The sequence below is a fragment of the Actinomadura hibisca NBRC 15177 genome, from assembly GCF_001552635.1.
Classification (GTDB): Bacteria; Actinomycetota; Actinomycetes; order Streptosporangiales; family Streptosporangiaceae; genus Spirillospora; species Spirillospora hibisca.
This window is the reverse complement of the sequence record NZ_BCRO01000053.1, coordinates 1-56,196: the sequence shown is the minus strand read 5'-3', so window position 1 is coordinate 56,196 and position 56,196 is coordinate 1. Positions and strand designations below refer to the sequence as shown.

54 protein-coding genes and 1 tRNA gene (1 of these 55 only partly in view) are annotated in these 56,196 nt (G+C 70.1%); 18 read left to right on the top strand and 37 right to left on the bottom strand.

The window, feature by feature from the left end; genetic code table 11:
* Positions 1-204 carry the 3' portion of a hypothetical protein gene (locus AH6_RS25110; protein ID WP_067484114.1) on the top strand. 213 nt of this gene lie to the left of the window's left edge, so the window shows 204 of its 417 coding nt (coding positions 214-417); its start codon lies beyond the left edge, outside the window; it ends in the stop codon at positions 202-204.
* 68 nt (positions 205-272) lie between these two features.
* On the opposite strand, the gene AH6_RS44040 is transcribed toward AH6_RS25110, so the two are convergent.
* The 22 genes from AH6_RS44040 to AH6_RS25005 all read right to left on the bottom strand — a co-directional run bounded on the left by AH6_RS44040 (position 273) and on the right by AH6_RS25005 (position 21,563).
* Entirely contained in the window at positions 273-1,475 is a 1,203-nt protein-coding gene (locus AH6_RS44040; RefSeq protein WP_157431698.1) for a hypothetical protein, read from the bottom strand.
* The gene (locus AH6_RS25105; protein ID WP_245679462.1) at positions 1,472-1,975 is read right to left on the bottom strand and encodes an RNA polymerase sigma factor; all 504 of its coding nucleotides are present in this window, start codon (positions 1,973-1,975) and stop codon (positions 1,472-1,474) included. Before AH6_RS25105 ends, AH6_RS44040 begins: the two co-directional genes overlap by 4 nt.
* Positions 1,976-2,049: 74 nt before the next feature.
* A complete protein-coding gene (locus AH6_RS25100) occupies positions 2,050-2,748 on the bottom strand; it encodes an AfsR/SARP family transcriptional regulator (RefSeq protein WP_157431697.1) in 699 nt (232 codons plus the stop codon).
* 136 nt (positions 2,749-2,884) lie between these two features.
* The gene (locus AH6_RS25095) at positions 2,885-3,481 is read right to left on the bottom strand and encodes a hypothetical protein (protein ID WP_157431696.1); all 597 of its coding nucleotides are present in this window, start codon (positions 3,479-3,481) and stop codon (positions 2,885-2,887) included.
* Positions 3,478-4,737, bottom strand: a complete 1,260-nt coding sequence (locus AH6_RS25090; protein ID WP_067484109.1) for a DUF7224 domain-containing protein — start codon at positions 4,735-4,737, stop codon at positions 3,478-3,480. Before AH6_RS25090 ends, AH6_RS25095 begins: the two co-directional genes overlap by 4 nt.
* 1 nt (position 4,738) lies before the next feature.
* Positions 4,739-5,476, bottom strand: coding sequence for an ATP-binding cassette domain-containing protein (locus AH6_RS25085; protein ID WP_067484107.1), 738 nt, complete (start codon positions 5,474-5,476; stop codon positions 4,739-4,741).
* Between the two features lie 78 nt (positions 5,477-5,554).
* A complete protein-coding gene (locus AH6_RS25080; protein ID WP_067484105.1) occupies positions 5,555-6,007 on the bottom strand; it encodes a hypothetical protein in 453 nt (150 codons plus the stop codon).
* 129 nt (positions 6,008-6,136) lie between these two features.
* The gene (locus AH6_RS25075) at positions 6,137-6,820 is read right to left on the bottom strand and encodes a hypothetical protein (protein WP_157431695.1); all 684 of its coding nucleotides are present in this window, start codon (positions 6,818-6,820) and stop codon (positions 6,137-6,139) included.
* Positions 6,817-7,185: a PadR family transcriptional regulator gene (locus tag AH6_RS25070; protein ID WP_067484101.1), complete on the bottom strand. Its 369-nt coding sequence runs from the start codon at positions 7,183-7,185 to the stop codon at positions 6,817-6,819. The genes AH6_RS25075 and AH6_RS25070 overlap by 4 nt, the downstream gene beginning before the upstream one ends.
* A 508-nt stretch (positions 7,186-7,693) precedes the next feature.
* Positions 7,694-8,527, bottom strand: a complete 834-nt coding sequence (locus AH6_RS25065; RefSeq protein WP_083983427.1) for an L-threonylcarbamoyladenylate synthase — start codon at positions 8,525-8,527, stop codon at positions 7,694-7,696.
* A 25-nt stretch (positions 8,528-8,552) separates the two neighbouring features.
* Positions 8,553-9,413, bottom strand: coding sequence for a peptide chain release factor N(5)-glutamine methyltransferase (prmC, locus tag AH6_RS25060; protein ID WP_067484099.1), 861 nt, complete (start codon positions 9,411-9,413; stop codon positions 8,553-8,555).
* Positions 9,410-10,474: a peptide chain release factor 1 gene (gene prfA, locus AH6_RS25055; RefSeq protein ID WP_067484097.1), complete on the bottom strand. Its 1,065-nt coding sequence runs from the start codon at positions 10,472-10,474 to the stop codon at positions 9,410-9,412. The genes prmC and prfA overlap by 4 nt, the downstream gene beginning before the upstream one ends.
* 114 nt (positions 10,475-10,588) lie before the next feature.
* Positions 10,589-10,798, bottom strand: coding sequence for a 50S ribosomal protein L31 (gene rpmE / locus AH6_RS25050; protein WP_067484095.1), 210 nt, complete (start codon positions 10,796-10,798; stop codon positions 10,589-10,591).
* 171 nt (positions 10,799-10,969) lie between these two features.
* Positions 10,970-11,617: a response regulator transcription factor gene (locus AH6_RS25045; RefSeq protein ID WP_067484093.1), complete on the bottom strand. Its 648-nt coding sequence runs from the start codon at positions 11,615-11,617 to the stop codon at positions 10,970-10,972.
* Positions 11,618-11,642: 25 nt separating this feature from the next.
* Positions 11,643-13,010, bottom strand: coding sequence for a sensor histidine kinase (locus AH6_RS25040; RefSeq protein WP_245679461.1), 1,368 nt, complete (start codon positions 13,008-13,010; stop codon positions 11,643-11,645).
* 216 nt (positions 13,011-13,226) lie between these two features.
* Positions 13,227-15,269 carry a transcription termination factor Rho gene (rho, locus tag AH6_RS25035; RefSeq protein ID WP_067484091.1) on the bottom strand — a complete coding sequence of 681 codons (2,043 nt, stop codon included), beginning with the start codon at positions 15,267-15,269 and terminating at the stop codon, positions 13,227-13,229.
* A 439-nt stretch (positions 15,270-15,708) separates the two neighbouring features.
* Positions 15,709-16,623 (bottom strand): homoserine kinase, encoded by a 915-nt coding sequence (thrB, locus tag AH6_RS25030; RefSeq protein WP_067484089.1) that lies wholly within the window; start codon positions 16,621-16,623, stop codon positions 15,709-15,711.
* Between the two features lie 14 nt (positions 16,624-16,637).
* Positions 16,638-17,705 (bottom strand): threonine synthase, encoded by a 1,068-nt coding sequence (thrC, locus tag AH6_RS25025; protein WP_067484087.1) that lies wholly within the window; start codon positions 17,703-17,705, stop codon positions 16,638-16,640.
* 44 nt (positions 17,706-17,749) lie between these two features.
* The gene (locus AH6_RS25020) at positions 17,750-19,051 is read right to left on the bottom strand and encodes a homoserine dehydrogenase (RefSeq protein WP_067484085.1); all 1,302 of its coding nucleotides are present in this window, start codon (positions 19,049-19,051) and stop codon (positions 17,750-17,752) included.
* The gene (gene lysA, locus AH6_RS25015) at positions 19,048-20,439 is read right to left on the bottom strand and encodes a diaminopimelate decarboxylase (RefSeq protein WP_067484083.1); all 1,392 of its coding nucleotides are present in this window, start codon (positions 20,437-20,439) and stop codon (positions 19,048-19,050) included. Before lysA ends, AH6_RS25020 begins: the two co-directional genes overlap by 4 nt.
* Positions 20,436-21,158: a DALR anticodon-binding domain-containing protein gene (locus tag AH6_RS25010; RefSeq protein ID WP_083983426.1), complete on the bottom strand. Its 723-nt coding sequence runs from the start codon at positions 21,156-21,158 to the stop codon at positions 20,436-20,438. Before AH6_RS25010 ends, lysA begins: the two co-directional genes overlap by 4 nt.
* 21 nt (positions 21,159-21,179) lie before the next feature.
* Positions 21,180-21,563 (bottom strand): response regulator transcription factor, encoded by a 384-nt coding sequence (locus tag AH6_RS25005; RefSeq protein WP_373861790.1) that lies wholly within the window; start codon positions 21,561-21,563, stop codon positions 21,180-21,182.
* A 108-nt stretch (positions 21,564-21,671) separates the two neighbouring features.
* On the opposite strand from AH6_RS25005, the gene AH6_RS25000 reads away from it, so the two are divergent.
* The 3 genes from AH6_RS25000 to AH6_RS24990 all read left to right on the top strand — a co-directional run bounded on the left by AH6_RS25000 (position 21,672) and on the right by AH6_RS24990 (position 23,309).
* Positions 21,672-21,743, top strand: a tRNA-Arg gene (locus AH6_RS25000).
* Between the two features lie 256 nt (positions 21,744-21,999).
* On the top strand, positions 22,000-22,260 hold the full coding sequence (locus tag AH6_RS42705) for a hypothetical protein (protein ID WP_083983425.1): 261 nt from the start codon (positions 22,000-22,002) through the stop codon (positions 22,258-22,260).
* Positions 22,261-22,496: 236 nt separating this feature from the next.
* Complete coding sequence (locus AH6_RS24990; protein ID WP_067484078.1) at positions 22,497-23,309, top strand: DUF6928 family protein; 813 nt, start codon at positions 22,497-22,499, stop codon at positions 23,307-23,309.
* A gap of 60 nt (positions 23,310-23,369) precedes the next feature.
* Here AH6_RS24990 and AH6_RS42700 read toward each other — a convergent pair whose 3' ends face one another.
* On the bottom strand, positions 23,370-24,068 hold the full coding sequence (locus tag AH6_RS42700; RefSeq protein WP_157431694.1) for a class I SAM-dependent methyltransferase: 699 nt from the start codon (positions 24,066-24,068) through the stop codon (positions 23,370-23,372).
* 420 nt (positions 24,069-24,488) lie between these two features.
* On the opposite strand from AH6_RS42700, the gene AH6_RS24985 reads away from it, so the two are divergent.
* On the top strand, positions 24,489-27,764 hold the full coding sequence (locus AH6_RS24985) for a phospholipase D family protein (RefSeq protein ID WP_067484076.1): 3,276 nt from the start codon (positions 24,489-24,491) through the stop codon (positions 27,762-27,764).
* A 146-nt stretch (positions 27,765-27,910) separates the two neighbouring features.
* Positions 27,911-28,303: a hypothetical protein gene (locus AH6_RS24980; protein WP_067484074.1), complete on the top strand. Its 393-nt coding sequence runs from the start codon at positions 27,911-27,913 to the stop codon at positions 28,301-28,303.
* Positions 28,304-28,356: 53 nt separating this feature from the next.
* Here AH6_RS24980 and AH6_RS24975 read toward each other — a convergent pair whose 3' ends face one another.
* Complete coding sequence (locus AH6_RS24975) at positions 28,357-29,568, bottom strand: cytochrome P450 (protein WP_067484072.1); 1,212 nt, start codon at positions 29,566-29,568, stop codon at positions 28,357-28,359.
* Between the two features lie 16 nt (positions 29,569-29,584).
* A complete protein-coding gene (locus AH6_RS24970; protein WP_157431693.1) occupies positions 29,585-30,031 on the bottom strand; it encodes a hypothetical protein in 447 nt (148 codons plus the stop codon).
* 151 nt (positions 30,032-30,182) lie between these two features.
* On the opposite strand from AH6_RS24970, the gene AH6_RS24965 reads away from it, so the two are divergent.
* Both AH6_RS24965 and AH6_RS24960 read left to right on the top strand, forming a co-directional pair.
* Positions 30,183-30,785 (top strand): TetR/AcrR family transcriptional regulator, encoded by a 603-nt coding sequence (locus AH6_RS24965; protein WP_067484068.1) that lies wholly within the window; start codon positions 30,183-30,185, stop codon positions 30,783-30,785.
* Between the two features lie 179 nt (positions 30,786-30,964).
* A complete protein-coding gene (locus tag AH6_RS24960; RefSeq protein WP_157431692.1) occupies positions 30,965-32,428 on the top strand; it encodes a sigma-70 family RNA polymerase sigma factor in 1,464 nt (487 codons plus the stop codon).
* Between the two features lies 1 nt (position 32,429).
* On the opposite strand, the gene AH6_RS24955 is transcribed toward AH6_RS24960, so the two are convergent.
* The 3 genes from AH6_RS24955 to AH6_RS24945 form a co-directional block, all read right to left on the bottom strand.
* Complete coding sequence (locus AH6_RS24955; RefSeq protein WP_083983424.1) at positions 32,430-33,686, bottom strand: PucR family transcriptional regulator; 1,257 nt, start codon at positions 33,684-33,686, stop codon at positions 32,430-32,432.
* Between the two features lie 110 nt (positions 33,687-33,796).
* Positions 33,797-33,997 (bottom strand): DUF397 domain-containing protein, encoded by a 201-nt coding sequence (locus AH6_RS24950; RefSeq protein ID WP_067484064.1) that lies wholly within the window; start codon positions 33,995-33,997, stop codon positions 33,797-33,799.
* Positions 33,990-34,841 (bottom strand): helix-turn-helix domain-containing protein, encoded by an 852-nt coding sequence (locus AH6_RS24945; protein ID WP_067484062.1) that lies wholly within the window; start codon positions 34,839-34,841, stop codon positions 33,990-33,992. Before AH6_RS24945 ends, AH6_RS24950 begins: the two co-directional genes overlap by 8 nt.
* A 377-nt stretch (positions 34,842-35,218) precedes the next feature.
* On the opposite strand from AH6_RS24945, the gene AH6_RS24940 reads away from it, so the two are divergent.
* Together AH6_RS24940 and AH6_RS44035 are read left to right on the top strand one after the other, a co-directional pair.
* A complete protein-coding gene (locus AH6_RS24940) occupies positions 35,219-35,677 on the top strand; it encodes an ATP-binding protein (RefSeq protein ID WP_067484060.1) in 459 nt (152 codons plus the stop codon).
* Positions 35,678-35,834: 157 nt separating this feature from the next.
* Positions 35,835-36,128 carry a hypothetical protein gene (locus AH6_RS44035; protein ID WP_157431691.1) on the top strand — a complete coding sequence of 98 codons (294 nt, stop codon included), beginning with the start codon at positions 35,835-35,837 and terminating at the stop codon, positions 36,126-36,128.
* Here the strand turns inward: AH6_RS44035 and AH6_RS24935 are convergent.
* Together AH6_RS24935 and AH6_RS44030 are read right to left on the bottom strand one after the other, a co-directional pair.
* Positions 36,119-38,173, bottom strand: a complete 2,055-nt coding sequence (locus AH6_RS24935; RefSeq protein WP_067484058.1) for a nuclease-related domain-containing DEAD/DEAH box helicase — start codon at positions 38,171-38,173, stop codon at positions 36,119-36,121. The genes AH6_RS44035 and AH6_RS24935 overlap by 10 nt on opposite strands.
* A gap of 60 nt (positions 38,174-38,233) precedes the next feature.
* Entirely contained in the window at positions 38,234-38,518 is a 285-nt protein-coding gene (locus AH6_RS44030) for a hypothetical protein (RefSeq protein ID WP_157431690.1), read from the bottom strand.
* Between the two features lie 95 nt (positions 38,519-38,613).
* Between AH6_RS44030 and AH6_RS24930 the strand changes: the two genes are divergently transcribed.
* From AH6_RS24930 to AH6_RS24920, 3 genes are all read left to right on the top strand, one after another.
* A complete protein-coding gene (locus AH6_RS24930; protein ID WP_174555118.1) occupies positions 38,614-39,441 on the top strand; it encodes an SAM-dependent methyltransferase in 828 nt (275 codons plus the stop codon).
* A gap of 106 nt (positions 39,442-39,547) precedes the next feature.
* Positions 39,548-41,551, top strand: coding sequence for an ATP-binding protein (locus AH6_RS24925; RefSeq protein WP_083983422.1), 2,004 nt, complete (start codon positions 39,548-39,550; stop codon positions 41,549-41,551).
* An 81-nt stretch (positions 41,552-41,632) separates the two neighbouring features.
* Entirely contained in the window at positions 41,633-42,805 is a 1,173-nt protein-coding gene (locus AH6_RS24920) for a DUF418 domain-containing protein (protein ID WP_067484051.1), read from the top strand.
* 45 nt (positions 42,806-42,850) lie between these two features.
* Here the strand turns inward: AH6_RS24920 and AH6_RS24915 are convergent, their stop codons facing one another.
* Complete coding sequence (locus AH6_RS24915; protein WP_067484050.1) at positions 42,851-44,041, bottom strand: cytochrome P450; 1,191 nt, start codon at positions 44,039-44,041, stop codon at positions 42,851-42,853.
* A gap of 152 nt (positions 44,042-44,193) precedes the next feature.
* Between AH6_RS24915 and AH6_RS24910 the strand changes: the two genes are divergently transcribed.
* The gene (locus tag AH6_RS24910; protein ID WP_067484048.1) at positions 44,194-45,009 is read left to right on the top strand and encodes an SAM-dependent methyltransferase; all 816 of its coding nucleotides are present in this window, start codon (positions 44,194-44,196) and stop codon (positions 45,007-45,009) included.
* Positions 45,010-45,049: 40 nt separating this feature from the next.
* Here AH6_RS24910 and fusA read toward each other — a convergent pair whose 3' ends face one another.
* The 3 genes from fusA to AH6_RS24895 form a co-directional block, all read right to left on the bottom strand.
* Complete coding sequence (fusA, locus tag AH6_RS24905) at positions 45,050-47,095, bottom strand: elongation factor G (protein WP_067484046.1); 2,046 nt, start codon at positions 47,093-47,095, stop codon at positions 45,050-45,052.
* Between the two features lie 274 nt (positions 47,096-47,369).
* The gene (locus tag AH6_RS24900) at positions 47,370-48,059 is read right to left on the bottom strand and encodes a hypothetical protein (RefSeq protein ID WP_067484044.1); all 690 of its coding nucleotides are present in this window, start codon (positions 48,057-48,059) and stop codon (positions 47,370-47,372) included.
* A gap of 10 nt (positions 48,060-48,069) precedes the next feature.
* Positions 48,070-48,291, bottom strand: a complete 222-nt coding sequence (locus tag AH6_RS24895; RefSeq protein WP_067484042.1) for a hypothetical protein — start codon at positions 48,289-48,291, stop codon at positions 48,070-48,072.
* Between the two features lie 103 nt (positions 48,292-48,394).
* Here AH6_RS24895 and AH6_RS24890 point away from each other — a divergent pair, with 103 nt between their 5' ends.
* The 3 genes from AH6_RS24890 (at position 48,395) to AH6_RS24880 (ending at position 51,177) form a co-directional block, all read left to right on the top strand.
* The gene (locus AH6_RS24890) at positions 48,395-48,781 is read left to right on the top strand and encodes a YchJ family protein (protein WP_067484040.1); all 387 of its coding nucleotides are present in this window, start codon (positions 48,395-48,397) and stop codon (positions 48,779-48,781) included.
* A gap of 72 nt (positions 48,782-48,853) precedes the next feature.
* Positions 48,854-49,744: a diacylglycerol/lipid kinase family protein gene (locus AH6_RS24885; protein WP_067484038.1), complete on the top strand. Its 891-nt coding sequence runs from the start codon at positions 48,854-48,856 to the stop codon at positions 49,742-49,744.
* Between the two features lie 167 nt (positions 49,745-49,911).
* On the top strand, positions 49,912-51,177 hold the full coding sequence (locus tag AH6_RS24880; RefSeq protein WP_067484036.1) for a hypothetical protein: 1,266 nt from the start codon (positions 49,912-49,914) through the stop codon (positions 51,175-51,177).
* Here AH6_RS24880 and AH6_RS24875 read toward each other — a convergent pair.
* The 3 genes from AH6_RS24875 to AH6_RS24865 all read right to left on the bottom strand — a co-directional run bounded on the left by AH6_RS24875 (position 51,155) and on the right by AH6_RS24865 (position 54,415).
* On the bottom strand, positions 51,155-52,273 hold the full coding sequence (locus AH6_RS24875; protein WP_218005923.1) for a magnesium and cobalt transport protein CorA: 1,119 nt from the start codon (positions 52,271-52,273) through the stop codon (positions 51,155-51,157). The two genes, AH6_RS24880 and AH6_RS24875, sit on opposite strands and share 23 nt — an antisense overlap.
* Before the next feature lie 159 nt (positions 52,274-52,432).
* Positions 52,433-53,545 (bottom strand): SRPBCC family protein, encoded by a 1,113-nt coding sequence (locus tag AH6_RS46070; RefSeq protein WP_083983420.1) that lies wholly within the window; start codon positions 53,543-53,545, stop codon positions 52,433-52,435.
* Between the two features lie 15 nt (positions 53,546-53,560).
* Entirely contained in the window at positions 53,561-54,415 is an 855-nt protein-coding gene (locus AH6_RS24865; protein WP_083983419.1) for an SRPBCC family protein, read from the bottom strand.
* A gap of 436 nt (positions 54,416-54,851) precedes the next feature.
* On the opposite strand from AH6_RS24865, the gene AH6_RS24860 reads away from it, so the two are divergent.
* A complete protein-coding gene (locus tag AH6_RS24860) occupies positions 54,852-56,102 on the top strand; it encodes an extracellular solute-binding protein (RefSeq protein ID WP_083983418.1) in 1,251 nt (416 codons plus the stop codon).
* The last annotated feature ends 94 nt before the right edge of the window (positions 56,103-56,196 follow it).

Sequence of the window (56,196 nt, the reverse complement as noted above, 5' to 3'; positions counted from 1 at the left end):
CGTGCGACCGAGCGGGGCCGAACGCATACGAGCAAGGTGTACTTCTTCCTCAACAAGGGCGTCCCTGCGGACCTGCCCTACAGCAAGGAGTACGGGAAGTTCTTCAGCTCGGACTACACCGAGCACCTCTACGCGCGCGAATGCGGAGTGAAGCCGAACCGGGCCCGCACCACCAAGTGCGCAGGCTGGAAGCGCGTCCACTGAGCCCTACTGGGCTTTTCGACCGCTCCAGACTTCGACCGCTTCGTGACTCGCTCATACTGAGCCGCTCCTCACCAGTCCAAGTCATGCGCGGCAGGGAACTTCATTTTCACAGCGACTTCTCCAGAGCGCCGCAAGTCATACACAGAGGTAAAAGTCAGCAGATATTTACCACTGGCGTCCACCGCCAAGCCTCGTCCCAGATCGTTGCCGTTCACCGCGAACACCGACCGCCGCCATGCGCCGGTCATCAAATCGATCCTGTCGATACGCAAACCTCCCGAGTCTCCCCCCGTCGCACTTCCCGGAGGCGACAATTCTGTGTGACCCTGACCTCTGCTCCCCGCCCCTTGCTCGAACGACATGCCAGTGGCCCCTTTGAGAGTTGCGACGAGAAGATAGGCGCTCGCGCCTTCAGGCGTCACCGCAAGACTACTTACACTGTCCTCTGATGCCAGTTCGCGAACGTTACGGCTAGCCGCATAAAGATCAGACGCACGGGCTCCGGCAGTGTCCAGCAACCGCAGCGACGCCTTCACCTCACCGCTACTGATATAGAGAAGCCGCCGCCCATCCGGCAACCAGGCCAAGCCTCCGAGAAGCGCCCCCTTGCGCACCTGCCACTTCCGCGCACTCCCCGTGGACAGAGTGAGTACATTGAGGAAGGCCGCCGTTTCCGCTCCCTCGACTGCCGTATCATCGCACTGCTCGGTGGTGTAAGCCAGTTGCGCGCCATCGAAGGATAGCGCCAACTCGCTGATCATGTGATTACGTGGAACCGCAAGGGTGACCTGAGCGGGCGCCCCCATATCCCCCGACTCGGAAACAGCGATCCGGAAGACTTTCGCCGCGCATCCTCCGTCGTCCTTCTCCGCCAGCACCAAAAAAGAACGGCTGTTCTTTCGACCTGCCACCTGGGTGAACTGCCAGCGGCGGTCGAATATATCGTGTGCCCCGACCAGTCTCCCGTTGGCCGTCTCACGAACCTCCAAGCGCGACGGCCGTTCCTTTGACGCGGGAACCGCCGCGAGGACGAAATTCGGAATTCCAGACCTCTGCTGCGGATCCGGCTTTCCGCCGCCGATCGGACCCAGCATTTGCACCATAGCTCCGAGAACCAACAGCACCGAGAATGCCGCAGCCAGCGGAACCAGAAAAGAACGATGCCGCTCACGGCGCGGAGGGCGCTCGGGAAAGGGCCGTTCCACATCCTCGTCGACCGTCGCGGCCGTTCCCGCCAGAGCATCATGCAGGCGCTTTTCAAGCTCGTTCACCGAACCCCCTCTCCCAACTCGGAAGCCAACGCCGTCAGCGCCCGCGTCATCGTGGAACGCACGGTACCCGGCCTGATCCCCATGACCCGGGAGACCTCTTCGTCGCTCAACTCAAGGTAGTAGCGCAGCACGAGCGCTTCACGCTGGCGCCGGGGCAGTCGCTGCAACCCGCGCATGACCTCTCGACGGTCCTCGCTGAGAAGCACGGCAGACTCCGCCGACCAGACCGGCGGCTCGTGCGGCTCGATCCGCCCCCACAATCGCTTACGCCTGCGCAGCGCCATGCGGCAGCCGTTCAACACGGCCGTCCGCACATATGCGAGCAGCTTGCCGGCATCATCAAGACAGGGCGGCTTGCCCTGCATCCGCAGGAAAACGTCCTGCACCACGTCCTCGGCCGTGGCCTCGTCCCCCACCAGCAGGACGGCCATCCGGATGAGACCTGCTTGCTGCTCCCGGTACAAAGTGATGAGCTCTGACGATGTGATCGGCTCGGTCACCCTTGACACCGCCCGCTCGGCGCCGCAGCGCGACGACAAACGAGTGACGGAGCAGAGGTGGGCACGAGAATGGATCATATGGCCGGCGCGGCCGGCTTCAGACTCATGTCCCCGTTCCGGCTCAGTAACTCTTTGAACTCCGGACTCGGTTCCAATCCGAGTTCCGTTCTGAGTAGTCTCCGGTACGCGTCGTATACGCGCCGCGCCCCCGCATGATCACCACGTAGCGAGTACGCCGAGACCATGATCCGGCGTGGGATCTCGTCGAACTCGTCCACCATGGTCGCCATGCCGGCGAATTCGATGGCGTCGAGCACCGCACCGGCACGCAGGCTTTCCTCCGCGAGCCGCTCCAGGGCCATCAGTCTCAGCCGGTTCCAGCGTTCCTGCGCATCGAGCACCGTACCGTCCTGCCAATCGGCCAGCAGTTCCCTGCCCAGCACGGCATGTTCGGCGGGCGGAGCACTACCGTGTTCCATCGCTCGCCGGGCGAAGCGCTCCGCGTCGTACAGGTCCACCTCGACATGGTCGGCCAGCCGCACCTGTTCCATGGAGACGTCGAGCAGCCGACCGGCGGTCGCCGTGCGAACCCGCCACAATAACTGCCGCAGCCTCTTGGCGGCGGCTTCTGGTTCCAGATCGGGCCAGACACGGCCTTGCAGCATCCGTCGGCCGATTCCTCCTTTCTCCAATGCCACTGCGACGACCAGTGACGACAACCCGTGCGGCAACCTGGCTTCAGCGCCGTCCATCGACAACCGGACCACCGGCATGAGGGACAACCGGCAGCCGTGCCCGCCTTCGACCGCGGGGAACTCCGCCCCGCGCCTCAACACATCTCGATCACCATGCACGCACCGTTGATGCGCGGGCCACCACTTCTGCTGCTCCGTTCCAGTATGAGCTGAGTCACAATTGACGCTGCGGATCCTTTCTCCGGCGCACCATCAAAAGCACGCCCGCTCCGAAGCAGAACCCGGCGAGCACGATGGCGCCCACGTCACCGGACGAAGCAAGCGGCCACATATAAAGCGGAGGTTCCCCACCGGGCGGGGAACCGGTCATGATGACCAGGAACAGGTATCCGGTCGGCAGCGCGATGGCGGCGTGCCGTCCCACCAAGGCCCCGCCGACGAGAGCCAGCCCCATGTAACCGGCCACGTTCCGGGCGGCGGCCACTCCCAGCGGCTGGACACCCGTCAGGGTGAGGGCCAGACCGGCGACTGCAGTGATCCCGCATATCGCCAACGAGTAGATCAGCCGGTAACGCACGACGTCCCGGACCGCCACCGCCGCCTGCTCATGCGCCCCGCTCGCCAAGCCGTGGGCGAACACCCCCACGACCAGCAGCGGGAGAACCGTCGCCAGCGGGGTGCCGATCAGCACTCCCTGAAGCAGGTTGGGAGCCGGGATCCGGCTGCCGCCGGCGACCGCGACCAAGGCCAGCATCACTGCGAGTCCGGCCGCCGTGGATATGACGCGGTTCACGCGCATCCACCAGATCATGAGGCCGTAACCCCCCAGGGCTGGACGTCACAGTGGGCGAGGGCCTTGAGATTGTGCCGGAACCAGGCCAGTTGCCGGTCGCGAGACTCGGTGCGGACCCGTTCGGCGACTTCGACGGCCTGCGACCCGACCTGTTCGGACGCCCGCGCGGCGCCCAACCCCATGCCCAGTACGAGCCATGCTCCCACGGGGGCGTAGGCTTCCTCTCCCCGCCAGTCGGAGCGCTTTGAACAGTCAAGATCGTGGCTGGGCAGGAAACCGCTCGCCAGCGACATCCGCATCTCGGTCTCATCGGCCCGCGGAGCGGCGATGAACCGCCAGGAGGTCCGGCCGTCCGCCGTTCCCTCAGTGATCTTCTCGGGCATGGGCAGCCCGGTCCGGGTCAGCACGCGTGCAGCCGGGACCACGATCCGGGCGGCTCGGTCGAGTTGGGCGCGGCGCTCGTTCCACACGCACACCTCCACACCCTGATGAGAGCGGCATGCCAGGCCCGACGTCCGAGGCCGCTGGGCGGTGGGGCCCAGCCCCTGGACCAGGAGAACCCCCGTGATCACGGCCGCGACGGGTAGGGCCGCCAACGGCGTCCAGCAAATCGTCCGAACCGTGTGCAGGCACCATGCCCCCGCAGAGGCCGTCGTCAGGGCGCCGGCAATGATCGCCTGCGCGACGATCGCCCGGCCGTCGAGCACCGCGCCGGTTTCGCAACACGCGCCCTCGTTGTAACCGGTGAGATGGCGCAGCCACAACGGCTCCATGGCCGCGGGATAGGACAACCACAGCCAGGTGCCCACCATCATGACCGGGACGCCGATCGCTGGATGCGCCCAGCGTCCCACCACAAATCCCGCCGTCGTCCATGCGATGGTGACGAGCACCCCTACAGCGATCACCAGCGGGTCCGGGCCGCCGGGAAGCCCTCCCAACTGTGAGGCGACCACGGCATAGGCGGCCGCCGTCCCCAGCAGCGCGAAGGCCAGAATGGGCAGCAACGCCCCTGCCATGACGGTGAGCGGTGAGCGGACCGCGACGCCGGGGTGCACGCCGGCGCGACGCAGTCGCCACGCCTCCCAGGCACCGAGGGCGGCTCCGGCCGGAGCGAAGGCGCTCAGTGCGGCGGAGGAGGCGAGCACACTTCCGGCGCGCCAATTGTCCTGGAGGAACTGTTGAGCGTCCTGGAGCGTCACCGCCAGGTACAGGGCGACCAAGGGGAACAGGTAAACGGCCGCCGACGAGCGCAGCAGACGATGGATCGGCATCTCAGACCTCACTCGCGACGAGCCGCGCGTAGGCACGTTCCACCTGGGACGGTCCGAACGGGCCCCCTGAGGCCGCAAAATCCTCGGTCGCGCCCACGAAACGGACACAGGCCTCGTCCAGCACCACGACGGACCGGTACAGCGCGGTCAGGTCCTCGGTCTGGTGAGTGGACACGATCACGTGCCGTTGTGCCCCGATCCGGGTGACGATCTTTCGGAAGGTCTCACGCTGCTGCGGATCCAGTCCCGCCGTCGGCTCGTCCAGCAGGATCACTTCAGCATCGTGGACCAGTACCGAGGCAAGTCCGACGCGTCGCAGTTGGCCCCCGGACAACTGCGAACAACGGCGATCTGCCAGCGCGTCCAGATTCACCGCCGCCAAGGCTTCGGGCGACCGGCGCCACGCCTCCCTGCGCGACATTCCCTTGAGCCAGCCGCTGTAGCTCACCTGTTCACGCACGGTCAGCCCCGGCATGGGCCGTACCTGCTGCGGCATCCAACCCACCCGTCGCCGGAACTCGGCCCGGTCCCGGCGGCGAGCGGGGTCCAGGCCGGCGTAACCCACCCTGCCCCCGGCCGGCCGCAGCAGGGAGGCGCCGAGTCCGAGAAGTGTGGACTTGCCCGCACCGTTGGGACCGAGCAGCACGGTGCGCCCCTCGGGAAGGTTCAACGTGAAGTCCACGAAGACCGGCGCACTGCGCCGGTAGCCGAAGGTGCAGCCGTGGAAGGAAATCGGCATGATGTTCGCCTTCTCGTTCGCGACGGGGCGCCCCGAGCCCGTCCGGTGGAGAACTCTGGACGGGCCCGGGGCGGAGGGTCAGTAGTAGACGCCGACCCAGCGGGCGGACCAGGTGTAACCGGTCGTCCCCTGGCCATTGTTGATCTTGGACAGTTTGAAGCGGTAGCTCCCTGCCGTCTGGTCTCCCCACTGGCCTCGCGACGCGCGGCTCCCCCGGCACTGCGACCGGACGTAGGCCCGGTTGCCGTACGAGGCATCCGGCCGGAGGCGCCGGTGCCGGCGCAACTCGACCTGAGCGCCCATGACGTTGCGCGAGTTCCCGCTGCAGTACGCCATCTCCACGGCGGTCTTCCAACCGTCGTTGTTCTTGTCGCTCCAGGCCCGCGAGGTCTTGCCCGGGTACCAGGAGCTGATGTTGGTACGGAACTGTCCCTCGGCGTGGGCGGGCAGCGCCACTTCGGCACTGAAGGCGCCGATCACCAGTGCCCCCACCGCGACCCGACGCGCGGTGCTCTTGAGACGTTCGGACACGTTTCCTCCCTTTTTCGATGCGGCCCTCTTCGGGCCACGGGAAGAAGCAACAGGAGGCGCGTCTTCGATGCGTCTTCACGCTGTCTCCGGTACGTCTCTGCAATGTCTCCGCTCCAGGCGGGGAGCACTTCAGTCCGGGATCAGATGCCGTTCCGGCACGCGCCGTCCTGTATCAGAGCGGACAACGCTCCAACGGACCAACGCGACGACCGACGCGAGGAACAGCGCCGGACCAAGGCTCTCCGCCAGTAGGTAACGAACCCCGAACGGGAACTCCAGTCGGGCGGCGATGCCGATGGTGACCGTCGCCGCGACGAGGCCGGCCGCAGGAAGGGCGAACGCGAGTCTGCGGACCGTCGCACGCCGGGCGGCATCACCGTGGAAGCGCAGCGCCGCCGACACGCCGCCGAGCATCCCCGCCCACGCGAACACCGCACTCAACACATAACCCACGAGAATCAGCCAGGTCGGGGACTCCCCGGATGTGACGCCGCCTGCTGCGTCCGCCATGGCATCGCTGCCCAGACCATAAGCCACGAACAACCCCATAAAAGCAGCCGGGAGGCCGCAGACGATCGCGACGGTGGCCACGCGGCCGATCAGTGGCCGCACTGGAACGACACCGCGCTCCGATGCCCAGGCCCGGGCGAAACCCGCCGGATTGCCGCCTACATAGGACTGCGGGTCGCGACCGTCCTGACATGCCGTTTCCAGGTCAGCGGTCAGTTCGGCGGTCATGTCGGCGACGACCGCACGCGGCACTCCCAGACGACGCCACGTGCGACGGCACTGCTTGACGACCTGACCGTTCACTGGTCTTCCCCCTCCATCTGAGGAACCCGTGCCAGGACGGCGGCGACGCCGTCCACGAGCTGTTCCCACTCGGAGGACCAGTCGGCCAGCGCCTTGCGGCCAGCTCCGGTAGGCCGGTAGTACTTGCGCGGAGGCCCGCCGCCACCGTTCACCAGGTAGGTCTCCAGCAGGCCGTCGCGCTGAAGGCGTCCGAGGGCCGGATAGATCGACCCTTCGGCGACGGCGTCCAAACCTGCGGCAGCAAGTCGTTGCGTCATCTCGTACCCGTAGGCGGGTTCGTCGGCGTTCACGGCCAGCAGGCAGAGATCGAGCACACCGCGCAGCCACTGGCTGCGACGACGGATCGTCTCGTCCGGAGCTAACATGCTTTGCAAGATAGTTGGTGGAGTCTTGCACCGCAAGGTAGCGTCCGAACAAAGGGCCGTACGACTTGCAACCCCCCGGCCCACCGCCTCGGCGGATGCCGAACACTCCAGTACGGAAGTCCTCTGGGAAGCACCCTTCCCACGCTGGCCGCATCGTTCGGGCGGACAGGAGAACGCGTTTCGAAACGTCCCGACCTGCCGTGAAGCCACACTGATCAGTTGCTGTTCTGGTCATTCGTCACAAGCAGAGGGCGTTCCTCATTGCCGATGCCCCAGGCTCACACCATTACAGGACGTGCGGTTTCCGAGCCACGCGAGATGACGGTTTGGACGAGGGCAGCGTCCTGACCGTGGACGACACATCCCGATCTGATCGCCGTTGACGTGATGATGTCGGGCACCGACGGCTGACCGCCAGAGCGGCTGGTTGTCGGCTTCATGCCCGTCACCAGCCCCGGTGTCGTTTCTGAAGTCAGCGGAACCAACGAGCGCCGGGACGCGCGGACCACTACTTGGGGTCGTCCTTGGTGAGGGACGGCTTGGAAGCGGGCTCCTCCGCCTTCAGTGCAGGCTCGGCGGGCTCGACAGCGGACTCCCCACCCTCTGCCCCGGGCGCGGCTTCTTCCTTCACCAGAGAGGGCTTGGCGGGCTCCGGCTCCGGGTCGGAGACCACCGGCAGCGGCTCGTCCCGGTCGTCCTCGTCGGTCAGCAACACGCCGACCACCGAGCGGATCTTGTCCTCGGGGATCGCGCCCGCGCGCAACAACCGCGGGATCGCGCCCGTCAGGTCCACGATCGTGGACGGGTCGGCGTGGCCCGACATCCCGCCGTCCAGGTACACCGACACCGAGTCGCCGAGCATCTTCTCGGCCTCCTCGGCGGTGCGCGCGGCGGGCCGCCCGCTGAGGTTGGCGCTGCTGACCGCCATCGGGCCGGTCTCCTTCAGCAGCTCCACCGCCAGCTCGTGCATCGGCATCCGGACCGCGACCGTGCCCTTGGTCTCGCCGAGGTCCCACAGCAGGTTCTGGTTCGCGCGGCACACCAGCGTCAGCGCGCCCGGCCAGAACTCGTCGATCAGGTCCTGGCCGTAGGTGCCGAGGTCCTCCACCAGGGCGGCGGCGGCCCGCACCGAGCCCACCAGCACCGGCGGCGGCATGTCACGGCCCCGGCCCTTGGCGTCCAGCAGGGAGGAGACGGCGGGCGGGGTGAACGCGTCGGCGCCGATCCCGTACACGGTGTCGGTCGGCAGCACCACCAGCTCGCCGCGGCGCACCGCCGAGACGGCCTCGGCGATCCCCCGGGCGCGCTCCATGGGGTCGGAGCAGTCGTAGCGTCGGCTCACGGATGAACTTCCTTCCAGGCCCGGGTCAGTCGGTGCCCAGGCGCGCGGTGACGAAGCGGTCCCGGTTGGTGAGGTCGCGGCGGTTGCGCACGTCGCGCCAGCCGTTCTCCTCGGCGAAGATCCAGTAGACGCCGTTGCCCTGCAGGTCGGAGTGCTCGACGGCCACGTAGCCGCCGGGCCGCAGCAGGCGGCGGGCGGTGCGCTCCACCACGCGGATGGCGTCCAGGCCGTCGTCGCCGCCGCCCCACAGCGCGTCGGCGGGGTCGTGGTCGCGCACGTCGCGCGGCACGTACTCCCACTCGCTCATCGGGATGTAGGGCGGGTTGCTGACGACCAGGTCGACGGTGCCGTCCAGCTCGGCGAGCGCGGTGCCGAAGTCGTCCAGGTGCAGCCGGACGCGGCCGCGCTCGTCCAGCTCCTCGACGTTGCGGGTGGCGTGCACGAACGCGGTCGGGTCCTTCTCCACCGCGTGCACGCGCGCGCGGGGGGCCTCCTGCGCGATCGACAGCGGGATCGCCGCCGAGCCGGTGCCGAGGTCGACCACCAGCGGGTCGCGCACGTCCATGTCGCGCAGCGTCTCCAGCGCCCAGCCGACCATGACCTCGGTCTCGGGGCGGGGCACGAACACCCCCGGCCCGACCTTCAGCTCCAGGTAGCGGAAGAAGGCGCGGCCGGTGATGTGCTGGAGCGGCTCCCCGGCCTCGCGGCGCGCCACGTACTCCCAGAACCGCGCGTCGAACGCGCTGTCGGGCACCTTGTGCAGCTCGCCGCGGTTGACCCCGTGCACGGCGGCGGCCAGTTCCTCGGCGTCGGCGCGCGGCGAGGCCGCGCCGGCGTCGGCCAGCCGCGCGGTCGCCCTGGCGATCTCGTCGAGGAGCAGGTTCATGAGCCTTGTGCTTCGGCCAGCCGGCGTTCCATGTCGGCGTCCACCAGCGCCTGCGTCACGTTGTGCAGGTCGCCGTCCAGGACCTGGTCCAGGTTGTAGGCCTTGTAGCCCACGCGGTGGTCGGAGATGCGGTTCTCGGGGTAGTTGTAGGTGCGCACCCGCTCGGAGCGGTCGACGGTGCGGACCTGGCTCTTGCGCTCGGCGGACGCGGCGGCGTCGGCCTCCTCCTGCGCGATCGCCAGCAGCCGGGACCGCAGGATGCGCAGCGCCTGCTCCTTGTTCTGGAGCTGGCTCTTCTCGTTCTGGCAGGAGGCCACCACGCCGGTCGGCAGGTGGGTGATGCGGACCGCCGAGTCGGTGGTGTTGACGCTCTGCCCGCCGGGGCCCGACGAGCGGTACACGTCGATGCGCAGGTCGCCTGCGTCGATCTGGACGTCCACGTCCTCGGCCTCGGGCGTGACGAGCACGCCGACGGCGCTGGTGTGGATGCGGCCCTGCGACTCGGTGGCCGGGACGCGCTGCACGCGGTGCACGCCGCCCTCGTACTTCAGCCGCGTCCACACGCCCTCGCCGGTGCCGCCCTTGGCCTTCACCGCGACGGTGACGTCCTTGTAGCCGCCGAGGTCGGAGGGGTGCGAGTCGATGATCTCGGCCTTCCAGCCGGCGCGCTCGGCGTAGCGCAGGTACATGCGCAGCAGGTCGCCGGCGAACAGCGCCGACTCCTCGCCGCCCTCGCCCGCCTTCACTTCGAGGAGGACGTCCTTGTCGTCGCTGGGGTCGCGGGGCACCAGCAGGCGCCGCAGCCGCTCCTCCAGCTCGCCCTTGCGTTTCTCCAGGTCGGTGGCCTCGGCGGCGAACGCCTCGTCCTCACCGGCCAGCTCGCGCGCGGTGGCGAGATCGTCCTCGGTGGCCGACAGCTCCCGGAAGGTCTCGACGATGGGGCGCAGCTCGGCGTAGCGCTTGCCCAGCCGGCGCGCCAGAGCCTGGTCGGCGTGGACCGCGGGGTCGGCGAGCCGCCCCTCGATGTCCGTATATTCGCTGATGAACTCGTCGAGATTCACGGTGTGTTCCTGGCCTTGTCCGGCCGCGTGTGGCCTCCGGGTGCCGACTTCGAACGGCCCGGGGACGCCTTGGGGTCCCCGGGCCGTCCCTGTCTGTGCTGCGTCGAGCGCGAACTACTTCTTCTTGCCGAAGCGCTGCTCGAAGCGGGCCACCCGGCCGCCGGTGTCCAGGATCTTCTGCTTGCCCGTGTAGAACGGGTGGCAGTTGGAGCAGACGTCGGCGTGGATGACGCCGTTGTCCGCGGTGCTGCGGGTCTCGAAGGTGTTCCCGCAGGTGCACGTCACCGTGGTGACGACGTAGTTCGGGTGGATGTCGGCCTTCATGGGGATTTCTCCTCGCTCAGGGCGGTCGCCGGGCGTCCCCGCGCTTCACCCGGCCGGGCCGTGGCGAAGGGGAGCGTGAACCGGTACCGCAGCGGTTGCACACCAAGTGTGCCAGATACCCGAACGTGCCGAGGTCACCGCCCATTCCCGATCTTGCCGGGCGGGCGGCGCTCAGGCGCGCCCGAGGTAGGCCAGCACCGCCATGACGCGGCGGTGGCCGCCCTGGGCGGGTTGCAGGCCCAGCTTCATGAAGATGTTGGAGATGTGCTTCTCGACCGCGCCCTCGGTGACGACCAGGTCGGCGGCGATGGCCCCGTTGGAGCGGCCCTGCGCCATCAGCCCCAGCACCTGGTGCTCGCGCGGGGTCAGCGCCTCCAGCGGGTCGCCGGTGCGGCGCCGGCCCAGCAGCTGGCCGATCACCTCCGGGTCGATCACCGTGCCGCCGGCCGCGATGCGCCGCACCGCGTCGATGAACTCGGCGACGTCGGCCACCCGCTCCTTGAGCAGGTAGCCGACGCCCTCCGCGCCGCCGCCGATCAGCTCGGTGGCGTAGCGCTCCTCGACGTACTGCGAGAGCACCAGGATCGGCGTGCCCGGCAGGCGCTCGCGCACCGCGAGCGCGGCGCGCAGCCCCTCGTCGGTGAACGAGGGCGGCATCCGCACGTCCACGATCGCGAGGTCGGGCCGGTGCTCCTCCACCACGCCGAGCAGGCCGGGGCCGTCCCCGACGGTGCCGGCCGTCTCGATCCCGGCGTCGGCCAGCAGCCGGACCAGGCCCTCGCGCAACAACACCGAATCCTCGGCGATCACCACCCGCATGTCCCCCATTATCGGGGCAGACCGCCTACCAGGAGCACGGGAGATCGGCGCGGACGATGGTGGGGCCGCCGGGCGGGCTGTCCACGATCAGCATCCCGTCGATGGTGGCCGCCCGGTCGGCGAGGCCCGCCAGGCCGCCGTCGGGCCGCGCGTGCGCGCCGCCCACGCCGTCGTCGATCACCTCGACCACGACCCAGGCGTCCTCCTTGACCACCCGCACCGACGCCCGGGTGGCCCGCGCGTACTTGGCGATGTTGGCCAGCGCCTCGGCGACGATGAAGTAGGCGATGCTCTCCACGGCGGCGGGCGGCCGGTCGGGCAGGTCGACCTCCACCTCGACCGGCACCGGCGCCCGCCCGGCCAGCCCCGACAGCGCCGGGTCCAGCCCGCGGTCGGTCAGGATCGCCGGGTAGATGCCGCGCGCCAGGTCGCGCAGCTCGGTGATGGCCTCCTTGGTGCCCGCGTGCGCCTGCTCGATCAGCGCCCGCGCGCCCTCGGGGTCCTGGTCGAGCTTGGCGCGGGCCCGGCCGATGTCCATCGCGACGGCGAGCAGGCGCTGCTGGGCGCCGTCGTGCAGGTCGCGCTCGATGCGCCGCCGCTCGAACTCCACGGCGTCCACGCCCCGGGCGCGGCTGGCGCGCAGGTGCTCGGTGCGGGCCCGCAGCTCGCGGTTCTCTGTCTGCGAGACGCTGGGACCGAGCAGCAGCCGGGCGTAGAGGGCGTGGCCGACGGCCATGATGCGCGTCCCGTACATCGCGACGACGCCCCAGCCGACGCCGAGCACGACCATCGGCAGCGCCTCCACGGGGTCGCCCGCCCAGTAGGACACGAAGCCGAAGCTGACCTCCGCGCCGCGCCCGTCCTCGGCCAGCACGATCAGGGGCGTCGCGATCAGCATCGCCGCGGGCGCCCACAGCACGATCGACAGGGCGGTCTCGACGATGGCGATCGGGAGGGCGAGCGCCAGGTACAGCAGGTCCTTCCAGGTGGCGGGGTCGGCGGCCATGACGCGCAGCCGGGCCAGCGGGCCGCTGCCCTGCGCCTGCTCCCGGTAGGGGTCGGGGATGCGGACGCCGAACGCGGCCCGCATGAACACCCGCTCCAGCCGCGCCCCCGCCCGCCACGACACCATCAGCACGACGAGCAGCAGCAGGCCCACCCAGATGATCGCGGTGGCGAGCGACATCGACAACCCGATCGCCAGCACGACGAACCACGCGAACGCCAGGGGCGCGTGCGCCGTCAGGTAGACCGCCGACCGCCACGTCAGCGACGACCGGGCCATCGCCCCCAGGCCCCAGCCGCCGTCGGCGACGCTGACCGGACGCCGCCCTCCGGCCGCCACGGCGACCTCACCCTGCTCGCCCGCCTGCTCGCTCACATCGTCCTCCACGCCCCGACCAACGTACGTCCCCAGCCTGGGGCCTCCCGCCGCCCGGAACCATGCGGCCCGCTGCCGGACCGATGGTGGGGCTAGCCCCAGCATGAAGCGGGCCGGAGACGGAAAAGCCGTGTGGGCCAGAGCGTTCGGCTCTGGCCCACACGGCTTCGTGCTGCACTGCGGCGTCCGGTCAGCCCCCGCCCGGGGGACGGCCCGGCCGCCGCCGGATCAGCGGTCGTCCGACACGGTCGTCTTCTGCACCTGCATCAGGAACTCCGCGTTGGACTTGGTCTCCTTCATCTTCTCGATGAGGAGCTCCAGCGCCTGCTGGGTGTCGAGGGCGTGCAGGACGCGGCGCAGCTGCCACACCACCCGCAGCTCCTCGGGCGCCATCAGGATCTCCTCCTTGCGGGTGGAGGACTGGTCGACGTCCACCGCCGGGAAGATGCGCTTGTCGGCCAGGGAGCGGTTGAGCTTGAGCTCCATGTTGCCGGTGCCCTTGAACTCCTCGAAGATGACCTCGTCCATGCGGGACCCGGTCTCCACCAGGGCGGTGGCGAGGATCGTCAGCGAGCCGCCGTTCTCGATGTTGCGGGCCGCGCCGAAGAACCGCTTGGGCGGGTACAGCGCGGTGGAGTCCACACCACCGGACAGGATGCGGCCCGACGCCGGGGCGGCCAGGTTGTAGGCACGGCCGAGGCGCGTGATCGAGTCGAGCAGCACGACCACGTCGTGGCCCAGCTCGACCAGCCGCTTGGCGCGCTCGATGGCCAGCTCGGCGACCGTGGTGTGGTCCTCGGCGGGCCGGTCGAAGGTCGAGTGGATGACCTCGCCCTTGACCGTGCGCTGCATGTCGGTGACCTCTTCGGGCCGCTCGTCGACCAGCACGACCATCAGGTGGCACTCGGGGTTGTTCTTGGTGATCGCGTTGGCGATCGCCTGGAGCACCATCGTCTTGCCGGCCTTGGGCGGCGACACGATCAGACCGCGCTGGCCCTTGCCGATCGGCGAGACCAGGTCGATGATCCGGGTCGTCAGCACGCCCGCGTCGCTCTCCAGGCGCAGCCGCTCCTGCGGGTACAGCGGGGTCAGCTTCGAGAAGTCGACGCGCTGCTTGGCCTGGTCGGGCTCCATGCCGTTGACGGTGTCGAGGCGGACCAGCGCGTTGAACTTCTCGCGCCGCTCGCCCTCGCGCGCCTGCCGGACGGCGCCGGTGATGACGTCGCCCTTGCGCAGGCCGTTCTTGCGGACCTGGGCCAGCGACACGTACACGTCGTTGGGGCCGGGCAGGTAGCCGGTGGTCCGCACGAACGCGTAGTTGTCGAGGATGTCCAGGATGCCGGCGACCGGGATCAGGACGTCGTCCTCGCTGATCACCGGCTCCTCGTAGCGCTCGCCACGGCCGCCGCGGCCGCGGTTGCGCTCGCGGAACCGGCGGCCGCGCCGCCCGCCGCGCTCGTCGTCGTCGGCGTTGTTGCCGCCGCCGCCCTGGCCGCCGCCGGCGTTCTGGCCGCGCTGGCGGCCGCCGCCCTGCTCGCCGCGGTCGCGGTCACGGTCGCGGTTGCGGCCGCCCTGCTCGCCACGGTCGCCGCCGCGCTCGCGGCCGCCCTCGTTGTCGCCGTCGCGGTTGCCGCCGTCGCGGTTGTTGCGGCCCTCGCCGCGCTCCCCGCGCTCGTTGCGGTCACCGCGCTCGCCGCGGTCGTTGTTGCGGTCGCCGCGCTCGCGCCGGTTGCGGCGGTTGCCCTCGCGGCCGCCGCCCTGCTCGCCGCGCTCGCGGTTGCCGCCCTGGGACTCGCCGTCCTCGGCGGCCTCGGGCTTGGCCTGCCGGTCGCGCCGCTCGGTCTTCTCGGCGCGCTCGGGCTTGTCGGCCCGGTCGGCCTTCTCGGCGCGCTCGGCCTTCTCCGGCTTGTCGGCCTTGTCCGCCTTCTCGGCGGGCTTGTCGGCCTCGACGGTGACCTCGGCGGCCTCGCGCTTGGCGGGCGTCGTGCGGGTGCGGCGCGGGCGCTCGGCCTTCGCCGGCTCAGCGGTTCCCTGCTCGCCCCCGGCCGAGCCGCCGCCCTGCTTCTCCTGGATGGCGGCGATGAGCTGGCTCTTGCGCATCCCGGTCACGCCGGTGATGCCGAGGCTGGACGCGAGCGCCTTGAGCTCGGGCAGCACCATGGCCGACAGGCCGGTGCCGGTCCGGCGGCGCCGGGGGGCGGTGCGCTCAGCGGCCTCGCCGGTGGGTGCCGTGCTGGACGCGTCCGTCAGGAGTTCGCTGGATTCGCTCACTAAGGGTCCTTCCCAGGGAGCGGGTTTGGCCGGCGGTCGGCCAGGCAACCCGGTAGTGCGGCCCGGCGGGGGCGCCGAGTCGGGCTCCGCGGACCTGTTCAGGCCCGGGATGTGCGATTTCTGGGCGCAGCCAGATGGTGGACGGGACGGCTCGCTCGTTCGATTCCCCGCGTCCGCCACGCCCGAAGTCACAGTGGTAAGCCTGGCAACGGAAGGTCGCGGAGACGGGAAGCCCGGTGCGTGGGACCGTCGCGGCCGGAAGGCCGGACAGGTGACGCACGGCTGACGAGCACTCGGCCCCGAACGGGGCATCTGGTGCGGCATTCAGCCTAACATCACCAGGGCACACTGCTATTCCCCAGAGGTCGATGTCTTCGCATTTTACCTAGCTGGATCATTGCACCGGCCGGAGTGTCGCCGGCCCTCCCCGTGCCAGAGGTCAGGGGCGGAGGCCGTCGCTGGGAACGTGGGCACCGTGGGGGGCGACGTCCAGCGGGTGCACGTGCCACCCATTACCCACTCGTGCGCCTATCGAATCAACTTGTGATGCGCTTGTGAAGGCCAGGACAGTAGGACCTGCCCCGGAAATCACCGCCGGCACGCCGCCGGCGCGCAGCCGGGCCACCAGCGCGGCCGACTCGGGCATCGCGGGGGCGCGGTAGTCCTGGTGGAGCCGGTCCTCGGTGGCGTCCAGCAGCACGTCCGGGACGCCGGTGGTGAGCGCCGCGATCAGCAGCGCGGCGCGGCCCGCGTTGGCGGCGGCGTCGGCGTGCGGGACGGTCGCGGGCAGCAGCCCGCGCGCCCGCTCGGTCGCCAGCCGCTGGTCGGGCACGAACGCCGTCACCTGCTTGACCTGCGACTCCAGCCGCACCAGGCGGGGGCCGTCCGGCGTCGTCCAGGCGACCGTCAGGCCGCCCGCCAGGCACGGCGCGACGTTGTCGGGGTGGCCCTCGATCTCGGTGGCCAGCTCCAGGGCGCGCGCGTCGTCCAGCCGGTGCCCCTCAGGGTGCAGGTGCCGCGCCGCGACGATCCCCGCCACGATCGCGGCCGAGGACGAGCCGAGTCCGCGGCTGTGCGGGATGCGGTTCGCGCAGCGCAGCGCCAGACCGGGCGGCTGGCCGCCGCCCAGCAGGTCGAACGCCTGGCGCAGCACCTTGACGATCAGGTGCCGCTCGCCCCGGTCGGCGACCTCGGCCCCCTCGCCCTCGACCTCGATGGCGAGCCCGCCGCCGGTCACCTCGACGGTGACCTCGTCGTGCAGCGACAGCGCCAGGCCCAGGGAGTCGAACCCCGGGCCCAGGTTGGCGCTGGTCGCGGGCGTGCGCACCGTGACGGGCCCGTTCGCCCAGTTCATCGTTCCGCCCGTTCCTAGGCCAGGCCGAGCGCGGAGGCAGCGGCGTGCGCGTCCACCTTGACGGTGGTCGGGGCCGGAGCGCCGGAGATCGCCCAGTCGGGGTCCTTGAGGCCGTTGCCGGTCACCGTGCAGACGATCTTCGAGCCGCGCTCCACCAGGCCCTGCTCGCTGGCCTGGAGCAGCCCGGCGACGCTCGCGGCCGACGCGGGCTCGACGAACACGCCCTCCTCGGCGGCCAGCAGCCGGTAGGCGGCCAGGATCTGCCGGTCGGTGACCGAGTCGATCGCGCCACCGGACTCGTCGCGGGCGGCGACGGCGAGGTCCCAGGAGGCGGGGTTGCCGATGCGGATCGCGGTGGCGATCGTCTGCGGCTTGAGCACCGGCTCGCCCTTGACGAACGGCGCGGCGCCGCTGGCCTGGAAGCCCAGCATCCGGGGCCGCTTCGAGGAGACGCCGTCGGCGGCGTACTCGGTGTAGCCCATCCAGTAGGCCGAGATGTTGCCGGCGTTGCCGACCGGCAGGCAGTGGATGTCGGGGGCGTCGCCCAGCGCGTCCACGATCTCGAACGCGGCGGTCTTCTGCCCCTGGAGCCGGTACTTGTTGACCGAGTTGACCAGCGCCACCGGGTAGTCGACCGACAACTTGCGGGCCAGCTCCAGGCAGTCGTCGAAGTTGCCGTCCACCTGGAGCAGCCGGGCGCCGTGCACCAGGGCCTGCGCCAGCTTGCCCATCGCGATCTTGCCCTGCGGGACCAGCACCGCGCAGGTCATCCCGGCGCGCACCGCGTAGGCGGCGGCCGACGCCGAGGTGTTGCCGGTGGAGGCGCAGATGACGGCCTTGGCGCCGTCCTCGGCGGCCTTGCTGATCGCCATCGTCATGCCGCGGTCCTTGAAGGAGCCGGTCGGGTTGGCGCCCTCGACCTTGAGGTAGACCTCGCAGCCGGTCAGCTGGGACACCCGGTTGGCGGGCACCAGCGGCGTGCCGCCCTCCAGCAGGGTGACCACCGGCGTCGTCCCGGTCACCGGCAGGCGGTCCCGGTACTCCTCGATGAGGCCGCGCCAGGCGCGGGCGGTCGCGTTCACGTCGATCTCCTAGAGTGACCTGCGGTTTCTGCCGCAGAGTGTAGTTACTCGTCGCCTTCGACGCGCATGACGGACGCCACTTCGCGCACGCTGTCCAGGCCGTGCAGCGACGCGACCGTCGCCGACAGGGCCGCGTCCGGGGCGCGGTGGGTCACCACCACGAGCTGGGCCTCGTCGCCCTGCCCCTCCTGCCGGACCGCCTGGATGGACACGCCGTGCTTGGCGAACTCCTCGGCCACCGTCGCCAGCACGCCGGAGCGGTCGGCGACGTCGAGTTGGACGTAGTAGCGGGTGACGGTCTCGCCCATCGGCAGCGGCGGCAGTGACGCGTAGGTCACCTCGACCGGGCCGGTGGTGCCGGCCACCACGTTGCGGGCGACCGCGACCAGGTCGCCGAGGACGGCCGAGGCGGTCGGGGCGCCGCCCGCGCCCGCCCCGTAGAACATCAGAGACCCGGCGGACTCGGCCTCCACGAACACCGCGTTGTAGGCCTCGCGGACGCTGGCCAGCGGGTGCGAGCGCGGGATCATCGCCGGGTAGACGCGCACCGACACGCCCCGGCCGTTGCGGCCCTGCTCGTCGGGCACGCGCTCGCAGATGGCCAGCAGCTTGACGACGCTGTCCATCTCCTTGGCCCCGGCCACGTCGGCGGCGCTGACCTCGGTGATGCCCTCGCGGTGCACGTCGGCGGCGGTGACGGGGGTGTGGAAGGCGAGCTGGGCGAGGATCGCGGCCTTGGCGGCGGCGTCGAAGCCCTCGACGTCGGCGGTCGGGTCGGCCTCGGCGTAGCCCAGCGCCTGGGCCTCCTCCAGCGCCTCGTTGAAGCCGGCGCCGTGGGTGTCCATCTGGTCGAGGATGTAGTTGGTGGTGCCGTTGACGATGCCCAGCACGCGGTGCACGCGGTCGCCGACCAGCGACTCGCGCAACGGCCGCAGCAGCGGGATCGCCCCGGCCACCGACGCCTCGTAGTACAGGTCGGCGCCGTACTCGCGGGCGGCGGCGAACAACGTCGCGCCGTCCTCGGCCAGCAGCGCCTTGTTGGCGGTGACCACCGACTTGCCGGCCTTCATCGCCGCCAGCATCAGGCTCCGGGCGGGCTCGATGCCGCCGATCACCTCGATGACGATGTCCACGTCGTCGCGGGTGACGAGGTTCTCCGCGTCCGTCGTCAGCAGCGCCGGGTCCACGCCCTCGCGGACCCGGTCGGGCCGCCGCACGGCGATCCCGGCCAGCTCCAGGGGTGCCCCGACGCGCGCGGCCAGGTCGTCGGACTGCTCGCCGAGCAGCCGCACGACCTCAGTGCCGACGACGCCGCAGCCCAGCAGCGCCACCCGCAACGGTTTCACGCTTCGACCTCCGCATCGAGCCGCAGCAGGTCCTCGTCGCTCTCGCGGCGGACGATGACCCGTGCCCTGCCGTCCCGCACCGCCACCACGGCGGGCCTGGGCAGATGGTTGTAGTTACTGGCCATTGATCGACAGTACGCACCGGTGGCCGCCACCGCCACCAGGTCCCCGGCCGCGAGATCCTCGGGCAGCCACAGGTCGCGCACGACGATGTCACCGCTCTCGCAGTGCTTGCCGACGAGCCGGCTGAGCATGGGGGGCGCGTCGGAGGCCCGGCTGGCCAGGACGGCGCTGTACTCGGCGCCGTAGAGGGCGGTGCGCAGGTTGTCGCTCATGCCCCCGTCGACGGACACGTAGGTGCGCAGTCCCTCGACGTCCTTGACGGTGCCGACCTCGTACAGGGTAACCCCGCCGGGCCCGACGATGGCGCGGCCGGGCTCGACGGTCAGGCGCGGCATCTCCAGCTCGTAGGCGCGGCACTCGCGGGCGACGATGTCGCGCAGCCGGTCGGCGATGTCCTTGGGGTCGAGGGGCTCGTCGCCGGGGGTGTAGGCGATGCCGTAGCCGCCGCCGAGGTCGAGCTCGGGGAGCTGGACGCCGTGCTCGTCGCGGATGGCGACGAGGAGCTCGGCGAGGCGGTGGGCGGCGACCTCGAAGCCGTCGGCGTCGAAGATCTGGGACCCGATGTGGCTGTGGAGCCCGACCAGCTCAAGGTCCTTGAGAGCCAGCACACGCCGCACAGCCTCAAGCGCGGCCCCAGAACTCCGGGAGAACCCGAACTTCTGGTCGTCATGCGCCGTGGCGATGAACTCATGCGTATGAGCCTCGACACCCGTCGTGACCCGCACCATGACCTTGGGCCGAAGCCCCTTCTCCTGGGCGAGGTACCCGAGCCGAGCGATCTCCTCAAAAGAGTCGATGACAATGCGCCCGACCCCGACCTCAAGGGCCCGCTCCAGCTCCCAGACGGACTTGTTGTTGCCGTGCAGGGTGATGCGCTCAACAGGGAACCCAGCCGCGAGGGCAATCGCCAACTCACCCCCACTGCACACGTCGAGGCTGAGCCCTTCTTCCTTCAGCCATCGAGCAACAGCCGTGCACAAGAAGGCCTTACCCGCATAGTGGACGGCCCCGTCATGAAAAGCCTGGGCATACTCCCGCGCCCGAGACCGCACATCTTCCTCGTCATAGACGTACAGGGGCGTGCCGAACTCCTGCGCAAGGTCCCGAACGTCAACACCCCCAACAACCAGCGCGCCCTCATTTCTCCGAGCGCCGCGGGGCCAGACCAGAGGCTCCAACTCGTTGAGGTCGTCCGCCGGGGGCAGCGGGTGGTCTTCGGGAAGGACGTCGGCGTGCCGACCGCCAGCCGGGTGAACTCTGCTCATATCCGCTCTCTAGGGGTCTCACCGATCATGTTCAGGCCGTTTCCGAGGGCGATGCGCGCAGCCTCGGCCAGCGTGACGCGGGCCGCGTGCACCGCCCCGGGTTTCTCGTCGCCCCGGGGCAGCGCCGGACATCGTTCGTGCACGTCGTGGTAGGCGCCCGCGAGACGCTCCAGACAGCGCACCAACGGAACGGCGTCCCGCTCCCGTTCGGCCTGCCGCGCCCGTCCGGGCAACTCGGCCAGAACCCCTAGCAGAGCAAGCTCCTCATCCTCCCGAGCCCCAAGAACGGGCCCAGGCCGTACCTGAAGATCATCAGCCCACCGCTGAACAGCAGCGGCACGAGCGTATGCGAACCGCACCGCAAACCCGGGATTCTCGAACGTGCGAGGCCACTCATCCCACCCACCGGCAGGCACCCGAGCAACCCCGTAAGAGTCCCCTTCAACAAGGACGTCCTCAGCGAGCCGCCCCGAGTCAACAAAGATCGTCAAGAACCCGCCACGACAGGTGACCCGCTCGATCCCTGACGCATCCCGAAGCCACCGAGCCAGAACCTCGGCGTCAACCCCCAGCCGCAAAGCCAGCGGACTCCCATAAACCCCGGCCCCCCGCCCATTGACGGGCACATCGCCGTCAGCCAAGGCCACGGCGATCTCACCCGCCTCGACGGCGGAGCGCACCGCGGCTACGAGGGCGGCGCGCACATCGGCTGGAGTCACGCCCGTGAGACTAGCCGACCACTATCTGGACACCGAAGCGAGTTTGCGCACGGTCTGGATCAGGTGGTTGGGGTCAAAGGGCTTGGTCACGTAGGCGTCGACACCGATCTCGTACCCGCGCCGGACATCATGGTCCTGCGCCCGCGCGGTGATCATGACGACCCGGATGTGCTGAGTCGCCTCATCCTCCCGCAGCCGCGCGGCGGTGACCCACCCGTCCAGCCGCGGCATCATGACGTCCAGCGTGATCACATCGGGCGCCACGTCCCCGACCCGGTCGAGGCAGTCCTGCCCGTCCACCGCCGTCGCGACCTCGAACCCTTCAAGTTGCAGGTTGACGGCGATGAGCTGCCGGATCACCTCATCGTCGTCGACGACCAGCACGCGTCCCAGTGGCTCGGTCACGGCCTCGAAGTTAGTCGACCGGGGCCCCCGACGCACGGCGAACACCCACGTACGCACGAGCCCGCCAACCCTGGTAGCCTTCTTCTCGCGCCGAACGACCAGCGCAGGGCCCCCTTAGCTCAGGGGATAGAGCAACGGCCTCCGGAGCCGTGTGCGCAGGTTCGAATCCTGCAGGGGGCACCTTCCAGAAAAGCAGAACCCCGGTTGACCAGCCAGAACAACGGTCACCGGGGTTTGTTGCATTTTCTGCGCAAGTTACGGATTATCCGTATTCACCGAAGGACATGACCAGCACCGCGCGATCCCCGGGCGGAGCCCGCAGAGGTGAGCCGGGCCATTCGCGCGCAGAGCAGCGGGCTGGACAGATGCCTCCGTCACCGTTGATGCACTTGGCGTATCACTGGGGATAAGCATGTAACCGGTGTAGCGTCGTTGTGTGGACGAGGCGGAAGTGAGCGGCCGGATATGGCGAGACCAGGTTCGCCGCCGAGGCACTGTCGAGCAGGACAAGGAAGCGCTCGGCCGACTCACCGAGTATGACCATGACCCCTTCGAAGTCGAACTGTATGAGCACTTCTCCGATCCTCTTGTCGTGCTCATCGACCGCGCCCAGCGATCCAGGGCCGGTCAGCACGCCAGGCACGAAGGACGGCGGATCCAGCAGGGCGAGCGTGCTTCAGGCTCACGAAAACGCTGATGATTCTGTTCACTGACAGCCGGCAGCGCATGGCCGCTGGCTGTCCGACTTAGGCAAATGGTCCAGTCGCAAAGCTGCTAATGAGGGTTGGCGGTTCGTCTCTGCCTGAGCTCACACCAAGTAGCTGTGAGTTGTTCAGAGACTCAGGGTTAGGGCTGCTTGCCGCATGCAGTCTGGGCTGTCTTACCTGACGGGTACGCTCCTGCGTCGTTGTGGGTTTGGCGTGAGGAGCGGGCATGGGAGCCAAGACCGGATTGCTGATCTACGCCGACGGTGAGATCAGTCAGGCTCTTCGCGCGGCGTCCGCGCCCGGCCCCGCGCAAGCCGCTGCTCTGGTTGAGCGGCTCTATCCCGGCAGGGTGGTTCGGGAGGGTGAGCCGTCCTCTCTTGGCGACGGCTGTTATCCGAGCCCGGGGACGGTGTATGCCGGGAGCTTTCCTGGAGTCGACGTCGTCTGTGATCAGCGGGTGATGCTCGACCATCCCTCAGAGCTTGCGGGTCATCTGGTCGAAGCCAGTGCGGGACGCAGGCTGGTTCTCCACGCGATGCACAGCGTCGTCGACTGGTTGGCCTTCGCCGTGTGGGAGGACGGGCAGTTGGTCCGTTCGTTGAGCCTGTCTCCTGACAACGGGATCATGGAAGACATCGGTGACCCGCTTCCCTTCGAAGAGAGCTTCTGGGCCGGCGAGCATCCGGTTCCGGATGATCCGGACTGGTCGGAAGAGCCGTACCCGTTGCCGTTCCATCCGCTTGATCTCGGCGAGGCTGCGCTGCGCGCCCTGTTGGGGTTCATCTTGGAAGGCATGCCTGAACCGGATGACATCGATCCGTATGGCATTGAACTCCTTGGATTCCAGATCGCCGATCCGGATGAGGTGGTTGCGCATGATGCCGCCATGGAGGAAGCCGTCAGGGCGATGGGGCAGCCACGGCGCTTCACGTTCGGCCCTGATGGCTCATTGAGCGAGATACGTTCCCCGAGCCGAATGAGCTTTTCCTGGTTGGCATCGTTGGTGTCGAAAGCGCGACGCGGAAGTCAGCAGCGATAACTGCGAGCGTCGTTCAGTCGGGAAAGCGCGGGTGAACGGGGTACGGAGATTGCATCACGGTCATTTTTGGTGAACGTGGTCGTAGAATGAGTCTACGGCGGGTTGGCCGATGTAGTTCGGGCCGGCTTGGTCGTCGGCTCCGAGGTATCGGTAGGGGAATTGGACTTTTCCGCTGCCTTCGCGGGAGATTCGGCGGCGGGTGGTGTCGTAGGTGAACCCTTGTTGGCGTAGCTCATAGGTGAGTTGTCGTCCGGCCGGTGTTCCGTCTGAGCGTCGGATTGAGCGGGTGTCGAGGTTGGCGATGAATACGCCGTCTTTGGTTAGCCAGGATGCGACGCGTTTTAGTACGCCTAGTTTGTCGCCTATGTAGTGCAGGCCGTGTACGCATGTGATCAGGTCGAATTTTTCGTTTGGCTCCCACTCGGTCGCCGAGCCGGTGATCAGACGCAGGGTTCGGGGGACGGTGGTTGTCAGGAAGTGGTCCACCAGGTCCAGGCCGACGATCTCCACTTGTTCCGCCAGGTTTCCCTTGGCCGTGAGTTGGGTGGCTTCCAGAAGGGCACGGCCGCTTCCGCAGCACAGGTCCAGCCACCGCACACGGGGCGATCGGGTACAGCGCTCCGCCAAGACCTCCATGATGTCCAGGCCGAGTTCGCGGCCATAACCGTTCGAGCCGGTCAGCGACCTTTCGCGGTTCATGGCGCAGTTGGCGACGACCGATGAGCCTTCCAGGGCCGCGTCGTCCAGCAAGGGGGGCATGGGGATGATTATGGCCGCATGTTGCGGGCGGACGGCAGATGGCGCGCGAATGGGATGTTAAGCACAAAACGCGACTAAGTGGTCATGGCTTGATCGGTTCCCCGCTGGGCCCTCTAGGCAGGGCCGCCCCTCTGCGCAGGGGCGGTCGGACGCCCGCCCAACTCTTGCTCAGGGAAAATTCCCGGATCTTGCGATCTATCCTTTTGGGGGCCTTCGTCCTTTTTTCGGGACGCTGACTAGCGGGAATGCCATCCAGGCCGTCACGCGCCGGGGGCAGCGTGAAAGATCGTTGGTGGCAATATCAACTTTTTGTCGCGCCCCGGCCTCGAAAAGCAAGAGGCAAAAGCAGGTGACAACTGTAACCGTCCCGTCACGCTGCACTCCCCCCGCATCCGAGCCCGGATATTGTAGAAGAAATTCATGTATTACCGTCTGCTGCCCAACGGCAACGTTCAGGTCACTTCCGGGCTCTTGTTCTGGACCGAAAAGGGCATCTGGGATAAGGCCAAACCCCTGCTCACCGACGGCGTGATGCTCCACAACGGCTCACTCCTCACCCTCGCCCCCAACTCCGGCCCCCGGCTCCACGCCACCCTCACCTCCCCCGACGACATCCCCGACCTCACCAACCGCAGGTGGGACGCCGTCGTCCAGCTCCGCTCCGGCGAGCTCCTCCGCCTCGACAACCGCCGGCTCTTCCGCGCCAGCTCCGCCTACGCCAAGCAGTGGACCGAGGTCACCGTTCCCGGCGAGCTCGTCATCGCCGACATCGCCACCCTCCCCGACGGCACCCTCCTCTGCCTCACCGACAAGGGCCGCTTCTGGTCCTGCACCCCCGACCTCAAGACCTGGCAGCAGCGCCCCGACATCCCCCTCTGCGGGCTCGCCCGCGTGGAGGCGCTCGCCGACGACGCCCTGCTCGGCGTCTCCTGGGACAAGCAGCCGGACGAGCCCGGCGATCTCTACTACCTCCCGCCCGACCGGTCCGGCTGGCGCGTCATCGAGAGTTCGCGCAAGCTCTCCAACGTCATCGCCCTGCCCGGCGGCGCCCTGCTCGGCGTCACCCCCGAGAAGCGGCCCAACGAGCCCGACCGCAAGCCGATCATCAGCTACACGTCCCCGGCCCCGTGGCGCGCGGTCAGCAAGCCGCCGGTGGGTCTCGTCTCCCTCACCCGCGGCCTGGCCCGCGACGAGCTCCTCGCGCTCGGCAACGACGGCAAGCTCTACCTGGGCAAGGTCATCCCCAACGGCGACGTCAAGTGGGCCCCGTCGGACCTGCCCGCGCCCGCGTTCAAGGTCGTCAGCATCGCGGGTTCGCCGCGCACCGGGGCCGTCTACGCCGTCAGCAGCGACACGACGATCCACCGGTACACCCTGGAGAAGCGGGCCTGGGCGCAGGCTCCCAACCGGAACGGGCTGCACTCCGTCACCATCGTCGATTCCGACGGCACCTTCGTCGCCGCCGGTCCCCCGCTCGGGAACGGCACCAGCAAGCGCTACCTCTTCCAGAAGGACTGGAGCCAGCTCCCGGACGGGCACGCCATCGTCTCGCTCGGGACCGCGCACGACGGTTCCCTCCTGGAGGTCCGCCCCGACGGCACCGTGCACCGGCGGGCGACGATCGACGACGAGCCCGTCCCCTGCGGCATCACCGGCACCGCCCAGGTCGTCTACGCCGGTGAGACCGTCGACGACAGCCCCGAGCGCTGGCTCCTGCACCACACCTCCCCCGACTTCCAGAGCGTCACCGGCGACGGCCGTCCCTGGGGCGACGGCACCGCCATGGCCGCCCGCGCCCAGTACGGCCGCAAGCCTTGGGACGACGGCAACCGCGTCACGCCCTTCATCGGCGGCGCCGACACCCTCGCCGCCATCCGCGACTGCTTCGAGGCCGCCATCGCCGAGGCCGAGTTGCTGGGGACGCCGCCCGGCCAGCGCGGGCACGTCTACATCGCCGACTGGCTCCTCAACGGGCTCCGCGACCTGTCGGAGGACAACCCCTGGGGCGTCGGCTCGTGGAAGGACCAGACCGGCAGCGTCGCCCGGGACCAGACGGCGCTCGGCCTCATCGGCCGGCTCATGGCGGCCGGGATCAAGGTCCGGGTGATGGTGTGGATGCCCACCAGCAACCAGGGCTACGTCATGGAGGCGCAGCGCCGCCAGCACGCCGCGCTCGCCGCCGCCGTCGAGGAGCTGAACGCCCACCTGTGCGCCAAGAAGGACTGGGCAGCCGCCGACCCCATCGGCGTGTGCGCGCTCGACCTGCGCACGGCGTCGTCGATCACCTCGTCGCTGCACCAGAAGACGGTCATCGTCCGGGTCGGCTCGGTCAACGTCGCGTTCTGCGGCGGCGTCGACCTCGCCTTCACCCGCCGCGACGCCCGCCGCCCGCTCAACGCCATGGCCGGCGAGGGCGACTGGCAGTCCGGGTCGACGATCCCGATCGCCGCCGACTTCTGGCCCAGGGCCGCCCGGCCCACCGGCGGCAAGGAGATGACCTTCCCCTTCGCCGACGACGTCAAGAGCCAGTACCCCGAGGACCTGGCCCAGGACGTCTACGGCCAGCCCCGCAACTGGCACGACCAGCACCTCAAGCTGGAGGGCCCCATCGTCGGGACGCTGGAGGAGCAGTTCGACGAGCGCTGGCGGCTGCCCGCCAACGTCGCGGTGTACGACCCCAAGATCAGCATGATCAAGTTCTGGGAGAAGTACCAGGGCGAGGGCTGGGTCCTGTTCAGCAACGCCAAGGCGTCGCCGACCGGCAAGTCGGTCGCGATCCCGTCGCTGGGCCCGGTCGTGCCGCCGCCGCGCTGCGGGGACGCGGTCGTCCAGATGTGGCGGACCATCCCGGTGGGGGCCAACCGGGGCGGCGCGCTGCTCACCCGGGGCGAGTTCACCGTCATGGCGGGCGTGGCCAACGCCGTCGCCAGGGCGGAGAAGCTGATCACCATCTGGGACCAGTACTTCTGGAGCGAGCCGCTCGCCCGGCTCCTGGCGCACCGGGTCGCGACCGTGCCGGGGCTGCGGCTGGTCGTCGTCCTGCCCGCGCACGGCTCCACCAGCCCGTCCACCGAGATGGGGTACCGCAAGCGCGCCCTGACCACGTTGTGGAACGGGCTGGGCGACCAGGGCGGCCGTGACCGGGTGCTGGTGTTCGACTCGTGGAACCACGCCCGCAACTCCGGGATCTACGTCCACGCCAAGGTCCAGACCTACGACGACTGCCTGCTGGTCTGCGGCTCGGCCAACATGAACCGGCGCTCGTTCACCAACGACATGGAGCTGGACGTCGCGGTCCTGCACCGGCCGACGGTCCAGTGGCACCTGGGCCGCCTCGCCCACATGGTCCTCGGCCGCCCGTGGACCGACTTCGGGGAGGGCTGGAGCGACAAGCTCTTCGCCGCCCTCCAGAAAGCGACGAAGCCGGACCTCACCCCGGTGTGCTCGCTGATCCCCGACCCGTTCTTCGGCGCGGTGCCCGGCACGCACACGCCCAACGGGATCCCCTACAAGCCCGACAGCACCTTCGCCACCGAGGGCCTGTTCGAGCCCGGCTCGCTGCCCGGCAAGATCGAGACCACCAAGCCGTCGGCCGTCGGCCACCAGACGGCCGGGGACGCGGTCGGGCGGCTCGACTTCCTGGTCCACCTCATCGAGGAGCACAACGACGGCAAGACCTTCCCCTACCGGCAGTGACGGCGCGCCACGCGGCGGTCATGACCGATGGCCGCCGCGTGGCCGGTCCGTGAACAGTGGGTCCAAGATCTTTTGCCGGGGCCGTCCCCCGTTTCAAGATCGACTGCGGGCGGCGCACGGTCCGCTCCAGTCGGAAGGGGAATGGGATGAAGAAGCTCCTCAGGACGGCCGCGGTGGGCGCCGGCATCGCGACGGTGGGCCTGACCTTCGCGCAGCCGGCCCTGGCCAACACCTTCAACAAGGCGGTCGGCGACGGCACCGTCAGCTACAACGACACCACCGACCAGTTCTGCGCGCAGGCGTACAACACCGAGGGCCTGCGCTCGATCACGGTCAAGCTGACCCCGATCAGCCAGTCCGGGCCGAGCCACAACTGGACCGACAAGAACTCCAACTACGCCTCGGGCGGCACCTCCGGCGCCACCTGCCGCAGCCTGTCCAGCGCCTACGAGGACACCCAGTACCGCGCCGAGATCTGGAGCTACTGGGGCGAGCGCGGCACCACGATCAGCCGCGGGACCGTCACCTTCTACAGCTAGTCGACGTTCGGACTCCCCGCACGCCCGCGAGGGTGTGCGGGGAGTCCCTCGTTTCAGACCGTGATCGGGAGGGTCGCGGGGCCTCGCAGGTTGATGCGGCCGTTCCATTCCGGCTCGCCCGCCAGGGCCAGGTTCGGGAAGCGGTTCACCAGGCGTTCCACCGCCACCCGGCCCTCCAGGCGCGCCAGGGCCGCGCCCAGGCAGTGGTGCACGCCCGAGCTGAACGACACGTGCTGGCGCGCGTTCTCCCGGTCGATCCGCAACTGGTCCGCGTCCGGGCCCCAGAACCCCTCGTCGCGGTTGGCCGAGGCCAGGCTGACGGCGACGAACGTCCCCGCCGGGATCTCCTTGCCCGCCAGCGTGAACGGCTCGGTCGTGATGCGGCGGCTCTGCTGCACCGGGCTGTCGTAGCGCAACATCTCCTCCACCGCGTTCGCCGCCAGGTCCGGGCGTTCGCGCAGCAGGGCGAGCTGGTCGGGGTGGCGCAGCAGGGCCAGGACGCCGCCCGAGATCAGGTTCACGGTCGTCTCGTGCCCGGCCACGTACAGCAGGACGAGCTGGGCGATCAGCTCCTCGTCGCTGAGGCGGTCGCCGTCCTGCTCGGCGGCGATCAGGGCGCTGAACAGGTCGTCGGCCGGGTGGGCGCGCTTGTGGGCGATCAGCTCGCGGGCGATGCCGACCAGCTCGTCGGCGGCCTCGGCGATCCGCCGCAGCGTGTCGGGGTCGGGCACCGGCTCCAGCGAGCGCACCAGCCAGCCGCTCAGCTCGCGGATGCGCAGGTGGTCGGTCGGCGGCATGCCGAGCATCCGGGAGATCACCGCGAACGGCAGCGGGAACGCCAGCGACTCCACCAGGTCGCCGCCGCCGTCGGCCGCGATCCGGTCGAGGGACTCCGCCACCAGCGCGGTGATCTCCGGTTCCAGGGCCGCGACCGAGCGCGGGGTGAACACCTTGGCCACCAGCGAGCGCAGCCGGGTGTGGTCGGGCGGGTCGCGGTCGAGCATGGACAGGCCGAGCACGATGCGGGCGCCGCCGTCGATCAGCTCGTCGTACTGCTCGCGCAGCAGGCCGCCGGTGACCTGCCGCTCGTCGACCGACAGGCGGGAGCGCAGGACCGTCACCACGTCCTCGTAGCGGGTCACGATCCACATGCCGAACGGGTGCTCGTGCACCGGGTCGGTCTCCCGCATGCGCCGGTAGGCGGGGTAGGGGTCGTCGGTGAAGCCGGGCTCGAACGGGTTGAACAGCAAGGGTGTCTCGGTCATCGGTTCGCCTCCGGGGTCAGGTCGCGGCCGCGTGGGACAGCAGGCGGCATCTCGGCGCCCGGCGTGCGGGCGCGGGCGCGGACGGGATGAGGGGCAGGTCGACGCCGGTCGCCCAGCGGAGCATCCGGCGGTGGTGGGCGTGCAGGGCGGCGAGGTCGGAGTGGTCGACGTGCGCGTCCAGGAGCAGGCGCTCCCCCGGCGTCGCCGCGGCGAGGTCGTGCCACAGCCGGACCAGGGCGGTGCGGACCTCGGACGGCCAGCGTTCGAGCAGGGCGTCCAGGCGGGCGTCGAAGGCCCGGTACCAGCGGCGCTGGACCTCCAGCAGGAACTCGCCGGGGCCGCCGAACTCCGCGTCGATCTCCGCGCCCCGGTGGGCCGGAATCTCCGGCGCGCCGGTCCGCGCGACCTCGTCGAGGACGGTCCGGACCAGGCGGTGGCGGCGGTGTGTGCTGTTCCACGACATGGTGGGCACCTACTTGGCGTTGGAGACATACGCTATGTATGTGTTCCTACGACCCGCGGCGGGGCGCGTCAAGGGTGGGGAGCGTCACCTGATCGTCGGGAACCTTCGCGGCGTCTGTGACGTACACGGCGCATGTCATAGGGTGGGCCGCATGCCGACCGTCAAGAGCCGCCGCGAGCAGTACTCCGAGGAGACCCGCGCGGCGCTCCTGGACGCGGCCACCCGCCGGTTCGCCGAGCACGGCTTCGGCGGCACGTCCCTGGAGGACGTCGCCGCCGACATCCGCGCAACGCGCGGCGCGGTCTACCACCACTTCGCCAACAAGACCGCCCTGTTCCAGGCGGTGTTCGAGCGGCTCGAAGGCGACATGATGCGCGCCCTCGTCGAGGCCGCCGAGCGGAAGGCCGACGCCTGGGACGCCGCGATCGCCGCGCTGAACCGGTTCCTCGACGGCTGCTGCGACCCCGTCTACGGGCGGCTGGTCTGGCAGGAGGCCCCCATCGCGCTGGGCTGGCAGCGGTGGCGGGAGTGCGAGGCCGAGTACGCCTACGGCTTCATCGAGCGGTTGTTGCGCCGCCTCATGGCGGACGGCGGCCTCGCGCCCCTGCCGCTGGAACCGACGGCCCACGTGGTCTTCCACGTCCTCGGCGCGGCCGGGATGGCGCTCGCCGAGGCCCCGGAGCCGGACAAACCACGCGTCCGCGAGGAGTACACCCAGGTGATCGGCCGTCTCATGGCGGGCATGCGCGACTGATCCGCGCCGATTGGCCCCGTATTCCCCGTGCCGCACCCCTGGCCTGTTGAGGCCACTGGGAGTAGAAAAACCTCAAAAGACCGTAATCATCGCAGCCGTAGCACGTCTTCTAGTGATCGCCTGATGACCGGCGAGGGTTGTGGCGGAATGCGGGCCTTGGGTTTGATTGCGTGGTGGTGATGGGCGGGGCACCAGAGTCGGACGCCGATCTGATGACGGCGGCCCGGACGGGCGACGAGCGGGCGTCGGGCGAGCTCTACCGGCGGCACCACGCCGCCGTGCTCGCGTACGCGCGCGGACTGGTCCGCGACCAGCACCTGGCCGAGGACCTGACCAGCGAGGCGTTCGCCCGGACGTTCGCCGCGCTGCGCGAGGGGCGCGGGCCGCGCGAGGCGTGCCGCCCCTACCTGTACACCGTCGTCCGCAACACCGCCGTCGACTGGGCGCGGGCCGGACGCCGCACGGTGGTGACCGACGAGGTCGCGCAGTGGGCCGACCTGCCCGCCGAGGAGCTGCCGGACGTCGACGAGCGCGACACGCTCGTGCGCGCCTTCCGGTCGTTGCCCGAACGCTGGCAGACGGTGTTGTGGCACACCGTCATCGAGGACGAGCCCGTCCAGCGGGTCGCCGAGCTGCTGGGCATGGGGGCGGGGGCCGTCACCCAGCTGTCGTTCCGGGCGCGCGAGGGGTTGCGGCTGGCGTTCCTGGCCGCCAGCGTCGAGGGGCATCCCGACTGCGCGCAGTTCACCGCGCAGCTGGCCGCGAGCATGCGCCGTCCGGGGCGGCGGCGGAGCCGGGCGTTGCGGCGGCATCTGGAGTCGTGCGACCGATGTCGGCGCGCGTCGCAGGAGATGGCCGACCTCAACGGGCGGTTGCGGTCGCTGCTGCCGATCGGTCTCATCATGCTGGACGCGCCGTCGGGGGTTCAGATCCCGGCGGCGGCCGCGGGCCTGCCGGGGTGGGTCGTCCCGGCGGGGGTGGCGGGGGCCGCGGCGGTGATCGCGGCGCTGCTGTTCACGACGATCGGGGACGGACCGGCCAAACCGCCGGACGCCTCGTCGCCGCTTCCGTCGTCCGGGCCGCCGTCGGCCGCCGCGACACCGATCCCGACGCTCCCGGATCCTGCTCCGGCGGGGCAGACGCTCGTGCCGAAGAAGCCCAAGGTGCCGAAGCGGCGCGCCGGTGCCGAGCCGGGGCGTCCGGGGCCCGGAGCTGGCGGCGGGGCGGGCGCGGGGACCGCCTCCGTCATCCGGAACACGACGTTGCGCTCGTGCCTGGTGCCCGACGGCGCGGACGTCGTGCAGCGGCGCGTGTGCAGCGGCGCGGAGGCCACCTGGCGGCGCAAGAACGTGGCGGGCGGGTTCACGCTGGCCAGCGCGTCCACGGGCAAGTGCATGGCGCGGGGCCGGTCCGCGCCGGGCGTGCCGTGGGAGGGCGGCGCGGAGTACACCGTGACGACGGCGGCGTGCGGCGGCCCGAACCAGGTCTGGAAGATGGTGCAGCTCAACCCCGGCGTCACCCGCCTGGCCAACGGCGACGGCTGGTTCCTCCAGGCGAGCTGGTCGGGGTTGCGGCCGGTGACGTTGAAGCCGTCGTCGTTCGCCGGGGTGGCCGCGCAGGGCTGGACCGTCGAGGGCGCCTGAGTCATCCGGTGCGGAGCTGGGCGCAGGGCGCGGCCTCGGCGTTCAGGGTGAGCCACGCCTCCAGCGCCATGTGCAGCTCCAGGCGTCCCGACGTGGCGTGCAAAGTGTCACCGAACAGCTCGCCGAGCTGGCGCAACCGGTAGCGGACGGTCTGGGCGTGCAGGTGCAGCCGCCCGGCGACCTCGGTGGCGTTGAACCCGCACTCCAGCGACACCAGCAACGTCTCGGCCAGCCGGTAGCGCTGCGCAGGCCGGACCGTGAACAGGGGGGCCAGCCGCCGCTGGATCACGCGCTCGACCAGCTCGCGTTCCTGCATCATCACGATGATCGGCATGTGCTGCTCGACGATGACGGGCCGCCCGTCGTCGATCAGCCCCTCGGCCGCCAGCTCCAGCGCCTGCCGGGCCCAGCGCAACGACGTGGCGAGCGCGGCCACCTCGACGGTGGGACCGACGGCGGCGCTCCACCCGCGCAGGTGCCGCTCCAGGGCCTGGGCGCGGCCGGGGCCGTCGGGGTCGGGCACGACCAGACAGGGTTCGGCCAGGTGCAAGCCGGACAGCAGGTCGGTGGGCAGGGCGGGCGCGCGGCTGCCCGAACGCCGCTCGCGCAGGGCGACGGCGGCGACCGTGCGGGGCAGCGGCCAGGCGGCCCGGCGCGCGACCTCGGCGAGGTCGCGCTGGTCGGGCACGGGCCGGGTGAGCAGCAGGTCGAGGAGCCGCCGCCGCTGGCCCTGCGTGGTGCCCGCCGCGTCGTTCTCGGCGTCGGCGTGCCCTTCGGCGACGACGGCGGCGAGCTGGTTGATGTAGCCGAAGACGGCGTTGGCGATGGCGGCGACCGTGGCGGCGCTGGCCCGGTGCCCGAGGATCTCGGCGTACTCGGTGAGCCGCTCGACCGCGACACCGGCACCGATCCTCATTGCCGCCTGCCAGGCGTCCAGGGAGCGCCCTTCGCTGGCCTCCCCCGCCCCGATACGCCGCCAGAAGCGCAGGATGTCGGCGGAGCTGACGTCGGGATCGGCCATCAGCTCCAGGAAGTGGCCGATGGCGTACTCGACGCCCAGCCCGAGCGCCTCGGCGTACCTGGGGTCCTGGGGCCGCAGGAACTCGGGCAGCTCCTTCTCGATCCGGCGCGCCGCCTCGGCCGCGATGCCCGGCACGTGGTCCCGGAGGTCCGCGGCGATCCGGTCGGCGCAGTCGAACGAGAGACCGAGCTCGATGCGGCGCTGGGGAAGGGGGACCGCCTGGCTGAGGTCAGACATCCGGAATCTCCTTCACGAGAACGACGTGCAGGAGAGACGGGGAACCTCGCTGCCGATTACGGACTTTCGCCGAAAATCTTGGCGACGGCTGTAAAGCTCCGCCAGCGGGTTCAGTCCAGGTCGTAGGCCCCGGCCCTGATGTCCTCGTGGAGGGTGCGCCAGGCGCGCCGGGGCACGAGGAGACGAGGGCCGCCGGGGTCCTTGCTGTCACGGACGGCGATCTCGGCGGGCATCCCGGCCACTTCGACGCAGTTCTCGCCGTCGGTGCTACGAGAAGACCGCCGCCAAGCTGGACGGAACCGTTCACTCATCCGTTGCAAGCTCCCTAACCGCCTCTTCGACGCGCTCTCTGGACTCCTCAGGCGACATCGCCAACCCAGAAAGCTCTTCGAAGGCGACTCTATGCCGAGCCACATCATTCTCGGCTTCCAGGTAGATGCCGCCTCCCGATGTCTCCAGGTAGACGATGTCCGGATCCACTCCAGGCTCGAACATCAGCAAGGTGAACGCCCCGTTGAGACCGGGGTGGCGCCCCCGCTCGTAGGGCAGCACCTGCATGGTCACGTTCGCCCGCCTGGAGTCGGCGAGCAGCGACTCGAACTGAGCGCGCATGATCTCACGCCCACCGATCCAGCGGCAAAGCACCGCTTCATCGAGGACGACGTGACGTTCGGGGGCGGGTGTCCGAGCCAGCAACGATCTCCTGGTCATCCTGGCGGCCACTCGACGATCGATGTCGTTGGGGTCATTGGTGAACGCGGAGGTCACCTCACGGGCGTAGTCCGGCGTTTGAAAGATGCCCGGCACCACGAGGGGTTGCCACTCGACGACCCGACTGGCCTCATCCTCCAAGGACAGGTAGGTACCGGCGTAGATGTCCCTGTAGGCGGTCCACCACCCACGCTTCCAGGCGTCCTTGGAGAGTTGGATGAGAGCTTCCCGCTTGGGACTGGACACTCCATACAAATCCAGGATGGCGTTCAGGTCGGCAGGGCTGGCCTTAGTGATCGCCTTCTCGATTCGAAGTACTTTCTGCCGATTCCAGCCGAGTCTCTGGGCAGCATCGTCGAGGCGCAAATCAGCCTGTTCGCGCAGTTCGCGAAGCTCTCTCGCAAGGCGTCGGCCGCGAACGGTGGGGTTGTGGGGCAGCACCATGGCACCAGAATGCCCTCTTCAAACAGACCAGATCAGCCAAATTTAGAGATCACTAAGAAATTTTAGTCTTTCTACTTGTGATCATGATTAGTACGGAGTGATGATTACCGATGTACGCACAGCGTGACGGAAAGATCACTTTCTGCACAGACGCTGCGAGTGGCAGGCGTGGTCGACCGCCGGGGGACAAAACTCCCGGCGTCGGGCGCAAGAAGGCGCGGCCATGCGCGTAGAGGCCGCCGTGCGGCCGGGCTCTGGATTGGAGCCCCGGACCCGGCCGCACGGCTTCCATCCCCTCACTGGAGACGAATATGAGATTAACCCTTGCGGGCCTGGCCGCACCGCTTATCCACAGGAAGGAACGGCTCGGATTCTCCGTGCCGCGCCGTCCGCTGGTCGGCCGCGCCCGAAGGGGCGGCGGCCAGGAGCAGGCCGACGGTGACACGCCGACGCCCGCACAGTCGTGGAGCGTGGACGTGCCGGGGCTGGCCGAGGCCGTCCCCGTCGTGCGCCGCTGGGTACGTCTCCTGCTCGCGAACGACCCCGAGCTGGCCGGGACCGTCGAGCTGATCGCGGGCGAGTACACCACCAACGCCCTGTGGCACAGCGCCAGCGGTGACGTCGGCGGCCGGATCAGGGTCGGGCTGCTGTGCGAGGCGGGCCGCACGACGTTCACCGTCCTGGACGCGGGCGCGTCCGCCGGGCCCGGTCGCTGGGGGCCCGACCACCCTGAGGACCACGGGCGCGGGCTCGCCATCGTCGCGGCCTGCGCCGCCGAGCACGGGCACCGCGACACCCCGGACGGCCGACTGGCCTGGGCGGTCGTCGACCACTGAACCCGGCGTCTCCGGCGACGTCCCGGGAGGGGGAGCCCGGACGTCCCGGAGACGCCTTCCCCGGCCTACGGGCCGGACGTCGTGCGGTCGGTGCCCGTCCCCCCGACGCGCACCGGCCGCACGACCCCCTTCCGATCCGCATCGGAGAGGCGGCATCGTGCTTCCCCACATCCTGAACGAGCTGCACCGGCGCTTTCCCGGCGTCTGTTTCTGGTGGGGCAGGTCCACCGGCTCATGGTGGGCGATGGCGGACGGTCGGCTGGTCGAGGCCGCGTCACCCGCCGACCTGGACCGCGCGTTGCGCGATCTCGCCCACCAGACCACTCCGCGTCCGACGGCCGCACCCCGCGCCCCCGATGCGATCCGCGCTCCCGTCGCGGCCCGGCCGCCCGTGCGGCGGCGGCGCGGTGGATGGCTCGGGCGGCGGGTGCGCGGGGTGCATCACCGCTGAGTGACGACCGAGCCGAGCCAGAGCAGGTCGCGGGCCCTCGTCATGCCCACGAACAGCTGGCGGCGGGCCAGCTCGGCGCGTTCTCCGGCGGCGGCATTGCCAGGTTCGGCGACGGGCAGGGCCGCGTCATGTCGGGGCAGGAACACGTACTTGAACTCCAGGCCCTTGGCCCGGCGGTAGGTGCCCAGCTTGACGGCCTCGACGGGGCGTCCGTCGTAGTGCTCCAGGCTGAGGACGGGCACTCCGGCGTTCCGGAACAGGCGGGCGCACGCCTCAAGGTCGCGGCGGGAAGGGCACAAGACGGCCGCTCCCGCCAGGTCGGGGACGTTCCGCACGGCTTCCACGAGCTGCTTGTCGTGCTCGGTGCCCGTCGGGGCCTGCGCGCGGACGACCCGGCCGTCGTTGTAGACCGTCTCGACGGTGCGGCGGCCGTTGGGGCTGGGGCCGTCGAGGTCGTCGAACGGGTCGTCGGACACCAGGTCCATGGCGGCGGCCAGGATCTCGTCGGCGTTGCGGTAGTTGGTGCGCAGCACCGTGGCCCGACCCTTGATGCCGATGCCCGCCTCGGCCAGCCGGAACCCGCCCGGGTACACCGCCTGCTGGCCGTCGCCGATCAGCAGCAGGCCGTTGGGCTCGTCGCCGGCCAAGGCGTGCAGCAGCTTCACTCCGACGAGGGTGAGGTCCTGCACCTCGTCCACGATCACGGAGGCGTAGGGCGGGTCGGCAGGGCGCTGGCGCACCTCCTCCAGGGCGGCGGTGAGGACGTCGTTGAAGTCGCTGACGCCGCGTCCGGCGCGCAACATCTCGTACTCCTCGTACAGCAGCCAGGCCGCCTCGCGGTGCGCCGCCTGGAGCGCGGTGCGGCGGCCGGGGCGCGCGATGGTGCGGTACTCCTCCAGGGAGGTCAGGCCGCGGCCCTTGATGACGTGGTGGATCTCGTCGCGCCAGTAGACGGGCGAGGGGTCGATGTCGGTGAGCGGGCTGTCGCGGCCGATCTGGATCCAGGCGCGGTAGAAGGCGTCGTCGGCCCGGTCCCCGTTCAGGCGGGGCGTGATGCCGCGCTGTGTCAGGAACGTGTTGGCCCAGGCGTGCAGGCTGGTGAACTCCACCCGGTCGGCGAAGGCCCCGGCCATGCGGCGGAAGAGCTGCGCCTGCACGCGGGGCAGGTTGTTGGCGAAGGTGACGTACAGGACGCGGCCGTGCCCGCGCGCGGCCAGGTGCGCGGCGCGGTGCAGGCCGACGACCGTCTTGCCCGTCCCGGCGGGGCCGCTGACGCGGGCCGGACCGCTCCAGTCGCGCCGGGTGACGGCCACCTGGTCGGGGTGCAGGAAGGTCATCCAGTTCTCGATCGGGGCGTGCAGCGCCGACGCCAGGGCGGCCTTCTCGACCTCCTCGGTGTCGAAGAGCGTCCCGGCCTCGGCGGCGGGGGCGGGCTCGACCGGCCGTTCGCCCAGGTCGGCGGTCTCGTAGACGGGGAAGGCGTCCTCAAGTACGCCGGTCACCGCGCGCACCATCTGGGGCGTCAGCCGCTTCGGTTCGGCGAGCAGGGCGTGCACCGCGTCGGGGTGTCCGAGCAGGCGGACATGGCCGAGCGTGGTGTCGAGGCGGTGCCCGGCGAACACCATGAGCGGGCGGAGCGCGACGGGCGACATGCCCAGGGAGGCGACCTTCTCCTCGGCGGTGCGGGTCATCGCCAGCAGCTTGGCGATCTCTCCGTCGCGGGGTTCCGTGCCCGCCAGCAGGTGTCCGTCTTTAACGGCGGGCGCGTTCCGCCAGCGCTTGACGTCGATGACGAAGACCCCGGCGGGGCCGATCAGGAGCATGTCGACGTTGGCCGACCTGGTCCCGGGCCAGCGGCGGTCGACCAGCAATTTCCAGCCCACGGCGGTGAGGCCCATCAGGCTCGCGGCGACCTGCCGCTCGGCCTCGGCGGCGGCCTCGTACCGGCTCGCCAGCGCGTACGCCTCGCGCGAGCGGCGCGCCAATTCCAGCGCCTGGGCCCGCGCCCGCCGCCCTTGTTCTCCCGCCGACCCGCCGGCCGCCATCGTGCCCTCCCCGAATATCGCCGTTGTGTTCGCCGCACGGTCATGGCGGCGCTGTTCCGCTCAGCCGTCGGGAAAGCAGGCCGGGCAGGGATTGCGTTTGAGGGTGTGGAGGGCCGCGCCGCTCGGCACCGTGCGCGGCTCGTAGGTGTTCATTCCCTGGGAGCGCGCGATGGCCTGCCACTTGAGCAGGGCGTCGCATCGCGGATGCGAATGGAAGGCGCTGCCCTTTTCGGTAATCCAGACGTTGGCCGGGTACTTCGCCGTCTCGGGACCACCGCGAACGCAGGGAGTGCACCGTTCCGGAATACGGCCGTGGACGCATTTAACCGAAGTCATCACGGCCATCTTTCCGGACTGTCAAAGGAGGGTCAAGCGGCCTTTCGCCCGGTCGGCGGGCTATGTTGGGCGCGCAGTGTTCCAGCGTCCCCAGGAGTCGCCTCATGGCCGGTACGGGTTCGAGTTCGTCGGGTGATGTCCCGTTGCGGGTGGACACCACCGTCCCCCACTCCGCGCGGGTCTGGAACTACCTGCTGGGCGGGAAGGACAACTACGACGTCGATCGGGACGCCGCCGAGCGGTTCCGTGCGATGTTCCCCGGCATCGTCAACATCGCCAAGGCCGACCGCGCCTTTCTCGGCCGGGCCGTGCGGTACCTCACGGGCGAGGCCGGGATCCGGCAGTTCCTCGACATCGGCACCGGGCTGCCCACCATGGACAACACCCACGAGGTCGCGCAGCGGGAGGCCCCCGAGTCGCGGATCGTGTACGTCGACAACGATCCGCTGGTGCTCGTGCACGCGCGGGCGTTGCTCAACAGTTCCGCCGAGGGGGCCTGCGACTACATCGAGGCCGACCTGCGCGATCCGGCGTCGATCCTGGAGCGGGCCGGTGCGACGCTCGACCTCGACCGGCCGGTGGCGATCATGCTGCTCGGCATCCTGCACTTCGTGCACGACATGGACGAGGCGACCGGCATCATCGCGCGGCTGCTGGAGGCCGTGCCGCCGGGCAGCCACCTGGTGATCACGCACTCGACGCTGGACTTCGACCAGGGCCGCACCGCCCAGGCCGAGGCGCAGGACGACTGGAACGCCAAGTCCGCCAACCCGATGGTGCCGCGCAGCCGCGCGGACGTCCTGCGCTTCTTCGACGGGCTGGAACTGGTGGAACCGGGCCTGGTGTCCATGACGCGGTGGCGTCCGGGCGAAACGCCCTGGGGCGAGCCCGAAGAGGTCGCCGGTTACTGCGGAGTGGCCCGCAAGCCTTAAGGCGAATTTCCCAACCGGCCTATGAACGACGCCGATGATGTTTACCATCTGTAGCCGATCGGATACGAAGATGGGGACTTGTGTGGATGTCGGACAGGATCGGCCGTTGGGCAATCTCCCGGCGGAGCTGCCCGGGTTCGTCGGGCGGGGCGGGGAACTGCGCGAGATCGACGAGCGGCTTCGGGCGTTCCGTTTGGTAACGTTGACCGGCGCGGCGGGCGTCGGCAAGACGCGGACCGCGTTGCAGGTCGGGGCGCAGGCGCGCGACCGTTTCCGTGACGGGGTGTGGCTGGTGCCGCTGTCGTCGGTGCTGGACCCGGCGCTCGTCCCGCCCAGCGTCGCGCGCGAACTCCAGGTGCGGGACCTGACGACGCGGACGGCGACCGACCTGTTGGCCAAGCATCTGGCCGACCGCGAATGCCTGCTGATCCTGGACGCCTGCGAGCATCTGGCCGACGCCTGCGCCCGGCTGGTGGAAGCGGTGCTGGCCGCCTCGCCCGGCACGCGTGTGCTGGTCACTGGGCGGCAAGCGTTGAACGTCGCGGACGAAAGCGTGCTGGTGCTCCATCCCCTGCCCGTGCCGAAGGCCGGTCCTCCCGAGGTGATCTCCCAGTACGCCTCGGTGGAGCTGCTGACGCGGCGCGTCCGCGACACTGATCCCGGCTTCCGGGTCGACGACGACAACGCGGCGGCGGTCGCGTTGTTGTGCCGTCGCCTCGACGGGCTGCCCCTGGCGCTGGAACTGGCCGCTGCGCAACTGCGTCGTCTTCCGCTGGAGGAACTGGCGGGACGGCCGGATCTGCGCGCGGTCTCCCCCGTCTTTCCGGCCTCCGAGGTGCTGGCACCGCACGGAGGGTTGTGGACGGCCATCGGGTGGAGCCACCAGCTCTGCACCCCGGCGGAGCGGCTGCTGTGGGCGAGGCTTTCGGTGTTCGCCGGGGACTTCACGTTGGAGGCGGCGCGCGAGGTCTGCGGGGGTGGTCCCGTCGAGGACGTGGCCGGGGTGTTGAACGCACTGGTGGCCGGGTCCGTCGTGACCTGCGCGAACGAGCGATACCGCCTGCTGGAGAGCCTGCGCGCCTACGGGGCGCACTGGTTGGCGGAGCTGGGCGAGGACGATGTCCTTCGCGCGCGGCACCGCGACCGGTACCTGTCCATGGCGCGGCAGGCGTTCCCGGAGTGGGCGCGGGCCGGGCAGGTGGCCTGGTACCGGCGCCTGAGCGACGAGTACGCCGAGGTGCGGGCGGCGATCGAGACCTGTCTGGCCGAGCCGGGCCCGGCCGCCCTGGAGCTGACCGGCCACCTGTGGTTCCTCTGGTTCGCCTGCGAGTACGAGCGCGACGGGCGCGGCTACCTCGAACGGGCCCTGGCGCACGACCGCTCCCCCGGCCCGTCGCGCGTCCGGGCGATGCTGGCACTGGGCTGCGTGATGATCACCCAGGGCGACATGGACGGCCTCGGCCGCTGCGTCGCCGAGTGCCGGGCGGCGGCCTCCGATCTCACCGCGCTGCGGGCGGCCGACTACCTCGAATGCACCGAATGGGCGACGACGGGCCGCTTCGAGGAGTCGTTGAACGGGCTCGCCCGGCTGGCCGCCACTACGCCGCAGGACCCGATGCAGGAGACGATCTGGCTGCTGGCCATGGCCGCGCTGGTCTTCGCCCGCCTGGGCATGAAGGACTACGCCGCTGCCACCGACCTGGCCGAGGAGTTGTGCCGGGAAGGCGAACTGCGGGGCGAGCAGAAGTTCCGGAGCTGGGGCCACTACATCCGCGCGTTGGTGGCGCTGTCGGACGGCGACCACGAGACCGCTGCCGGGCACGCCCGGGTTGCTTACAACGGCTACCGGCAACTGAACGACATGGCGAACATGGCGCTGTCGCTGGAGGTCCTGGCCGTCGTCGCCCAAGCTCAGGGCGCTTCCCCACGCGCCGCGGTGCTCTTCGGCATCAGCGACCGCCTGTGGCACCCTGGCGGCGGCCGTGCCCGTTTCACGACACCCGAGATGGCGGCCACGCGGCAAGCATGCGAACGCGCCCTGATCGAGGAACTCGGTCAGGAGATGTGGGAGAAGTTCTTCCAAACCGGCCTGCACTCCTCCTGGCCGTGAGCCCGGGGTAGGGGAAAGTCCACCTTGTAAGGGTGGTTTTGCTTTCCTGACGGTGGGGGCTCGCGTTGGTGGAGTGGGTGCATGAGCAATCACGCAGCCGCCGTCAGGGCGCGCATTGGTGATGTCGACGCCCTTCGCGGGTTCGCGCTGCTGGGCATCTTCATCGTCAACATCACCTTCATGGCGTCGGGCTATCCCGGCAACCTGGTGACCGATCCCGACTTCTCCTCGCCGCTCGACGACGCCGTGCGCACTCTCTCCTCGGTGTTCATCGACATGAAGTTCTACCTGCTGTTCTCGTTCCTCTTCGGGTACAGCTTCACGCTCCAGATGGACGCCGCCGCGCGGGCGGGGGCCGATTTCCGGCCGCGCATGTTGCGGCGCATCGGCGGGCTCTTCGTCATCGGGGGGCTGCACATCGTCTTCCTGTACGGGGGTGATGTGCTCACCACTTACGCGGTCGCGTGTGTTGCGCTTTTCCTGATGCGCAACGTTTCCGATCGCACCGCGTTGCGCGTCGCTGGTGGGTTGTATGCGGCGGTGCTCGCCAGTCTCGTCGCCACCGGGCTGCTGATGGATCGGACGCAGTTCCTGCCTTCGAGTGATGAGGCGCGCGCCAATGCTGAGCAGGCCACTCAGGCGTTGCTCGGTGGGTGGGGCGATGTCATCGGTGAGCATTTGGCGGGGCTGCCGCTGCTGGTCATGCAGGCGGTCACGTTGCAGGGGCCGGCCGCGCTTGCGGCATTCCTTGTCGGGATGGTCGTGGGGCGGCGGGGGCTGCTTGCCAATGTGCGTGGGGACGAGCGGGTGCTTCGGCGCATTCAGGTCGTCGGGTTCCCGGTAGGGATTGCTGGGGGGCTTCTGTATGCGCTGGGCGGCGGGAATGGGGAGGCGCTGCCTGTGGCCGCCAGTTTCGCCACCGCGCCGTTGTTGATTGCCGCTTACGTCGCGACGTTGTTGCGGGTGATGCATAGCTCGCGGGGCGAGGTCGTGCGCGGGTGGCTTGCTCCGGCGGGGCGTATCGCGCTGACCAACTATCTGGGGCAGTCGCTGGCCGGGCTGTTGATTTTCAGCGGGATCGGGCTTGGGCTCGCGGGTGAGCTTTCGCCGCTGGGCACGTTGGCGGTCGCGCTGCTGGTGTTCGCGGTGCAGGTCGTTGTCAGTGCCTGGTGGTTGCGGACTTATCGGTATGGGCCTGCCGAGTGGGTGTTGCGGTGGGTCACCAATGCGCGGCGGCCTGCTTGGCGGGGGTGAAAAGACCAACGGCCCGGCGCGTTCTCGCGCCGGGCCGTTTCGCGTTTAGCGGCGTGCCGTCACGCGGGTCGGCAGGGTCGCGAAGCCGTGGTTGTTGATCGAGCGCACGCGCTGCGCTTTCGCGTCGTCGATCTCGTAGTCGGCCACCACCGACGCGATCTCCTGCAGCGCCACGCGCGCCTCCAGGCGGCCCAGGTTCGCGCCCAGGCAGTGGTGCCGCCCGCCGCCGAACGCCACCGACGCGCCGGTGTCGCGGTCCAGGTCGAACGCCTCCGGGTCGGTGAACACGCGCGGGTCGCGGTTCGCCGAGCCCGCCAGCAGCAGCACCCGGCCGCCCTCCGGGATCGTGACGCCGTGCAGCTCCACGTCCTCGTTGGTGGTGCGGGCCAAGGTCTGGGACGGCGGGTCGTAGCGCAGCGTCTCGTTCACCCAGTCGTCGACGCGGCCGCCGAGCGCGGCGGCGCGGGCCTCCGGGTGCTTCCAGGCGGCGTGCCAGGCGTTGCCCAGCAGGAGCATCGTCGTCTCGATGCCCGCGCCGACCAGCAGGATCAGCACCCCGACGATCTCCTCGGGCGTCAGCCGGTCCTCGCCCTCGGCGGCGTCCAGCAGGCCCGACAGCAGGTCGTCGCGGCGCACCTTGGCGCGGTCGATCGTCAGCTCGGTGTAGTAGCCGACCAGCGCGCCGACCGCCTGGAGGGCCTCGGGCGGCAGGTCGGTGGCCGGGCCGCCGGACGGGTCGCGGTACATGATCGCCATGCCGAGGTCGCGCACCTTGTCGCGGTCGGCCTCGGGCACGCCGACCAGCTCGGAGATCACGTCGGTGGGGAAGCGAGCCGCGAAGTCGCCCATCATGTCGAAGTCCTCGCCCGCCAGCGCGGGTTCGAGGTAGGCGCGGGCGATCTCGCGCAGCCGGGGCTCCAGGGCCTGCACGCGGCGCTGGGTGAACGCGCGTGACACCAGGCCGCGCATCCGGGTGTGCTTGGGCGGGTCCATCGCCACGAACGAGAAGAACTGCTCCGCCTGCGGTCCCCAGAACGCCGGTTCGATGCGCAGGCCGTTGCGGCTGGAGAACCGGGCGGTGTCCTTCAACGACTCGGTCACGTCCGCGTGCCGCGACAACACCCAGATGTCGTCGGCCTCGTTGCGGTAGACCGGCGCCTCCTCGCGCAGGCGCGCGTACACCGGGTACGGGTCGTTCTGGGTGTCGAAGTCATAGGGGCTGTAAACCAGGTCCATGTCCTGCCCTCTCGGTCGCCGGCGCCGGAAAGATCATTGCCTGATCTGGCGCAACGTGCCACCGTTTCGGGCAGTTGGCGGGGCGTTGCCCCCGAACGGGCGTTCAGGGTGCACAATGCGAAGGATCTTCTTCTTCGTTTCCGAGGTTGCCCGTGCACGCTGAACAGGCCCCCCAGGGCATCGACCCGACCAAGGCGCATCCGGCCCGGCGCTACAACTACTGGCTGGACGGCAAGGACAACTTCGAGGCCGACCGCGCCTCGGCCGAGGTCGTCGCCTCGGCGTTCCCGACCGTGCGGCTGGCCGCCCAGGAGAACCGGCGGTTCATGCGGCGCGCGGTGACCTACCTGGCGGGCGAGGCGGGGATCGACCAGTTCCTCGACATCGGCACCGGGCTGCCGTCGGCGGGGAACGTGCACGAGGTCGCCCAGTCGATCCTGCCGTCGGCGCGGATCGTGTACGTCGACAACGACCCGATCGTGCTGGTGCACGCCCGCGCGCTGCTCACCAGCTCGGCGGCGGGCGCGACCGCCTACCTGGACGCCGACCTGCGCGACCCGGACCGCATCCTGGCCGACCCCGCGCTCGCGGCCACGCTGGACTTCGACCGGCCGGTCGTGCTGATGCTGGTGGCGATCATGCACTTCATGACCGACGAGGACGACCCGTACGGCGTCTTCGCCCGGCTGGTGGGCAGCCTGCCGTCCGGCAGCCACGTCGTCATGACGCACGCGACCGGCGACTACCTGACGCCCGAGCAGTACACCGAGAACGTCGAGGCCAACGTGCGCAGCGGCGTCCCGTTCCGGCTGCGCTCGCGCGAGGAGTTCGCCCGCTTCTTCGACGGCCTGGAGCTGCTCGACCCCGGCGTCACGTCGGTGGTGGAGTGGCGTCCCGACGAGGAGTTGCGGCAGCGGCCCCGCGTCGAGGACGTGTCGATGTTGTGCGCCGTGGCGCGCGTGCCCTGAGCCGCCACGACCCTGGATCGGGCCGTGGCGGCTCGCGGCGTCAGCCCGCGATGACCTTCGCGGCGACGGCGCGGGGCACCTCGGCGTAGGAGTCGAACTGCATCGCGTACGCCGCGCGTCCGGACGTCGCGCTGCGCAGGTCGCCGACGTAGCCGAACATCTCCGACAGCGGCACCGCCGCCTCCACCACGCGCGCGCCCGCCTGCTCGCGGAGCGCCCGCACGTGCCCGCGCCGGGCGTTGACGTCACCGATCACGTCGCCGGTGTACTCCTCGGGCGTGGTGACCTCGACGGCCATCACCGGTTCGAGCAGCACGGGCGACGCCTGCCGCACGGCCTCGGTGAACGCGCGCGCCCCGGCCTGCCGGAACGCGAACTCGGTGGAGTCGACGTCGTGGAAGTCGCCGTCCAGCAGCACGACGCGCACGCCGGTCATCTCGTACCCGGCCAGCACGCCCGACCGCATCGCGTCCTGGCAGCCCGCGTCCACCGACGGCACGAAGTGCCTCGGGACGGTGCCGCCGGTGACCCTGTTCACGAACTCGTAGGACGCCCCGCCGGTGAGCGGCTCGATGGAGAGCCGCACCCTGGCGTACTGGCCCTTGCCTCCGTTCTGCTTCTTGTAGGTGTGCTCGACCTTCCCGGAGCCGGTGCGGATCGTCTCGCGGTAGGCCACGCGGGGCCTGCCGACGTTCGCCTCGACGCCGTACTCCTCCTTCATGCGGTCGACCAGCACCTCCAGGTGCAGTTCGCCCATGCCGCCGAGCACGGTCTGGCCGGTCTCGGCGCTGGTGTGCACCTGGAAGGACGGGTCCTCCTCGGCCAGCCGCTGGATCGCGACGCCCAGCTTCTCCCGGTCGGCTCGGGAGCGCGGCTCGACGGCGACCTCGATGACCGGGGCCGGGAAGTCCATCGACTCCAGCACCACCGGCGCGTCGGGCGCGCACAACGTCTCGCCGGTCGTGGTCTGCTTGAGGCCCATGATCGCGACGATGTCGCCCGCGCCCGCCGAGCCGGTCTCCTCGCGCTTGTCGGCGTGGATTCGGTAGATCTTGCCGATGCGCTCCTTCCTGCCCTTGACGGGGTTGAGGACGGTGCCGCCGGTCTCCAGGCGGCCGGAGTAGATCCGGACGAAGGTGAGGCGGCCGAGGTGGGGGTCGGTCATGAACTTGAAGGCCAGGGCCGCGAGCGGCGCGTCGTCGGACGGGGCGCGCCCCATCGTCGGGCCCGCGTCGAGCGGGGACGGCAGGTAGCGCACGATCGCGTCCAGCAGCGGCTGCACCCCCTTGTTCTTGAACGCGGTGCCGCACAACACCGGGGTGGCGCGGGCGGCGACGGTGAGACGGCGGATGGCGGCGTGGAGCTGCGCCTCGGTCGGCTCGACGCCGGTCAGGTACAGCTCCATGGCCTCCTCGTCGTGCTCGGCGACGGTGTCGAGCAGGCGGGCGCGGCGGCGGGCGGCCTCGTCGGCGAGGGCGGCCGGGATCGCGGTGACCTCGTACTGCTCGCCGTGCCACACCAGGGCGCGCATGGCGACCAGGTCGACGACGCCGGTGAACGCGGCCTCGGAGCCGATCGGCAGGTGCAGCACCAGGGGCACCGCGCCGAGCCGGTCGTCGATCATGGCGACGCAACGGTCGAGGGACGCGCCGGGCCGGTCCATCTTGTTGACGAAGCACAGGCGCGGCACGCCGTAGCGGTCGGCCTGCCGCCAGACCGTCTCCGACTGGGGCTCGACGCCCGCGACGGCGTCGAACACCGCGACCGCGCCGTCCAGCACGCGCAGGCAGCGTTCGACCTCGACGGTGAAATCGACGTGGCCGGGGGTGTCGATGATGGTGACGGCGTGCTCGACGCCGTCCACGCGCCAGGCGCACGTGGTGGCGGCCGAGGTGATGGTGATGCCGCGCTCGCGCTCCTGCTTCATCCAGTCCATGACCGCCGCGCCGTCGTGGACCTCGCCCATCCGGTGCGAGACGCCGGTGTAGTAGAGGATCCGCTCGGTGGTGGTCGTCTTGCCCGCGTCGATGTGGGCCATGACGCCGATGTTGCGGACGGTGGACAGGTGCCGCGAAGTGGTACGCATCGGGCGTACGCCTTTCTGGGGGAACGATCAGGGGCGTGGCCCGGCCCCGGGCGTCGTCGTTCCCCGGCCCGGCCGCGGGGGCGGCAGGGCACGGCGAAGAAGAGGAACGCTTCCATGGGGCGGGCCGGGGCCGGTGCGGAACCGGCCGGGCTGCTTCTCAGGCCCCATGGCGCGAACGCGATCCGCGTCAGGATCGCCTACACGGCATGGGCCCGTCGTGTAGATGACATGCGGGCCATGATGGCTACCGCCGCCGGCCGCCGCAAGGGGTTTTTCAGTCGAGCTCAACGCGGGAGGCGATGTCCTTGGACGACACCAGGCGCAGCTCGCGCTCGTCGTCGAGCAGCACCTTGACCGTGACGTTGGTGACGTCCATGACGTATCCGACGAGCTGGCCGCCGCCCTGGAGGGTGATGCGCTCCTTCGGCACCCACGGGGTGTCGCTCACCGCGCCCAGCACCAGCAGGGCGCTCATGCCCAGCAGCCCCGTCCGCGCGAGGAGCCGGTGCACGGCCTCCTCGGCGGGCCCGCGCCGCACCAGCACGAAGATCAGCAGCGCGGTGACCACCAGCACGACGAGCAGCAGCGGCCAGCTCCGGAAGCTGACGAGCCCGGAGACGTAGACCCCGGCGAGCACGATGACCACCAGCGTGCGGCCGGGTGCCCAGCGCCCTCGGCGGTGGCCGTGCAGGCGCTCGGCGGCCAGCAGCGGCACGATGACGGCGAGCATCAGGCCGGTCAGCAGGGCGTCGCCGAGCAGGGTGCCGACCAGGACGCCGACGACGTCGTCGAAGTTGATCGCGTCCGAGATCCCGAAGGCGGCACCCCAGTGGTAGTGGGTGATGGCGAGCAGCCGCAACAGCAGGAACATGAGCCCGCCGACGGCCGCGGTGGTGCCCCACTCGACGCCCTTGCCGGGGCCGCCGCCGTCGGCCTGCTCGTCGCGCGAGGCGGTTCCGCTCACTCGGCTCCGCTCACTCGGCGCTGTGCTTGCGCCAGTTCTGCTGGAACTCGTTGTCGTGCAGCCGCCGGACCTGGGCCGCGTACCGGTCGAGCTGGTCGGCGGACTCCATCATCACGCTGTAGTCGTGGCCGTGGTCGGCCTGGTTGGCCTTCTCCTGGTCGCGGCGGTTGCGCACCTTCAGCTCCTCGCGCGCGTGCTCGATGAGCTTGTTCAGGGCGGTCTCGATGTCCATTGCTCTCCCCGCTGAGTTGATCCCCTGAACGCGGCTCTGCCCCCGCCTGTCCCTGGCTAGCCCCAACCGGGCGCAAACTCGCCGCGACGACCACAATGGAGGCATGGCGAAGACGCGTCCCTGCCCGTGCGGGCTGCCCGAGACCTACCAGGAGTGTTGCGGCCGGCTGCACCGCGGCCGGGCCCGCGCGGCGACGGCCGAGCAGCTCATGCGCTCGCGCTACAGCGCGTTCGCCGTGCGGGACGCGGCCTACCTGCTGGCGAGCTGGCACCCGGCGACCCGCCCGCCCGCGCTCGACTTCGACCGGGGTCTGCGCTGGGAGGGCCTGGAGATCGTGCGCACGGAGGACGGCACGCCGTTCCACGACAGGGGCGTGGTGGAGTTCCGTGCGCGTTTCACCCAAAATGACCACCCTGGCGAACTCCACGAGGTGAGCCGCTTCACCCGCCACGACGGCGCGTGGGTCTACCTCAACGGCACCACCGACTAACGACGCGAACTTCCGTCGCTGACGGCGGGTTCGGGCGGGGTTCGGGGGGCACAAGGGCGGGCGGAGGGGACGATGCTCATCATCACCAATGCCAAGGCCGGGACCATGGACGACTCGGCGGTCCGGCGGGCCGTCGAGATCCTGGGCGGCGACGTCGAGGTCTACGCGTGCGGCGGGCAGGACGATCTGGAGACGGCGCTCGACGGGTTGTCCGACGGGCAGGAGACCGTCGTGGCGGCCGGTGGGGACGGGTCGTTGCACCGGCTCGTCGAGACGCTGCACGCGCGGGGCGAGCTGGAGCGGCGCGTCGTGGGGGTGCTGCCGCTCGGCACCGGGAACGATCTCGCGCGCAACCTGGGCATCCCGCTGGAGTCCGACGCCGCCGCGCGGGTGTTGCGGGACGGGCATGTCCAGGAGATGGACCTGCTGGTGGACGACGAGGGCGGCGTTGTCGTCAATGCCGCGCATGTCGGGGTCGGAGCCACCGCTGCGAGGATGTCCTCGCGCATCAAGCCCTACTTGAAGACGGCCTCGTTCCCCGTGGGGGCGATCCTGGCGGGGGTGCGCTCGCGCGGATGGAAGCTCAAGGTCGAGGCGGACGGCGAGGTCGTCGCCGACCGGCGGCTGCTGATGGTCGCGCTCAGCAACGCCTCCGGCATCGGCGGCGGGGCCGCGCAGCTCGCGCCCGAGGGCTCGCCCCGCGACGGGCGCATGGAGCTGGTCGTGTCGGCCGCGACCGGGCCGATGGCGCGGATCGGGTACGCGCGCGGGCTGCGGGACGGCTCGCACCGCGAGCGCGACGACGTCGTCGTCCGGCCCGTGAAGAGCGTGACCATCAGCGGCGAGGCGTTCCCCGCCAACCTCGACGGCGAGGTCACCGGCCCCTACACCAGCCGCACGTGGACGGTGCGGCACCGTGCCTGGCGCATCGTCGTGCCGGATTCTGTCGGACCCTCCGCCTAGTCTCCCGAGTGCACCTGCGGACCGGCGGCCCGGTGCGCGGGCGGCGGAGCTTATGGAGGCTCGCGGAGCGGCCACGTTCTCGGACGTGACGGCTCGCGTCTCGCCACGTACCCGCCCGTCGCCTGGTCCCTTCTCGGGCCGCCCGCAGGTGTCCGGGAGGGGGCGGTGTGCAGGACCTGTTCCAGTCCACGCTGACCATGGTCGGCTACCGGGACGCGTTCTTCCTGTGGCCGGAGCGCGCCCGCACGGAGTTCCCGGCGCGGATCGCGGCCGCGACGCGGCGTGACCCGGAGTGGACGGCAGCGTTCCTGGCGTGGCTGCGCGCGGAGACGCCCATGCGGTATCCGGCGCTCGTCGGGGCGGCCGCGTTCGCCGCCGCGCGCTTGGCCGACGGGTCGCCGGGCCGCACGCGGCAGGTGGTCGGGTCCGTGCTGCGGCGCGCCGACGATCCGGGGCACCTGCTGGCGCTCTGGCGTGCCGCCCACGGCCGGGCGGTGCCCAAGCCGGTCAAGCGGGGCGTGGCCGACGCGGTGGCGCGGCTCTACGACGAGGACGCGCTGCGCCTGCACGACACCGGGGCGCACAACTTCGCCCTGCCCTCCTTCCCCGACCTGCGGGGCCTGTTCTCCGGCACGATCGATTCCCCTCCCCCGTTCCGGTTCGGGGACGTGATCCGGGTCGTGCACCCGGTCCCCCGTGACGCCCAGCAGAGCGCGGTGTTCCGGCAGGCCATGGCCGGGCGTCGTGAGCCGTTGGGGGATTCCGACCTGATGTTGGACGCGTTGCTGGGACGGTTGCACCACCTCGACAAGCACGGCCTCCCGTTCGAGACGGCCATGGAGATCAACGAACGGCTCGCCGACCCCGCCGAGGTCCGTGCCGCGCGGCTCTACCCCCTGCGGCTCGCCGCCGCCCGCCGAGCCGCCGCCGCGCAACGCTGGACGCCCACACTGGAGCGCGCCGCCGGGTACCTGCTGGACGACCTGCCGCGCATCCCCGGACGCACCCTGATCACCATCGACCAGGAATTCGACGACGCGGCGGTGTTCGGCCTCACGCTCGCGCAGCGCTGCGAGCACGCCGACGTCGTCGCCCATGACGGCAGGCGCTTCCCCGTCGTCCCCGGCGAGTCCCCGCTCCACGGGCTGCACCGCTGGCGCGCGTTCGGTCTGCCCGCCACGTACTGCGACGCCCCGGTGCGCGACGCCTTCGCCGGGCACGACCGCGTCGCCGTCATCGACCCGTACGTCGACGAGCCGCCCGACCTCGGCGTCCCCGTCTACGCGTGGCGGGTCAACGGCTACAGGGCAGGCGAAAGCCGCCCCCCGCGCCTGGTCTTCCCCGGCCTCACCGACGAGGCGCTGGCCCTGATCCCGGTCATCGAGGCCGCACGGGAGGGGGTGTGGCCCTTCACAACCAGTCGCGGCGCTTGAAGATCGTGTAGAGGACGACGCAGACCAGCGCCATCAGCGCCACCGCGAACGGGTAGCCCAGCGCCCAGTGCAGCTCCGGCATGTGGTCGAAGTTCATGCCGTAGATGGTGCCGATCAGCGTGGGCGCGAACAGGATGGCCGCCCATGCCGAGATGCGCTTGACCTCCTCGTTCTGCGCGTAGCTCGCCTCGGTGAGGTTCTTCATCTCCTCGTTCTGGGCCTGGCTCACCAGCGTCGCGTTCACCGTCAGGATGTCCTGGAGGTTCTGCCGGAAGCCGTCCACGCGCTCGCCGACCGTCGTGGCGTGGTCGGCGACGTCGCGCAGGTAGCTGCGCAGCTCGTCGTCGATGCCGTACTTGTCGAAGCCCGCCGACAGCGCCCGCAGGATGGTCGCCAGCGGGCGCGTGGCGCGCTGGAACTCGATCACCTCACGGGACAGCTCGTAGATCCGCCGCGACACCTGGGGCTCGCGCCGGAACACCTCGGTCTCGATCTCGTCGATGTCGTTCTGCAGTCCGGCCACCACCGGCGCGTAGCCGTCCACGACCGCGTCCGTGATCGCGTACAGCACGGCCTCGGGGCCGCGCGCCAGCAGGTCGGGGTTGGCCTCCAGCCGCCGCCGCACCTCGCCGAGGTCGGGCGACTCGCTGTGCCGCACCGTCACCACGAAGTCCGCGCCGACGAAGACGTGCAGCTCCCCGAAGTCCACCTCCTCGATGTCGTCGAGGTAGCGGGCCGCGCGCAGCACGACGAACAACGTCGCGCCGTACCGCTCCAGCTTGGGCCGCTGGTGCGCCACGATCGCGTCCTCGACGGCCAGCTCGTGCAGCCCGAACTCCTCGGCCACCGACTGGAGCTGGCGCTCGGAGGGCCGGTACAGCCCGATCCACGCCATGCCGCCGGGCGTCTCGCGGAGCGTGCGGTAGGTGGCGGCCAGGTCGGCCGCCGAGCCGTGCCGCACGCCGCCGACGTAGACGCCGGCGTCCACCACGCTGTCGCCGGGACGGGCCGGGGCCTCGTCGTCCGAGCGCGGGTCCATGTCGCGCTCGGGGGCGGGTTCCTCCGAACGTCTCGGCCAGCGTCGCAGAGTCGCCATGCCCCGCAGGTCCCCGCAGGTGGTCATCGGCAACCCCCGGCGGAGTTCTAGGGACGGTCAGCGCGCGCTTCGCGGGGCGGGCGGCCACCGGGCCCGGGTTCCCGGTGCAGCCAGCCCGTCGCGAGGGAGCGCTTATTCAGTTGTGGGGTGGTGCGAGGTTCAGCGGGCGCTCTCGTACTCCTTCTCGGTCTTCTTGGTGTCGTTCTTCTTCGCCTCGGGCTTGCGCGAGGACGAGGTCTGCTTCTTGTCGTCGGAGCCGCCGGCCTTCTCTTCCTCGGCCACGGCGTCCTCGTGGGTCTTGACGACCTCGCTGTCGCGGATCTCGCCGCGCCAGCCCTCGATCTCGTCGGCCTTGACCAGCGACTGGGTCATCACGTGCCGGCGGAAGTGCTTCAGCTCCAGCCGGACGCGACGGCCCTGGGCGCGCCAGAGGTTGCCGGTGCGCTCGAACAGGCCCTGCGGGTGGTACTCCAGGTTCACCAGGACGCGGGTGAGGTTCGGGGCCAGCTCGTGGAAGCTGACGGTGCCGTCCACGTGGCCCTTGGGGGCCTTGGAGCGCCAGACGACGTGCTTGTCGGGCAGCTGCTCGACGATCGTGGCCTCCCAGGTGCGGGCCGACCAGAAGATCTTGGCCTTCCAGTTGAGCTTCTCGTCCGAAGCCTGGTCGACGCTCTCGACCTTCTTCATGAAGCTCGGGAACTCCTGGAACTGCGTGAACTGGTCGTAGACCAGCCGCCGCGGCGCACCGACGTCGGTGTACTCCACGATGTTGGTCATCTTCAGCTTCTTGCTGCCGCCGCCCCCGCCGCCGCGCTTGAAGACCTTGCCGAGGGTGTTCTTGATGCCGCCGAAGAAGCCGCCCTTCTTGTCCTTGCCCTCCTGGTCCTTCTTCTTGTCCTTCTTGTCGTCCTTGGAGTCGCCGCCGTCCTTGATGGAGGCGGAGACCTCGTCCCGCTTCTTCTCAGCGGCCTTGGTGCCGGACGAACGGGAGCCGGAGGAGGACGTCGACTTGCCCTGCGTCTCCTCGTTCTCCTCGCCCTGGTTGTCGTTGTCGTTGCCGTTGCGGCCCCGCTTCAGCACCTGGTTGGCCGCGACGGCCGCCCCGGCGCCGAGCAGCAGCCCGCCGGCGGTGCCGGTGGTCTTGCCACCGGGAATGCTCTTGGGCAGGGGCAGGTTCCCGACGACCTTGCCGAGTCCCTTCTTCCTGCCGCCGATCGGCAGCCGCTTGGCGACCTGACCGGCCGCCCCGGATGCCCAGTTACCGCGTTTCATGTGGTGCTACCTCCGTCATCGGTGGTTCGCGTATTCCTCGGTGGTGTGCGCGTCGTCGGCCTTCACGACCTCGCCGTCGCGGATCTCGCCGCGCCAGCCCCGGACCTCGTCCGGGTTCAGCAGCGTCCGCGTCATGACGTGCCGCCGGAAGTGCTTCAGCTCCAGCCGGGCGCGCCGGCCCTGCGCGCGCCACAGGTTTCCGGTGCGCTCGAACAGGCCCTTGGGGTGGTACTCCAGGACCAGCAGCACGCGGGTCATGCCCGGCTCGATCTCGTGGAAGCTGACGGTGCCGTTCACGTGGCCCTTGCGGCCCTTGGAGCGCCACACCACGTGCTCGTCGGGCACCTGCTCGACGATCGTGGCCTCCCAGGTGCGGGAGGACCAGAAGACCTTGGCCTTCCAGTTCAGCTTCTCGTCCGAGGCCTGGTCGACGCTGACGACCTTCTTCATGAAGCTCGGGAAGTCCTGGAACTGCGTGAACTGGTCGTAGACCAGCCGCCGCGGCGCTCCGACGTCCACGTGCTCCACGATGTTGGTCAGCTTGAGCTTCCTGCCGCCGCCGAAGATGCTCTTGAGCGTCTCCTTCAGCATCGTCCAGCCGAAGCTGAGCAGGGCGCGGACCGGGGACTTGCCCTCCCCCAGCGATTTCGCCCCGGCCAGGGCCGCCTTCATGAGCGGCCCGCCCTGCTCAGCCTTGACCGTCAGCTTCCGGACGGCGCCTTCGAGCTTGGCCTCGTAACGTTCGGTGGCCGCCTTCAGCAGCCTGCGCCCGGGGCGGAAGCGCCGCAGGGCCGAGCGCGCCGACCGGCCGGCCGCGTAGCCGCCGGCGACGACGCCCGCCCCGAGCGCCACCCCGGTCCGAAAGTTCATCTCGTCCTCGCTTCGTCGTCGGCAGGGGTCCCTGCCGCGACTACCCGCACATAGTGGGACGAAACAAGCAGCGCTCCGGGGTGCCGCGACGGCGCGCACCCACCGTCACGACGCCGATACTTCCGCCCCGCTGAACGGTCGGAGAACCGGACCAGTCCAGCGTGCGAACCGGACCAGACGAAGGCCCCCAAATGCCCCGGATAACGGTTAAGACTCTTGCGTAAACGAGCTCTTGAACTGGTACGGACCAGCTCTTATCTTCATGGCCACGCGCGAACCTGCTCGCTGGACATTCGCACCGCGCAACTTCTTTCATGCGCGCAAGAGGTCTCAGCACGGCCCGGCCCGGACGCACCGGGTCGGCGGCGGGCCGGCGCGACGCACAGCCAGGGTCCGGGCCGCGATCGGCGCGACCGGAGACGTGAAGGCGGGGAACATGAAACGGCACCTGATCGGCGCCATCGCCGTTGGCCTGTCGGTGGCCCTCGGCGCCACCGGATGCGGCAAGGGCAGCTCGTCCGGCGGCGACGACTCCGACGGCAAGACCATCAAGTTCGTCGCGGCCATCTACAGCGACGCGACCAAGGGCTACTGGGACGGCCTCATCAAGGACTTCGAGGCCAAGAACTCCGGCTACAAGGTGCAGTTGGAGATGGTGGACTGGACGCAGATGGACGCCAAGGTGAAGACCTACGTCCAGACGAAGCAGGTCCCCGACGTCCTGAACTACAACTCCTTCTCCGACTACGCCCGCGACGGCCTGATCTACAAGGCGTCGGAGGTCGTCTCGCCGGAGGTGCTGGGCGACTTCACCCCGACCTTCGTCGAGCAGGCCAAGTACCAGGGCGAGCAGTACGGTCTGCCGTTCATCTCCAGCGCGCGCCTGCTGTTCAGCAACAAGGACCTGCTGAAGAAGGCCGGCGTCACCGCCCCGCCCAAGACCTGGGACGAGGTCAAGTCGGCCGCCGAGAAGGTCAAGAAGTCCGGCGCGATCGGCTACGGCCTGCCGCTCGGCCCCGAGGAGGCCCAGGCGGAGTTCTACTCCTGGGCGATGAACAACGGCGGTGGCTGGGTGGACGCCTCCGGCAAGTGGGCCATCGACCAGCAGGCCAACGTCGACACCCTGAACTTCCTGCGCGACCTCAACAAGGCCGGGCTGACCCAGCCCAACCCCGAGACCACCGACCGCAAGACGGTGTTCAACCAGTTCGCGCAGGGCAAGGTCGGCATGGCGATCGGCGGCCCGTTCACCCGCGCCGGCTTCATCGACAAGGTCAACAAGGACCTGCCCTACGAGGTCACCCCGCTGCCCAGCAAGAGCGGCACCGAGCACAACACCCTCGGCGTCATGGACGTGCTCGCGGCCTTCAAGAAGAACGACGGCAAGAACAAGGAGGCCGTCTCCAAGTTCCTGAACTTCTTCTACCAGAAGGACAACACCGCCAAGTTCCTCAAGCTGGAGAACTTCCTGCCGGTGACCAAGTCGGCCGGGGACGCGCTGAGCTCCGACCCGTACTTCAAGCTGTTCGTGGACTCGCTGCCCACCTCCAAGTTCGCGCCGACCACCAACCCGGCGTGGAGCGCGGTCGCGGGCGCGGTGAAGCAGGAGCTGGGGGCCTCGGTCGCCGACCAGGACCCCAAGAAGGTCCTGGAGAAGATCCAGCAGACCGCCGAGAAGAGCGGCTGAGTTGCCGGACATGAAGACGCAGGCACGGGGCGCGGAGGCGGCCGCCGCCGCGCCCCGTTCCGCGCCCGCGCGGCCGGGCGCGCTGCGGCGGCTC

What these genes read in the sequence shown, in the direction of transcription:
- AH6_RS25100 (WP_157431697.1), bottom strand. Translation starts at nt 2,748, where the DNA reads ATGCCGGTGGTCCGGTTGTCGATGGACGGCGCTGAAGCCAGGTTGCCG.
- AH6_RS25095 (WP_157431696.1), bottom strand. Translation starts at nt 3,481, where the DNA reads ATGATCTGGTGGATGCGCGTGAACCGCGTCATATCCACGGCGGCCGGA.
- AH6_RS25090 (WP_067484109.1), bottom strand. Translation starts at nt 4,737, where the DNA reads ATGCCGATCCATCGTCTGCTGCGCTCGTCGGCGGCCGTTTACCTGTTC.
- AH6_RS25085 (WP_067484107.1), bottom strand. Translation starts at nt 5,476, where the DNA reads ATGCCGATTTCCTTCCACGGCTGCACCTTCGGCTACCGGCGCAGTGCG.
- AH6_RS25070 (WP_067484101.1), bottom strand. Translation starts at nt 7,185, where the DNA reads ATGTTAGCTCCGGACGAGACGATCCGTCGTCGCAGCCAGTGGCTGCGC.
- prmC (WP_067484099.1), bottom strand. Translation starts at nt 9,413, where the DNA reads ATGAACCTGCTCCTCGACGAGATCGCCAGGGCGACCGCGCGGCTGGCC.
- rpmE (WP_067484095.1), bottom strand. Translation starts at nt 10,798, where the DNA reads ATGAAGGCCGACATCCACCCGAACTACGTCGTCACCACGGTGACGTGC.
- AH6_RS25045 (WP_067484093.1), bottom strand. Translation starts at nt 11,617, where the DNA reads ATGCGGGTGGTGATCGCCGAGGATTCGGTGTTGTTGCGCGAGGGCCTG.
- thrB (WP_067484089.1), bottom strand. Translation starts at nt 16,623, where the DNA reads ATGAACTGGGCGAACGGGCCCGTCACGGTGCGCACGCCCGCGACCAGC.
- lysA (WP_067484083.1), bottom strand. Translation starts at nt 20,439, where the DNA reads ATGAGCAGAGTTCACCCGGCTGGCGGTCGGCACGCCGACGTCCTTCCC.
- AH6_RS24990 (WP_067484078.1), top strand. Translation starts at nt 22,497, where the DNA reads ATGGGAGCCAAGACCGGATTGCTGATCTACGCCGACGGTGAGATCAGT.
- AH6_RS42700 (WP_157431694.1), bottom strand. Translation starts at nt 24,068, where the DNA reads ATGCCCCCCTTGCTGGACGACGCGGCCCTGGAAGGCTCATCGGTCGTC.
- AH6_RS24985 (WP_067484076.1), top strand. Translation starts at nt 24,489, where the DNA reads ATGTATTACCGTCTGCTGCCCAACGGCAACGTTCAGGTCACTTCCGGG.
- AH6_RS24980 (WP_067484074.1), top strand. Translation starts at nt 27,911, where the DNA reads ATGAAGAAGCTCCTCAGGACGGCCGCGGTGGGCGCCGGCATCGCGACG.
- AH6_RS24975 (WP_067484072.1), bottom strand. Translation starts at nt 29,568, where the DNA reads ATGACCGAGACACCCTTGCTGTTCAACCCGTTCGAGCCCGGCTTCACC.
- AH6_RS24970 (WP_157431693.1), bottom strand. Translation starts at nt 30,031, where the DNA reads ATGTCGTGGAACAGCACACACCGCCGCCACCGCCTGGTCCGGACCGTC.
- AH6_RS24965 (WP_067484068.1), top strand. Translation starts at nt 30,183, where the DNA reads ATGCCGACCGTCAAGAGCCGCCGCGAGCAGTACTCCGAGGAGACCCGC.
- AH6_RS24960 (WP_157431692.1), top strand. Translation starts at nt 30,965, where the DNA reads ATGGGCGGGGCACCAGAGTCGGACGCCGATCTGATGACGGCGGCCCGG.
- AH6_RS24955 (WP_083983424.1), bottom strand. Translation starts at nt 33,686, where the DNA reads ATGTCTGACCTCAGCCAGGCGGTCCCCCTTCCCCAGCGCCGCATCGAG.
- AH6_RS24950 (WP_067484064.1), bottom strand. Translation starts at nt 33,997, where the DNA reads ATGAGTGAACGGTTCCGTCCAGCTTGGCGGCGGTCTTCTCGTAGCACC.
- AH6_RS24945 (WP_067484062.1), bottom strand. Translation starts at nt 34,841, where the DNA reads ATGGTGCTGCCCCACAACCCCACCGTTCGCGGCCGACGCCTTGCGAGA.
- AH6_RS24935 (WP_067484058.1), bottom strand. Translation starts at nt 38,173, where the DNA reads ATGGCGGCCGGCGGGTCGGCGGGAGAACAAGGGCGGCGGGCGCGGGCC.
- AH6_RS44030 (WP_157431690.1), bottom strand. Translation starts at nt 38,518, where the DNA reads ATGGCCGTGATGACTTCGGTTAAATGCGTCCACGGCCGTATTCCGGAA.
- AH6_RS24930 (WP_174555118.1), top strand. Translation starts at nt 38,614, where the DNA reads ATGGCCGGTACGGGTTCGAGTTCGTCGGGTGATGTCCCGTTGCGGGTG.
- AH6_RS24920 (WP_067484051.1), top strand. Translation starts at nt 41,633, where the DNA reads ATGAGCAATCACGCAGCCGCCGTCAGGGCGCGCATTGGTGATGTCGAC.
- AH6_RS24915 (WP_067484050.1), bottom strand. Translation starts at nt 44,041, where the DNA reads ATGGACCTGGTTTACAGCCCCTATGACTTCGACACCCAGAACGACCCG.
- fusA (WP_067484046.1), bottom strand. Translation starts at nt 47,095, where the DNA reads ATGCGTACCACTTCGCGGCACCTGTCCACCGTCCGCAACATCGGCGTC.
- AH6_RS24895 (WP_067484042.1), bottom strand. Translation starts at nt 48,291, where the DNA reads ATGGACATCGAGACCGCCCTGAACAAGCTCATCGAGCACGCGCGCGAG.
- AH6_RS24890 (WP_067484040.1), top strand. Translation starts at nt 48,395, where the DNA reads ATGGCGAAGACGCGTCCCTGCCCGTGCGGGCTGCCCGAGACCTACCAG.
- AH6_RS24885 (WP_067484038.1), top strand. Translation starts at nt 48,854, where the DNA reads ATGCTCATCATCACCAATGCCAAGGCCGGGACCATGGACGACTCGGCG.
- AH6_RS24875 (WP_218005923.1), bottom strand. Translation starts at nt 52,273, where the DNA reads ATGGCGACTCTGCGACGCTGGCCGAGACGTTCGGAGGAACCCGCCCCC.
- AH6_RS46070 (WP_083983420.1), bottom strand. Translation starts at nt 53,545, where the DNA reads ATGAAACGCGGTAACTGGGCATCCGGGGCGGCCGGTCAGGTCGCCAAG.
- AH6_RS24865 (WP_083983419.1), bottom strand. Translation starts at nt 54,415, where the DNA reads ATGAACTTTCGGACCGGGGTGGCGCTCGGGGCGGGCGTCGTCGCCGGC.
- AH6_RS24860 (WP_083983418.1), top strand. Translation starts at nt 54,852, where the DNA reads ATGAAACGGCACCTGATCGGCGCCATCGCCGTTGGCCTGTCGGTGGCC.